Source organism: Amycolatopsis sp. NPDC004169, from assembly GCF_040610315.1.
Lineage (GTDB): Bacteria > Actinomycetota > Actinomycetes > Mycobacteriales > Pseudonocardiaceae > Amycolatopsis.
In genome coordinates this window covers 1-57671 of the sequence record NZ_JBEXMD010000024.1, presented here as the reverse complement: position 1 = coordinate 57671, position 57671 = coordinate 1, and the positions used below count along the sequence as shown (strand labels likewise).

32 protein-coding genes (1 of these 32 running past the window's edge) are annotated in these 57671 nt (G+C 73.5%); 14 read left to right on the top strand and 18 right to left on the bottom strand.

Annotated features, from left to right (window positions below; all coding sequences use genetic code 11):
* The 4 genes from ABZX11_RS28840 to ABZX11_RS28825 all read left to right on the top strand — a co-directional run.
* Positions 1–8402, top strand: the end of a protein-coding gene (locus tag ABZX11_RS28840; protein ID WP_354918608.1) for an SDR family NAD(P)-dependent oxidoreductase. Its footprint begins 9436 nt before the window's first position; the window shows 8402 of its 17838 coding nt (coding positions 9437–17838); its start codon lies beyond the left edge, outside the window; its stop codon occupies positions 8400–8402.
* Positions 8403–8409: 7 nt separating this feature from the next.
* A complete protein-coding gene (locus ABZX11_RS28835; RefSeq protein ID WP_354918605.1) occupies positions 8410–17994 on the top strand; it encodes a type I polyketide synthase in 9585 nt (3194 codons plus the stop codon).
* Position 17995: 1 nt separating this feature from the next.
* Positions 17996–24052: a type I polyketide synthase gene (locus tag ABZX11_RS28830; protein ID WP_354918602.1), complete on the top strand. Its 6057-nt coding sequence runs from the start codon at positions 17996–17998 to the stop codon at positions 24050–24052.
* A 208-nt stretch (positions 24053–24260) separates the two neighbouring features.
* A complete protein-coding gene (locus ABZX11_RS28825; protein WP_354918599.1) occupies positions 24261–25721 on the top strand; it encodes an FG-GAP-like repeat-containing protein in 1461 nt (486 codons plus the stop codon).
* 89 nt (positions 25722–25810) lie between these two features.
* Here the strand turns inward: ABZX11_RS28825 and ABZX11_RS28820 are convergent, their stop codons facing one another.
* Positions 25811–26743, bottom strand: a complete 933-nt coding sequence (locus ABZX11_RS28820; RefSeq protein WP_354918596.1) for a hypothetical protein — start codon at positions 26741–26743, stop codon at positions 25811–25813.
* 268 nt (positions 26744–27011) lie between these two features.
* On the opposite strand from ABZX11_RS28820, the gene ABZX11_RS28815 reads away from it, so the two are divergent.
* A complete protein-coding gene (locus ABZX11_RS28815; RefSeq protein ID WP_176170674.1) occupies positions 27012–27779 on the top strand; it encodes a trypsin-like serine protease in 768 nt (255 codons plus the stop codon).
* Positions 27780–27927: 148 nt separating this feature from the next.
* Here ABZX11_RS28815 and ABZX11_RS28810 read toward each other — a convergent pair whose 3' ends face one another.
* The 9 genes from ABZX11_RS28810 to ABZX11_RS28770 form a co-directional block, all read right to left on the bottom strand.
* Positions 27928–29049 (bottom strand): epoxide hydrolase family protein, encoded by a 1122-nt coding sequence (locus tag ABZX11_RS28810; RefSeq protein ID WP_354918592.1) that lies wholly within the window; start codon positions 29047–29049, stop codon positions 27928–27930.
* Between the two features lie 169 nt (positions 29050–29218).
* The gene (locus ABZX11_RS28805) at positions 29219–30832 is read right to left on the bottom strand and encodes a carboxylesterase family protein (protein ID WP_354918589.1); all 1614 of its coding nucleotides are present in this window, start codon (positions 30830–30832) and stop codon (positions 29219–29221) included.
* 50 nt (positions 30833–30882) lie between these two features.
* Entirely contained in the window at positions 30883–31653 is a 771-nt protein-coding gene (locus ABZX11_RS28800; protein ID WP_176170672.1) for an IclR family transcriptional regulator, read from the bottom strand.
* A gap of 61 nt (positions 31654–31714) precedes the next feature.
* The gene (locus ABZX11_RS28795) at positions 31715–32668 is read right to left on the bottom strand and encodes a zinc-binding dehydrogenase (RefSeq protein ID WP_176170671.1); all 954 of its coding nucleotides are present in this window, start codon (positions 32666–32668) and stop codon (positions 31715–31717) included.
* Entirely contained in the window at positions 32665–33519 is an 855-nt protein-coding gene (locus tag ABZX11_RS28790; RefSeq protein WP_354918584.1) for an alpha/beta hydrolase, read from the bottom strand. Before ABZX11_RS28790 ends, ABZX11_RS28795 begins: the two co-directional genes overlap by 4 nt.
* Before the next feature lie 106 nt (positions 33520–33625).
* Positions 33626–34492, bottom strand: coding sequence for an alpha/beta hydrolase (locus ABZX11_RS28785; RefSeq protein ID WP_354918581.1), 867 nt, complete (start codon positions 34490–34492; stop codon positions 33626–33628).
* The gene (locus ABZX11_RS28780) at positions 34489–35742 is read right to left on the bottom strand and encodes a M20/M25/M40 family metallo-hydrolase (protein WP_354918578.1); all 1254 of its coding nucleotides are present in this window, start codon (positions 35740–35742) and stop codon (positions 34489–34491) included. Before ABZX11_RS28780 ends, ABZX11_RS28785 begins: the two co-directional genes overlap by 4 nt.
* Positions 35739–36671, bottom strand: coding sequence for a hypothetical protein (locus ABZX11_RS28775; protein WP_354918575.1), 933 nt, complete (start codon positions 36669–36671; stop codon positions 35739–35741). Before ABZX11_RS28775 ends, ABZX11_RS28780 begins: the two co-directional genes overlap by 4 nt.
* Positions 36671–37894: an aromatic ring-hydroxylating dioxygenase subunit alpha gene (locus tag ABZX11_RS28770; protein ID WP_354918572.1), complete on the bottom strand. Its 1224-nt coding sequence runs from the start codon at positions 37892–37894 to the stop codon at positions 36671–36673. Before ABZX11_RS28770 ends, ABZX11_RS28775 begins: the two co-directional genes overlap by 1 nt.
* Positions 37895–38092: 198 nt before the next feature.
* Between ABZX11_RS28770 and ABZX11_RS28765 the strand changes: the two genes are divergently transcribed.
* Both ABZX11_RS28765 and ABZX11_RS28760 read left to right on the top strand, forming a co-directional pair.
* Positions 38093–39070: an NAD(P)/FAD-dependent oxidoreductase gene (locus ABZX11_RS28765; protein ID WP_354918569.1), complete on the top strand. Its 978-nt coding sequence runs from the start codon at positions 38093–38095 to the stop codon at positions 39068–39070.
* A 16-nt stretch (positions 39071–39086) separates the two neighbouring features.
* The gene (locus ABZX11_RS28760; RefSeq protein ID WP_176170665.1) at positions 39087–39422 is read left to right on the top strand and encodes a ferredoxin family protein; all 336 of its coding nucleotides are present in this window, start codon (positions 39087–39089) and stop codon (positions 39420–39422) included.
* A 37-nt stretch (positions 39423–39459) separates the two neighbouring features.
* Here the strand turns inward: ABZX11_RS28760 and ABZX11_RS28755 are convergent, their stop codons facing one another.
* The 4 genes from ABZX11_RS28755 to ABZX11_RS28740 form a co-directional block, all read right to left on the bottom strand.
* Positions 39460–40227 (bottom strand): enoyl-CoA hydratase, encoded by a 768-nt coding sequence (locus ABZX11_RS28755; RefSeq protein WP_354918566.1) that lies wholly within the window; start codon positions 40225–40227, stop codon positions 39460–39462.
* Between the two features lie 11 nt (positions 40228–40238).
* Positions 40239–42365, bottom strand: a complete 2127-nt coding sequence (locus ABZX11_RS28750) for a CoA transferase (protein ID WP_354918563.1) — start codon at positions 42363–42365, stop codon at positions 40239–40241.
* A 72-nt stretch (positions 42366–42437) separates the two neighbouring features.
* On the bottom strand, positions 42438–43970 hold the full coding sequence (locus ABZX11_RS28745) for an AMP-binding protein (protein ID WP_354918560.1): 1533 nt from the start codon (positions 43968–43970) through the stop codon (positions 42438–42440).
* 61 nt (positions 43971–44031) lie between these two features.
* The gene (locus ABZX11_RS28740) at positions 44032–44865 is read right to left on the bottom strand and encodes an IclR family transcriptional regulator (RefSeq protein ID WP_354918557.1); all 834 of its coding nucleotides are present in this window, start codon (positions 44863–44865) and stop codon (positions 44032–44034) included.
* A 205-nt stretch (positions 44866–45070) separates the two neighbouring features.
* Here ABZX11_RS28740 and ABZX11_RS28735 point away from each other — a divergent pair, with 205 nt between their 5' ends.
* The 4 genes from ABZX11_RS28735 to ABZX11_RS28720 all read left to right on the top strand — a co-directional run bounded on the left by ABZX11_RS28735 (position 45071) and on the right by ABZX11_RS28720 (position 49802).
* Positions 45071–45883 (top strand): alpha/beta fold hydrolase, encoded by an 813-nt coding sequence (locus ABZX11_RS28735; RefSeq protein WP_176170661.1) that lies wholly within the window; start codon positions 45071–45073, stop codon positions 45881–45883.
* A 76-nt stretch (positions 45884–45959) separates the two neighbouring features.
* A complete protein-coding gene (locus tag ABZX11_RS28730) occupies positions 45960–47267 on the top strand; it encodes an MFS transporter (RefSeq protein ID WP_176170660.1) in 1308 nt (435 codons plus the stop codon).
* Positions 47268–47659: 392 nt separating this feature from the next.
* Positions 47660–48226, top strand: coding sequence for an ATP-binding protein (locus ABZX11_RS28725; protein WP_354918553.1), 567 nt, complete (start codon positions 47660–47662; stop codon positions 48224–48226).
* A gap of 13 nt (positions 48227–48239) precedes the next feature.
* Complete coding sequence (locus ABZX11_RS28720; protein WP_354918550.1) at positions 48240–49802, top strand: tetratricopeptide repeat protein; 1563 nt, start codon at positions 48240–48242, stop codon at positions 49800–49802.
* Between the two features lie 25 nt (positions 49803–49827).
* Here the strand turns inward: ABZX11_RS28720 and ABZX11_RS28715 are convergent, their stop codons facing one another.
* Both ABZX11_RS28715 and ABZX11_RS28710 read right to left on the bottom strand, forming a co-directional pair.
* Complete coding sequence (locus ABZX11_RS28715; RefSeq protein WP_354918547.1) at positions 49828–50799, bottom strand: NAD(P)-dependent alcohol dehydrogenase; 972 nt, start codon at positions 50797–50799, stop codon at positions 49828–49830.
* Between the two features lie 66 nt (positions 50800–50865).
* Complete coding sequence (locus ABZX11_RS28710) at positions 50866–51807, bottom strand: amidohydrolase family protein (protein ID WP_354918544.1); 942 nt, start codon at positions 51805–51807, stop codon at positions 50866–50868.
* Positions 51808–51864: 57 nt separating this feature from the next.
* Here ABZX11_RS28710 and ABZX11_RS28705 point away from each other — a divergent pair, with 57 nt between their 5' ends.
* From ABZX11_RS28705 to ABZX11_RS28695, 3 genes are all read left to right on the top strand, one after another.
* Positions 51865–52323, top strand: a complete 459-nt coding sequence (locus ABZX11_RS28705; RefSeq protein ID WP_354918541.1) for a MarR family winged helix-turn-helix transcriptional regulator — start codon at positions 51865–51867, stop codon at positions 52321–52323.
* 158 nt (positions 52324–52481) lie between these two features.
* A complete protein-coding gene (locus ABZX11_RS28700) occupies positions 52482–53675 on the top strand; it encodes an AI-2E family transporter (RefSeq protein ID WP_354918538.1) in 1194 nt (397 codons plus the stop codon).
* A 236-nt stretch (positions 53676–53911) separates the two neighbouring features.
* Positions 53912–54763 (top strand): TIGR04222 domain-containing membrane protein, encoded by an 852-nt coding sequence (locus ABZX11_RS28695; RefSeq protein WP_354918535.1) that lies wholly within the window; start codon positions 53912–53914, stop codon positions 54761–54763.
* A gap of 106 nt (positions 54764–54869) precedes the next feature.
* Here the strand turns inward: ABZX11_RS28695 and ABZX11_RS28690 are convergent, their stop codons facing one another.
* The gene (locus ABZX11_RS28690) at positions 54870–56909 is read right to left on the bottom strand and encodes a phosphocholine-specific phospholipase C (protein WP_354918532.1); all 2040 of its coding nucleotides are present in this window, start codon (positions 56907–56909) and stop codon (positions 54870–54872) included.
* A gap of 225 nt (positions 56910–57134) precedes the next feature.
* Positions 57135–57671: catalase (locus tag ABZX11_RS28685; protein ID WP_354918529.1), on the bottom strand; the 537-nt coding region annotated here is incomplete at its 5' end.

Here is a 57671-nt window from a genome sequence, read left to right as displayed (position 1 = left end):
CCGACGGCGTCACCACGTGCCTGGAGATCGGGCCCGACCGGGTGCTGTCCGCGCTCGGCCCGGCGATCGACCCCGCCATCGAATTCGTCCCGGCGCAGCGCGCCGACCGCCCCGGCGCGCGCACGGCCGTCGAGGCCGCCGGCCGCCTGCACGTGCTCGGCCACGACGTCGCACCGGCGAGCCTGTGCACCGGCGGCCGGCTCGCCGACCTGCCCCCCTACCCGTTCCGGCACCGCAGCTTCTGGCTGGCCCCCGGCCAGGCGCCGGACCGGTCCGGGCACCCACTGGCCGGAACGCCCGTCCGGCTGGCGGACGACGGGGGCGTGCTGGTCATCGGCACGCTCTCCGCGACCGCGCCCGGCTGGCTGGGCGACCACACGATCGGCGGGACGACGCTGGTGCCCGGCACCGCCCTCCTCGAGCTGGCGCTGCAGGCTGCCGCCGCGGCGGGCTGCGCGACCGTCGGGGAACTCACCCTGGAGAACCCGCTCGTCCTGCCGGACCACGGATCGGTGTCGGTCCAGATCCGGGCCGGGGCGGCCGACGAGGACGGCCACCGGCCGCTGACCGTCCACTCCGGACGGAACGGCGAGTGGACCCGGCACGCCACCGGGCTCGCCGGTCCCGGTGCGCCCGCGGATTCCGGCCTGCCGCTTCCCGCCGACGCGGAACCCCTTGCCGTCGAGAGGCTCTACGAGCAGCTGGCCGACGCGGGATACGGCTACGGACCGGCCTTCCGCGGCCTCACCGCCGCCTGGCGCCACGGCGAAGACGTCTACGCCGAGGCGGTCCTGCCCGAGGAACTCCGCGACGAAGCCGGGAACTGCACGCTGCACCCGGCGTTGCTGGACGCCGCGCTGCACGCGCTCGGGGTCACCGGCAGGCTCGACGGCGGCACCCCGGTACCGTTCGCCTGGCGCGGGGTTTCCGTCACCGCACCGGGACCGTCGGCCATCCGCGTCCGCCTCACCCCGGCTGCCGGGGACGCCGTGTCGCTGCACGTTGCGGACGCCGAGGGCCGTCCGGTGGCCACGGTGGATTCGCTCGTCCTGCGTCCGGCCGCTCCGGCGCCGCGCGACGGCCTCCTCGAACCGGACTGGGTCCGCGTCACCGCCCCGGAAGTCACCGGGCCGGACGTCGTGCCGGTCGGCGACCTCGCGGAACTGACCGGCGAGCCGGTGCCGGCGGCCGTGGTCGTCCCGGCCGGGGACCCGGCCCGCGCCCTCGCCTTGTGCCGGGCTTGGGCGGCCGACGACCGGTTCGCCAGCGCGCGGCTGGTCCTGCGCACCCGGAACGCGGGCACCGACCCGGACCAGGCCGCCGTCTGGGGGCTCGTGCGGTCGGCGCAGACCGAGCACCCCGGCCGGTTCGTGCTGCTGGACGCCGGTACCGAAGACACCGCCGGGCTCGCCGCCGCGATCGCCACCGGCGAACCCGAGGTGGCCGTCCGGTCCGGGGAAGTGCTGGTGCCGCGCCTGAAGCGGGCGAGCACCGGCGACGACCTGACCTTGCCGGACGAACCGTGGCGGCTTGCCGTCGTCCACAAGGGACGACTCGACGGGCTCGCCCCGATCGCGCACCCGGCCGAGCCGCCGGCCCCCGGTCAGGTCCGGGTCGCCGTGCGGGCCGCGGGACTCAACTTCCGCGACGTGCTCAACGCGCTCGGGCTCTACCCGGGTGAGGCCCCGCCGTTGGGCATCGAAGGCGCGGGTGTCGTCACCGAGACCGGTCCGGGGGTCACCGGGTTCGTGCCGGGCGACCGGGTGCTGGGCCTGTTCGACCACGCCTTCGGCCCGCTCGCCGTCACCGACCGCCGAAACCTGGTGCCCGTGCCGGCGGACTGGACGTTCGCCGAGGCGGCGGCCGTGCCCGTCGTGTTCCTCACGGCCTGGTACGGGCTGCGCGACCTGGCCGGCCTGCGGGCCGGGGAGAAGGTGCTCGTGCACGCCGGGGCCGGCGGGGTCGGGATGGCGGCGATCCAGCTGGCGCGTCACCTCGGCGCCGACGTCTACGCCACCGCGAGCCCGGCCAAGCACGACGTCCTGCGCGGACTCGGCCTGCCGGACACGCACATCGCCTCGTCACGGACCCTGGACTTCGCGACGGCGTTCGCGGGCACCGGGTTCGACGTCGTGCTGAACTCGCTCGCCGGCGAGTTCGTCGACGCGTCGCTGGGCCTGCTGGGCGACGGCGGCCGGTTCGTCGAGCTGGGCAAGACGGACGTCCGCCCGGCCGCGGAGATCCCGGCCGGGGTGACCTACCGGACGTTCGACCTCACCGAGCCCGGCGCCGAGCGGATCCAGGAGATGCTCCGCGCCCTGGTGGACCTGTTCGCCGCCGGCGCGCTCCTGCCGCTGCCGCTGTCCACGTGGGACATCCGGCGGGCGGTCGAGGCGTTCCGGTTCGTCAGCCAGGCCAAGCACGTCGGCAAGGTCGTGCTGACCGTGCCGGCCGGGGCGGCGCCGGACGGCACGGTGCTGGTCACCGGCGGCACCGGCGCACTCGGCAGCCTGGTCGCCCGGCACCTCGCCGGGCAGGGTGCGCGGCACCTGCTGCTGGCCGGACGGCGTGGCCCGGCCGCCCCCGGTGTGCGCGAACTGACCGCGGAGCTGGCCGGGCTCGGCGCGTCGGTGACCGTCGCCGCGTGCGACGTCGCCGACCGCGGCCAGCTCGCCGCCCTCCTGGCGGGGATCCCCGCCGAGCACCCGCTGACGGCGGTCGTCCACGCCGCGGGCGTGCTCGACGACGGCCTGGTGGCTGCGATGACGCCCGAGCGGCTGGAGCGCGTGCTGCGGCCCAAGGTCGCCGCCGCGCAGCACCTCGACGAGCTGACCCGCGGCGGCGACCTCGCCGAGTTCGTGCTGTTCTCCTCGGCGTCGGCGTTCTTCGGCGGCGCCGGCCAGTGCAACTACACCGCCGCCAACGCGGCCCTCGACGCCATCGCGGCCCGCCGCCGCGCGGCCGGGCTGCCCGCCGTGTCGATCGCTTGGGGCGCGTGGGCGCACGAAGGCAGCATGACCGGGCGGCTCGGCGCGGCCGACCACGCCCGGCTGGCCAGGGCCGGCCTGGCGACGCTGGCCGCCGAGCGCGGGCTCGCCCTGTTCGACGCGGCCCGCCGGCTCGGCCGGCCGCTCGTCGTGGCGGCGGAACTGGACATCGCGGCCCTGCGCCGCGGCGGCGAGAGCGTCCCGCCGTCGCTGCGCGGTCTCGCCGGGGCCACCGCGCGGCGGCCGGAGCCCGGGCGCGCCGGGACCGAAGACGTGCTCGACCTGGTCCGCGATCGGGTCGCCGCGGTGCTCGGGCACACCGGGGCCGCGGAGGTGGCACCGGACAGGGCGTTCAAGGATCTCGGGTTCGACTCGCTGAGCTCGGTCGAACTCCGCAACGTGCTTTCGGCGGCGACCGGGCTGCGGCTGCCCGCGACCGTCGTGTTCGACCAGCCGACCCCGGAGGCCCTCGCGGCCTACCTGCGGGCCGAGCTGTCCGGTGCGGCGGCCGCGCCCGTGGCGACCGCGGTCGCCGAGGCCGGTGACGACCCGGTCGCGATCATCGCGATGAGCTGCCGGCTGCCCGGCGGCGTCCGGTCGCCCGAAGACCTGTGGCGGCTGGTGCGCGACGGCGCCGACGCGGTCACCGGGCCGCCGGCCAACCGCGGCTGGGACCTCGACGCGCTCTACGACCCGGACCCCGAGCGCCCCGGCACCACCTACGCGCGGGCGGGCGGCTTCCTGCACGACGCGGACGAGTTCGACCCGGAGTTCTTCGGGATCAGCCCGCGCGAGGCACTGGCCATGGACCCGCAGCAGCGGTTGCTCCTGGAGACCGCGTGGGAGGTCTTCGAAGCGGCGGGCGTCGACCCGGGTTCCGTGCGGGGGCAACGGCTCGGCGTCTTCGTCGGCGGCGCGTCGCTCGGCTACGGCACCGACTCGCGCGAGTTCCCCGGGGAGCTGGAGGGCTACCGGCTGACCGGCAGCACGACCAGCGTCCTGTCCGGCCGGATCGCCTACACCTTCGGCCTGGAGGGGCCGGCCCTCACCGTGGACACGGCGTGTTCGTCGTCGCTGGTGGCGCTGCACCTGGCGGTGCAGGCGATCCGCCGCGGAGAGTGCTCGATGGCGCTGTCCGGCGGGGCGGCGATCATGGCGAACACGGACCTGTTCGTCGAGCTGAGCCGCCAGCGCGGACTGGCGCCGGACGGGCGGTGCAAGCCGTTCGCGGCGGCCGCCGACGGCACGGCGTGGGGCGAAGGCGTCGGGATGCTGCTGCTGGAACGGCTGTCCGACGCACGGCGTCGCGGGCACGAGGTACTGGCGGTGATCCGCGGCTCGGCGGTCAACTCCGACGGGGCGAGCAACGGCCTGACCGCACCCAACGGGCCGTCGCAGCAACGGGTGATCCGCGCCGCGCTGGCCGACGCCGGACTGTCTCCGTCGGACGTCGACGCGGTCGAGGCCCACGGCACCGGCACCCGGCTCGGCGACCCGATCGAGGCACAGGCCCTGCTGGCGACGTACGGCCGTGACCGGACGGCGGACCACCCCCTGTGGCTCGGTTCGCTCAAGTCCAACATCGGCCACGCCCAGTCGGCGGCGGGGGTCGCCGCCGTGATCAAGATGGTGCTGGCACTGCGGCACGGCGAACTGCCGCGCACGATCAACCTCGGTGAGCCGACCCCGCACGTCGACTGGTCGCCCGGCACGGTCCGGCTGCTGACCGAGCACCTCGCCTGGCCGGAGACGGGCCGGGCGCCGCGGGCGGCCGTCTCCTCGTTCGGCATCAGCGGGACGAACGCGCACCTGATCCTGGAGCAGGCGGCCGAGGCGCCGGCCGCGGAGCCCACCGGCCCCGCGGCGGAGCCGATGCCACTGGTGCTCTCGGCCCGGTCCGAAGAGGCGTTGCGGGCCCGTGCGGAGCAGGTCGCCACCGTCCTGGAAGCCGAAGACCTCGCGGACGTGGCGCACAGCCTGGCCGCGCTGCCGCGGTTCGAGCACCGGGCCGTCGTCGTCGCCGCGCCGGCCCTGCCGGCGCTGGCCGAGGGCCGCCGCGATCCCGCCGTGGTGCGCGGGACCGCCGGGACCCCGGGCCGGACCGTCTTCGTGTTCCCCGGGCAGGGCGGCCAGTGGGCAGGCATGGGCGTCGAGCTGCTCGACAGCTCGCCCGTCTTCGCGCGGCGGATGCGGGAATGCGACGCGGCGCTGGCGGAGTTCACCGGCTGGTCCGTGCTCGACGTCCTGCGCGGCGCACCGGGCGCGCCCTCGCTCGACGACGTCGAGGTCGTCCAGCCCGCGCTGTTCGCCGTCATGGTTTCCCTGGCCGAGCTGTGGGCGGCCGCCGGCGTGCGGCCGGATGCGGTGGTCGGCCACAGCCAGGGCGAGATCGCCGCGGCCTGCGTCGCCGGCGCACTGTCGGTTTCGGACGCCGCCCGCGTGATCGCCTCGCGCAGCGCCATTTCCCGGGTGCTCGTCGGGCGCGGCAGCATGGCGCCGGTCGCGCTCGGCGAAGAAGCCGCGGCCGAGCTCGTCGCCGGCTGGGGTGACCGGCTTTCGATCGCGGCGGTGAACGGGCCGAACTCGGTCGCCGTCGCCGGTGACCTCGGCGCGCTGCACGAACTGGTCGCCCGCTGCGAGGCGCAGGGCGTGCGGGCCCGGCTGATCCCGGCCGCGTTCGCGTCGCACTCCCCGGCGGTGGAACCGCTCCGTGACGAGCTGCTCGCCGCGTTCGCCCCGGTCCGTCCTCGAACCGGCGAGGTGGCGTTCTACTCGACGGTCACCGGGGGCGTGCTCGACGGGAACGAGCTGGACGCCGGGTACTGGTACCGCAACCTGCGGCAGCCCGTGCGGTTCGACCGGGCGGTCCGGGCGCTGGCCGAGCAAAAGCACACGACGTTCGTCGAGATCGGCCCGCACCCGGTGCTGCCGGCGGCGATCCGGGAACTGCTCGACGAGCCCGGCGCCCCGGCCCCGGTCGTGACCGGCACGCTCCGCCGCGGCGAAGGCGGGCTCACCCGGTTCGTCACGTCGGCGGCCGAACTGCACGTCCGCGGCGTCGGGGTCGACTGGGCCGGGCTGCGGCCCGGCGGACGGCGGATCCCGCTGCCCGCGTACCCGTTCCAGCGGCAGCGGTTCTGGCTGCGGTCGGGTACGGCCACGGCCGACCTGTCGTCGGCCGGGGTGACCCCCCTCGGGCACCCGCTGCTGGGCGCGATCGTCGCGGTGCCGGGGTCGGAGGCGGTCGTGTTCACCGGCCGGATCGCGGCGTCGGCCCCGGCGTGGCTGGGCGAGCACGCCCTGCGCGGGACGACGCTGCTGCCGGCCACGGCGATGCTGGAACTCGCGTTCCGCGCGGGCGAGCACCTCGGCTGCGACCGCGTCGAGGACCTCGTCCTGGCCGCGCCGGTGGTCCTGCCCGGCCGCGGCGGCCTGCAGCTGCGGCTGGTCGCCGACGAGCCGGACGCGACCGGCCGTCACCCGTTCCGGGTGTTCACCCGGCCGGAGGGCGCGGAAACGGCCTGGACCCAGCACGCCGAGGGCACCCTGACGGCGGCTGGGGACGTCCCGGCGCCGCGCACCGGGCCGTGGCCGCCCGACGGGGCCGAGCCACTGGACTCGGGCGGCCTCCACGACGTGCTCGCCGATGCGGGTGTCCACTACGGACCGGCGTTCCGTGGTGTCGTCAGGGCCTGGCGGCACGGCGCCGACGTGCTCGCGGAGGTCCGCCTGCCCGAGCGCGAGGCGGCCGACGCCGGCCGGTACGGCGTCCACCCGGCACTGCTGGACGCGGCACTGCAGCCGATCGGCCCCGGCGGGCTGGTGTCCGGGCCGGACCTCATGCCGTTCGCGTGGTCCGGGGTGTCGCTGCACGCCGCCGGTGCGGCCGCGGCGCGGGTCCGGCTGCACCGGACGGGTGAGGACGCGCTGGCGGTGGAGCTGACCGATCCGGCCGGGTCGCCGGTGCTGTCGGCCGAGTCCCTGACCCTGCGGCCGGTGTCGGCCGGGCCACCGGGCCAGGCCGCGCTCTTCCGGCTCGGGTGGGTGCCGTTGCCTGTCCTTCCCGGACCGCCGGGGGGTGCACTGCGGATCTGCGACGACCCCGCGGAAGCGCTCGAGTGGGTCCGCACGGCGGGTCCGGGCACGGTGGTCGTGGCGACCCGCGCAGCGGTGGCGGTGTCCGACGCGGAGCTGCCCGACCCGGCTCGGGCCGCGGTGTGGAGCGCGGTCCGCGGCCTCGCGGAGAAGCGAATCGTCCTGGCCGACCTCGACGACTCACCGGACGCGGAGAACCTGGCCAGGGCGGCCGCGGCGCTCGGCGAGCCGGAACTGGCGGTCCGCGGGGGAGCGGTGCACGTCCCGCGGCTGGAGCGGGTGCAGCTGTCGCCGGCGGAGCCGGAACCCTTCACCGGCACGGTCGTGGTGGCCGGAGACGAGATCGAGGCACCCGGCGCGGTTGCCGGTTCCGGTGCTGCGGCGGGCGGGCCTGCTGATGCCGTCCGGTCCGGCGAGGCAAGAGCCGCTGGTGCCGCTGGTGGTGCCGGGTCTGGCGAGGCAGCAGCTGGTGCCGCCGCAGCCGACCTCGGCTCTCCCGGCTGGGTGCGGATCGCGTCCCTGGCCGATCTTCCCTCCCTGCCGGCCCCGGGCGAGCTGATCCTGATCACCGGTCCGGCCGACAGCCCGCTCGCCGAGGCGCTGGCCGCCCACCGGCGAGCGCTGGGACACTCGACCCGGACCCTCACCTGGGGACTTCCCCAGGCACCGCCGCCGGAACACTCGCCGGGTGACCTCGTCGAAGCCGTGCGGCGGGTCGCGGTCACCGGGCTCGTCGCCGCCGTGCTGCCCACCTCGCCGTCCGGCACGGTTCCCGCGGTGCTGCGGAAACTCGTGCGGCCCGCCCGGCGCACCGCGGCCGACCGCACGTGGGCCCAGCGGCTCGGCGCACTGCCCGCGGAAGACCGCCCGGCCGCCGTGCTCGGGCTGGTGCGGGAACAGATCGCCGCCGTGCTCGGGCTGGCGAATCCCGCGCACGTGCGTGACGATCGCGGACTGCTGCAGCTCGGCTTCGACTCGCTGACCGCCGTCGAACTGCGGACCCGGCTCGGGGAGCTGACCGGCCTGCGGCTGCCTGCGACCCTCGTCTTCGACCACCCGACCGCGGCCGACATCGCCGGCCACCTCACCACCCTGCTCGTCCCCGGCACGGGCAGGCAACCGGCGGACACCGAAGAACAGGACTTCCGCGCCGCTCTCTCCGCCCTCGGCTACGCGCGCCTGAAAGAAGCCGGGCTCGTGCGCACCGTCCTCGATCTGGCGTCGGCGCCCGCCGACGACGACCGGATCGACGCGATGGACGTCGCCGACCTGGTCCGGCTCGCCCTCGGCGACCCCGCCGACTCTCCCGACGAAACGTGAGCTGACGATGACCACCACGCCCGAACAGATCGTCGAGGCCCTGCGCGCCGCGCTCAAGGAGAACGAGCGGCTCAAGCACCGGAACCGGGAACTGACCGCCGGGGCCGCCGAGCCGATCGCCGTCGTCGGGATGAGCTGCCGGTTCCCCGGCGGCGTCCGGGAGCCGGCGGACCTGTGGCAGGTCGTCACCTCCGGCGCCGACGTCATCTCCGGGTTCCCCAACGACCGCGGCTGGGACCTCGACGCGCTCTACAGCGCCGACCGCGACCGGCCCGGCACCACCTACACGCGCTCGGGCGGCTTCCTCGACGGCGTCGCCGACTTCGACCCGGCCTTCTTCGGGATCAGCCCGCGCGAAGCCCTCTCGATGGACCCGCAGCAGCGGCTGCTGCTCGAAGCTTCGTGGGAGGCGATCGAGCACGCGCGGATCGACCCGCTTTCCCTGCGCGGCAGCCGGACCGGGGTGTTCGCGGGGCTCGTCTACCACGACTACGGGTCCTGGCTGAGCCGCGCGCCGGAGGACCTCGAGGGCTACCTCAGCACCGGGATCTCCGGCAGCGTCGCCTCGGGCCGGATCTCCTACACCCTCGGCCTGGCCGGTCCCGCGGTCACCGTCGACACGGCGTGCTCGTCGTCCCTGGTGGCCCTGCACCTGGCTTGTGAATCCCTGCGCCGCGGCGAATGCGCGCTGGCGCTGGCCGGCGGGGTCGCCGTGCTGGCGACGCCGATGATGTTCGTCGAGTTCGCCCGGCAGGGTGCGCTGTCGGCCGACGGGCGGTGCCGCTCGTTCGCCGCCGGCGCCGACGGGACGGCGCTGAGCGAAGGCGTCGGCATGCTGCTGGTCGAGCGGCTGTCCGACGCGCGGCGGCTGGGGCACCCGGTGCTCGCGGTCGTCCGGGGCTCGGCGATCAACTCCGACGGGGCGAGCAGCGGCCTGACCGCCCCGAACGGACCGGCGCAGCAGCAGGTGATCCGGTCCGCACTGGCGAACGCCGGACTGTCCCCATCGGACGTCGACGTGGTGGAGGCCCACGGTACCGGCACCCGGCTGGGTGACCCGATCGAGGCGCAGGCCCTCCTGGCCACCTACGGCCAGGACCGGGAAACCCCGCTGTGGCTGGGCTCGGTGAAGTCCAACCTCGGCCACACCCAGGCCGCGGCGGGTGTCGCGAGCATCATCAAGCTGGTGCAGGCGATGCGCCACGGCGTGCTGCCGAAGTCCCTGCACCTCGACGAGCCGACCCCGCAGGTGGACTGGACCGCGGGGGCGATCTCCCTGCTGTCCGAACCGGTGCCGTGGCCGGAGACCGGCCGCCCGCGGCGGGCGGGGGTGTCGTCGTTCGGGATCTCCGGGACCAACGCGCATGTCGTCCTCGAGCAGGCGCCGGAGGGCGGCGAACCGGGCACGCACGAGGGTGTGGTGCCCTGGGTGGTCACCGGCGCGACCCCGGCCGCGGCCCGGGACCAGGCCGCGCGCTTGCGTGCCTTCGCGGCGGAACACCCGGAACTGTCCCCGTCGGACATCGGGTTTTCCCTGCTCACCACCCGGTCCGCGTGGGAGCACCGGATCGTCGTCGCCGGTGCGGATCGGGACACCCTGCTGGCGGCGTTCGAGACCGTGCGGCCGCGGCGGGTCGCGGGCGGGAAGCCCGCGTTCCTCTTCACCGGCCAGGGCAGCCAGCGCCGGGGGATGGGGCGCGAGCTGCACGAGCGGTACCCGGTGTACGCGCGGGCCTTCGACGAAGCGTGCGCCGCCGCGGGGATCGACCGCGACCTCGTGCTCGGCGGCGCCGAGCTGACCCGGACGGACCTGGCCCAGCCGGCGATCTTCGCCCTGGAAGTGGCGCTCTACCGGCTGTTCGAGTCGTGGGGTGCCCGCCCGGACCGGCTGGCGGGCCATTCGGTCGGCGAGCTCGCGGCGGCCCACGCCGCCGGGGTGCTTTCCCTGGCCGACGCCGGAAAGCTGGTCGCCGCCCGTGGGAGGCTGCTGCAGGCCCTGCCGGAGACCGGTGCGATGGTCGCGATCCAGGCGGCCGAAGCCGAAGTGCGTCCGCGGCTGGCCGCCACCGCCGACATCGCCGCCGTCAACGGGCCCGAAGCCGTCGTCGTCTCCGGTGCCGAAGACGCCGTTGCCGCGATCGCCGCCCACTTCACCGGACTCGGGCGGCGGACCAAGCGGCTCGACGTGTCGCACGCCTTCCATTCGCCCCTGGTCGAGCCGATGCTGGAAGAATTCCGGGCGGTCGCCGCCGGGCTGTCCTACGCGCGGCCCCGGATTCCGCTCGTCTCGGCCGTCTCGCCGTCGGCGGACCCGGCCACTCCCGGCTACTGGGTCGAGCACGTGCGCGCGACCGTCCGCTTCGCCGACGCGGTCGGCGCGCTGGCCCTGGCGGGCGTGACGACCTGCGTCGAACTCGGGCCGGACGCCGTGCTGTCCGCGATGGGTGCCGAGTGCGCCGAAGACCTCACCTTCGTCCCCGCCCTGCGAGCGGGGGAGGCCGAGACGGTCACCGCCGTGACCGCGCTCGGGCACGTCCGGGACGCCGACTGGCCGGCGTTCTTCGCCGGCGCGCGGACCGTCGACCTGCCTGCCTACGCCTTCCAGCGCGAGCGGTTCTGGCTCGAGCACGACCAGCCTGCCGGCGATCCGTGGCGCTACCGGATCACGTGGCCGGCCCTGCCGGAGCGGCCCGCGACCCCGCCATCGGGCACCTGGCTGGTCCTGCTCCCGGCCGATGGCGCGTCCTGGGCCGGGGAGATCCGCCATGCCCTGGATCCGGACGCCGTCACCGTCACGCTCGACACCGGCCTCGACCGCCACGCCGTTGCCGAACACCTTCACGCCGCACTGGGCGACACGACCCCCGCCGGTGTTCTTTCGCTCCTGGCCGCCGGGACCACGCCCCATCCCGGGCACCCGGAGATCCCGGCGGGGCTGGCGCTCACCACCGTCGCCCTGCAAGCCCTGGAGGGGATCGACGCGCCGTGCTGGCTCGTCACGTGGTCCGGCGTCGCGGTGGACCCGGCCGAAACCCCCGACCCCGACCAGGCCCGGATCTGGGGCCTCGGCCAGGTGGCCGCGCTGGAGGCGCCGGAGCGCGAACTCCGGCTCGCCGACGTCGCCGCCGGCGCGGTGCCGCGGTTCGCCGGCCTGCTCGGCACGGCGAGCGAGGACCGGGTCGCGGTCCGCCGGGACGCCGTCCACGGCCGTCGGCTGGTCCGGGCGGCGGCCCCCGCCACCGCCCCCGAACGGCCGTGGCGCCCGCGCGGAACGGTCCTGGTGACCGGCGGCACCGGCACGCTCGGCGCGCACGTCGCCCGGTGGCTCGCCGAGAACGGCGCCGAGCACCTGGTCCTCGGCAGCCGCCGAGGGCTCGAAGCGCCGGGCGCCGCGGACCTGCGAGACGAACTGACCGCGCTCGGCGCCCGGGTGACCGTCGCCGCGTGCGACGTCGCCGACCGCGCCGCGCTCGCCGCGCTGCTGGCCGAGCACCCGCCGAACGCCGTCGTCCACGCCGCAGGCGTCCCGCAGTTCACCCCGCTCGACGGCACGAGCGCCGCCGAGCTGGCCCGGGTCGCCGCGCCCAAGGCCGCCGGCGCGGCCCACCTCGACGACCTGCTCGCCGGCACCGACCTGGACGCCTTCGTGCTGTTCTCCTCCATTTCGGGGGTCTGGGGCGCCGACGGCCAAGCGGCCTACGCGGCCGCGAACGCCTACCTCGACGCCCTCGCGCAGCGCCGCCGCGCTCGCGGTCTGCCGGCCACGGCCATCGCCTGGGGCGCGTGGGGCGGAACCGGGATGTCGGCCCACGACGGCGTCGAGGAGCACCTGCGCCGTCGCGGTCTCGCCGCGATGCCGCCCCGGCGCGCGGTCGCCGCGGTGCAGCACGCTCTCGACCACGGGGAAACCGCCGTCGTCGTCGCCGACATCGACTGGGCCGCCTTTGTGCCCGCCTTCACCGCCGGTCGGCCCGGCTTCCTCCTGGACGAACTACCCGAAGCACGGCGGTTCGCGGCCCCCGCCCCGGCCGGGACCACGCCGCTCGCGGCCCGGCTGGCGCAGGTGCCCGAGGCCGACCGGCTGCCCTTCGTCACCGCGCTGGTCCGCGGGCACGTCGCCGCGGTGCTCGGGCACCAGGAGCCGGGCGGCGTCGACCCCGGCCGTGCCTTCCGCGAACTCGGGTTCGACTCGCTCACCGCCGTCGAGCTGCGCGACCGGCTCAACGGCGAGACCGGGCTGCGGCTGCCGGCGACCGTCGTGTTCGACCACCCGGACGTCACCGCGCTCGCCGCGGAACTGCACCGCACGGCGCTGGGAACCGTCCTCGGCGAACCTGCGGCCGCACCTGTCGCCGCCGACGAGCAGATCGCCGTCGTCGGCATCGCCTGCCGGTTCCCCGGCGGTGCCGGCACGCCGGAGGAGTTCTGGGACCTCGTCCGCGAGGGCCGCGACGCCGTCTCGGGCTTCCCGGCCGACCGCGGCTGGGACCTCGGGGAGTTGTACGACCCCGAGCCGGGCCTCCCCGGCAAGACCTACACCCGCTCCGGCGGCTTCCTCGACGACGCTGCCGGGTTCGACGCCGCGTTCTTCGGCATCAGCCCGCGGGAGGCCAGGGCGATGGACCCGCAGCAGCGGCTGCTGCTGGAGATCTCGTGGGAGGCCGTCGAACGCGCCGGCCTGGATCCGCACGGCCTGCGCGGCAGCCGCACCGGCGTGTTCGCCGGTGTGACGCACCAGGGCTACGGCCCGCCGTGGGACTCGGCCGCCGGAGCCGCGGCCGGGCACCTGCTCACCGGCATCGCCTCCAGCGTCGTGGCCGGCCGGGTGGCCTACACCTTCGGCCTGGAAGGCCCGGCCCTGTCGATCGACACGTCGTGTTCGTCGTCCCTGGTGGCGCTGCACCTGGCGGCCGAGTCGCTGCGGCGCGGCGAATGCACACTGGCACTGGCCGGCGGCGTGACCGTGATGAGCAACCCCGGCGCGTTCGTCGAGTTCGGGCGGCAGCGCGGGCTGGCCCCGGACGGGCGGTGCAAGCCGTTCTCGGCCGCCGCCGACGGGACGGCCTGGGGAGAAGGCGCGGGTGTGCTCCTGCTGGAACGGCTCTCCGACGCCGAGCGCCACGGCCACGAGGTGCTGGCGGTGATCCGCGGTTCCGCGGTCAACTCCGACGGCGCGAGCAACGGCCTCACCGCGCCGAACGGCCCTTCGCAGCAACGGGTGATCCGGGACGCGCTGGCGCGGGCCGGGCTCCGGCCGTCCGACGTGGACGTCGTGGAAGCGCACGGCACCGGCACGGAACTCGGCGACCCGATCGAGGCGCAGGCACTGCTGGCGACCTACGGCCAGGACCGGGAAACGCCGCTGTGGCTGGGTTCGGTGAAGTCGAACATCGGGCACACGCAGGCGGCGGCCGGGGTGGCCGGGGTGATCAAGATGGTGGCGGCGATGCGGCACGGCGTGCTGCCGCGGACGTTGCACGCCGACGAGCCGACGCCGCAGGTGGACTGGACCGCGGGCGCGGTGCGGCTGCTCACCGAGGCCGTGGCGTGGCCCGACGGCGGCCGGCCGCGCCGGGCCGGTGTCTCGTCGTTCGGCATGAGCGGCACCAACGCGCACGTCGTGCTCGAACAGGCACCGGTGCGCGAGCGCCCGCGACCGGCCCCGGCGGCCGGGCCGCTTGTCCTGTCGGCGAAGACCGGGACCGCGCTGGCCGCGCAGGCCGCCCGCTTGCTGTCCCACGTGGATGGTGAAGAGGACGTCCGGTGGGCGGATCTGGGTGCGTCCCTGGCCGCGCGCCCGCTGTTCGAGCACCGCGCCGTGGTGCTGCCGGCCGCGGACCCGCGGGCGGCGCTGCAGGCACTCGCGGCGGGTGGCCCGGCGTCCTCGGTGGTCTCCGGCGCCGCGACGAGCCCCGGCCGGACCGTGTTCGTCTTCCCCGGCCAGGGCGGCCAGTGGGCGGGGATGGGTGCGCGGCTGCTGCGCGAGTCGGAGGTGTTCGCCAAGCGGATGGCCGAATGCGACGCCGCACTCGGCGAGTTCGCCGGCTGGTCGGTGACCGGCGTGCTGCTCGGCGAACCCGGTGCACCAGGCCTGGACCGCGTCGACGTCGTGCAACCGGCGCTGTTCGCGATGATGGTTTCCCTGGCCCGGCTCTGGCAGTCCGCCGGCGTCGAGCCGGACGCGGTCGTCGGGCACTCGCAGGGCGAGATCGCCGCGGCGTGCGTCTCCGGTGCACTGTCCCTTTCGGACGCCGCGCGCGTGGTCACCCTGCGCAGCAAGGCATTGGGCGAGCTGGCCGGGCAGGGCGGGATGGTCTCGGTCGCCCTGCCCGTAGCCGCGGCGGCGGACCTGCCGGCCCGCTGGGGCGGCCGGCTCGCGCTCGCCGCCGTCAACGGGCCGTCGTCCACAGTGGTCTCGGGTGATCCCGACGCACTGGGTGAGCTGATCGCGTACTGCGACGGCGAAGGCGTGCGGGCCCGGGCGGTGCCGGTGGACTACGCCTCGCACTCGGCGCACGTCGAGCGGATCCACGACCGGCTGCTGCGCGAGCTGGCCCCGATCCGGCCGCGGGTGCCCGAGATCGCGTTCTGGTCGACCGTCACCGGCGAACGGCTGGACGGCCCGGAGACAGACGCCGGTTACTGGTACCGGAACCTGCGGCAGACCGTGCTGCTCGAACCGGTCGTCGAGCGGCTCGCCGGGCTGGGGCACACGGCGTTCGTCGAGGTCGGGCCGCACCCGGTGCTGCTGAACGCGCTGCTGGAAACCGTCGAGAACCGGGGCGCCGACGCGGTGGTGACCGGCACCCTGCGTTGCGACGACGGCGGCACGGACCGGTTCGCCGAATCGGTGGCCACCCTGCACGTGCGGGGTGTTCCCGTCGACTGGCGGTCGTTCTTCCCGGACGCGCGGCGCGTCCCGCTGCCCACCTACCCGTTCGAGCGCGAGCGGTTCTGGCTGGACCGCGGTGCGCCGTCCGGCGGTTCGCCGGACGGGCCACCCGGCTCCGGGCACCCGCTGCTCGGCGCGGTCGTCGCCGTGGCCGGGCGCGCGGAAGTCGCGTTCGCCGGACGGCTGAGCGTCGCGCGACAGCCGTGGCTCGCCGATCACGCCGTGCACGGCGTGATCCTGTTCCCCGGCACCGGTTTCCTCGAACTCGCGAGCGCCGCGGGCGAGCGGACCGGGTGCCCGGACGTCGGCGAACTGACGCTCGAAGCACCGCTGGTGCTCGGGACGACCGGCACCGTCGAGACGCAGGTGCTGGTCGGTGCGCCGGACGAGTCGGGACGGCGGTCCGTCACCGTCCACTCCCGGACCGGCGGCGAGGAGACCTGGACGCGCCACGCCACCGGGGTGCTGTCGGCGGGCGCGCCGACCGCGACCGGACTGCCCGGATGGCCGCCGCCCGGCGCGGTTCCCGTCGACCTGGCCGGCTTCTACGACGACCTCGCCGAGCGGGGTTACGGCTACGGCCCGGCCTTCCGCGGCCTGCACGCGGCCTGGGTGGCAGGCGACGACGTCTACGCCGAGGTCCGCCTCCCGGACGGCTGCGCACCGGACTCCTTCGGGCTGCACCCGGCGTTGCTGGACGCCGCGCTGCACGCGTCCGGGCTGCGGAACGCCCCGGACGGCCTGCCGTTCTCGTGGACCGGCTACACGCGGTTCGCGGCCGAGGCCACCGCGGTGCGCGTCCGGCTGTCCCCGGCCGGCGACGGGCTCGCGGTGACCGTCGCGAGCGAGACCGGGGAACCGGTCGCCCGGATCGGCGCGCTGGTGACGCGGCCGGTCCCCGAACCGGCCCGCCCGGCCACCGACGGGCTGCACCGGCTCGACTGGGTGCCCGTCGCGGCCCCGGCCGAGCCGACGGCGAGCTGGACCGAGGTGTCCACAGTGGACGACGTGGTGACGGCGAGCGGGATCCTGCTGGCCGGGTTCGCCGCCGAGGACGGCGATCCGGCGGGGACCGTCCGCCGGACGACGTTCCGGGCGCTGGAACTCGTGCAGGCCTTCCTCGGCGACGAGCACCGCGCCGGGACCGACCGGCTCGTGCTGCACACCCGCGGCGGCGTCGCGGCCGCGGCCGGGGAGCTGCCGGACCCGGCGCAGGCCGCGCTCTGGGGCCTGGTGCGCTCCGCGCAGTCCGAGCACCCCGGCCGGTTCGTGCTCGTGGACGACCCGGCGGGCGACCACCTCGCGGCAGCTGTCGCCCTCGGCGAGCCGCAGGTGGCCGTCCGGGACGGCGAGTTCCGCGTCCCGCGCCTGACCCGGGCGGACCCCGGCGAGGCGGCTCCGGCGTGGGGCGGCGGGACCGTGCTGGTCACCGGCGCCTCCGGGCTGATCGGCGGCTTGGTGGCCCGGCGGCTGGTCGGCCACCACGGCGTCACCCGGCTCGCGCTGCTCGGCAGGCGCGGGGCCGGCAGCCCGGAAGCCGCCGCCTTGCTGGCGGAGCTGCGCGACCGGGGTGCCGACGTCAGCTGGCACGCGTGCGACGCGGCGGACCGGGCCGCACTGGCCGAGGTCGTGGCCGGCCTGCCGGACCTCACCGCGGTCGTGCACGCGGCCGGTGCGCTGGACGATGGCGTCGTCACGGCCCTGACCCCCGAGCGGATCGAGACGGTGCTGCGGCCCAAGCTCGACGCGGCACTGGCCCTGCACGAGGTGACGAAGGACCACGACCTGGCGGCGTTCCTGCTGTTCTCGTCGGCGGCGGGCTTGCTGGGGACGGCCGGGCAAGCCGGTTACGCGGCCTCGAACGCCTTCCTCGACGCGTTCGCCCGGCGGTTGCGCGCCGCGGGCGTGCCGGCGAAGGCGCTGGCCTGGGGCCTGTGGGCCGAGCCGAGCGGGATGAGCGGCGGCCTCGGCGACGTCTACCTCGCCCGCGGCGCCCGAATCGGCCTGCTCCCGCTGTCCTCGGACCAGGGCCTCGAACTGTTCGACGCGGCGCTGGCTGTGGACGACGCCGTCGTCGTCCCGGTGCGCGTCGACACGACCGTCCTGCGCTCGGCGGAGGATCCGGCCGAGGTCCCGGCGGTGCTGCGCGGCCTGGCCGGGCCGCCGCGGCGGCGGGACACCGGCCGCGGCCCGGACCCGGCCGGCTTCGCGCGGCGGGTGCGCGGCGCGGCCCCGCCGGAGCGCGCCGAAGCCGTGCTCGGCCTGGTGCGGCAGCTGACGGCGGACGCGCTGGGATTCACGTCCGCCGCGGCGGTCCGCGACGACCGCGGGTTCCTGGAGATCGGCTTCGACTCGCTGATCGCCGTGGAGTTCCGCAACCGGCTCAGCGCCGCCACCGGCGTCAAACTGCCGAGCACGCTGGTCTTCGACCACCCGTCGCCGGCCGCGGTGGCCGCGTTCACCGAGGCCCGGCTCGCCGGGGACGCCGACGACACCGCGGCCGCGGCCCTCGCCGGCCTCGACGGCGTGGCCGCCGCGCTCCGGACCGCCGGGCCGGAAGCGCGGGCCCGGATCCTCACCCGCCTGCAGGCCCTCGCCGCCGATCCCGGCGCCGCACCGGACGACGGCCCCCGTGACCTCGACGGGGCGTCCGACGAAGAACTCTTCGACCTCATCGACAACGACTTCGGGGTGGCGTGACATGGCCGAGCAGGACCAGCTCCGCACCTATCTCAAGCGCGCGGTCACCGAGGCACGCGACGCCCGGCAGAAACTGCGCGAACTCGAAGAACGGGCCAGGGAGCCGATCGCGATCATCGGGACGGCCTGCCGCTTCCCCGGCGGGGCCGAGTCGCCGGAGCAGCTGTGGCGGCTGGTCGCCGACGGCGTCGACGCGGTCGGCGAGTTCCCGGCCGACCGGGGCTGGGACCTCGGCGGGCTGTTCGACCCCGACCCCGGCCACCCCGGCACGTCCACCACCGCGGCGGGCGCGTTCCTGCCCGGCGCGGCCGAGTTCGACGCCGGATTCTTCGGGATCAGCCCGCGCGAGGCACTGGCCACCGACCCGCAGCACCGGCTGCTGCTGGAGACGGCCTGGGAGGCGGTGGAACGCGCCCGGATCGACCCGGCGTCGCTGCGCGGCACCCGCACGGGAGTGTTCGCCGGGGTCATCTACACCGAGTACGGCGCCCGCGTCTGGAACGGCAGGGCGCCGGAAGGACTCGAGGGCTTCCTCGGCACGGGCAGCGCCGGCGGGATCGCCTCCGGCCGGATCGCCTACACCCTCGGTCTCGAAGGCCCGGCGATCACGGTGGACACGGCGTGCTCGTCGGCGCTGGTGGCGCTGCACCTGGCGAGCGAGTCGCTGCGGCGCGGGGAATGCACGCTCGCACTGGCCGGCGGGGTCACCGTCCTGGCCACGCCGGCTGCGTTCCTCGAGTTCTCCCGGCAGCGCGGCCTCGCCCCGGACGGCCGGTGCAAGCCGTTCGCCGCCGCGGCGGACGGCACCGGCTGGGCCGAAGGGGCCGGGATCCTGCTGCTGGAACGGCTGTCCGAAGCCCGTCGCCGCGGTCACCCGGTGCTGGCGGTGATCCGCGGCTCGGCGGTCAACTCCGACGGCGCGAGCAGCGGCCTGACCGCGCCGAACGGACCCGCGCAGCAGCGCGTGATCCGGGCGGCACTGGCGAACGCCGGCCTGTCCACCGCGGACGTCGACGCCGTCGAAGCGCACGGCACCGGCACGAGACTGGGCGACCCGATCGAGGCGCAGGCGTTGCTGGCGACGTACGGCCGGGACCGGCCGGGGGACCGGCCGTTGTGGCTGGGTTCGGTGAAGTCGAACATCGGGCACACGCAGGCGGCGGCGGGGGTGGCCGGGGTCATCAAGATGGTCGAGGCGATGCGCCGTGGGGTGCTGCCGCGGACGTTGCACGTCGACGAGCCGACCCCGCAGGTGGACTGGACCGAGGGGGCGGTGCGGCTGCTCACCGAGGCGGTGGCGTGGCCGGAGACCGGACGCCCCCGCCGGGCCGGGGTGTCGGCGTTCGGGCTGTCCGGGACGAACGCGCACGTGATCGTCGAGCAGGTGCCTTCGGACGGGGAACCGGCGCCGGGCCCGGAAACCGCGGTGGTGCCATGGGTGCTGTCCGGGCGGACCGCCCAGGCCGTGCGGGACCAGGCCGCCCGCCTGGCGTCCTTCGTGGCGGAGCGGCCGGAACTGTCCGTTGTGGACATCGCGTGGTCACTGGCCGTCACGCGGTCCCGGTTCGGGTACCGGGCGGTGGCCGCCGGAGCGGACCGGACGGCGCTGCTCGACGCGCTCGCGCGGGTCCGAGCCGAACCGGCCGCCGAGGGCAAGGTGGCGTTCTTATTCTCCGGCCAGGGTGCCCAGCGCGCCGGCATGGGCCGTGAGCTGTACGACCGGTTCCCGGTCTACGCCGAGGCCTTCGACGCGGTGTGCGCGCGGTTCCCGCTGCCGGTGCGGGAAGTCGTCTTCGGGGACGCCGAGGCCCTCGACCGCACCGAGTACGCGCAGCCGGCGCTGTTCGCCGTCGAGGTCGCGCTGTTCCGCCTGCTGGAGTCGTGGGGCCTGCTCCCGGACGCGCTGGCCGGGCATTCGATCGGCGAGATCGCGGCCGTGCACGCCGCCGGGATCCTCTCGCTCGACGACGCCGCGACGCTGGTCGCCGCCCGTGGCGCGCTGATGCAGGCCCTGCCCGCGGGCGGGGGGATGACCGCCGTCGAGGCCACCGAGGCCGAAGTGCGCCCGCACCTGGGGGACACGACCGGGATCGCCGCCGTCAACGGGCCGCGGGCGGTCGTGGTGTCCGGGGCGCGGGCGGACGTCGAGCGGATCGCGGAGACGTTCGCCCGGCAGGGCCGCCGGACGAAGGCCCTCGCCGTGTCGCACGCGTTCCACTCACCGCTGATGGAGCCGATGCTGGCGACGTTCCGCCGCGTCGTCGAAGGCCTCACCTTCGCCGAGCCGCGGATCCCGGTGCACTCGACGGTGTCCCGCGCCGCCGACATGTCCACTGTGGACTACTGGGTGTCGCACGTCCGTGCGACCGTGCGCTTCGCCGACGCCGTCGAGGAGCTGCGGACCGCGGGCGTGACGACCGGGCTGGAACTCGGGCCCGGCGGCGTGCTGTCCGGGATGGGCCCGGCCTGCACCGGCGACATCCGCTTCGTGCCCGGGCTGCGGGACGGGCGGCCGGAGCCGGAAACGCTCTTCGGCGCGCTCACGACGCTGGCGCCGGACTGGGCGGCGGTGGTCGCGGAGGGCCGCACTGTCGACTTGCCGACCTACGCCTTCCAGCGCGAGCGCTTCTGGCTCCGGGAGCCGCCGCGGACGGGGGACGTCGAAGCCGCCGGGCTCACCGCGATCGGGCACCCGCTGCTCACCGCGTGCGTGCCGGTGCCGTCGACCGGTGAACTGGTGCTGACCGGGCGGCTCCCGGCCGCGGCCGGGTCGTGGACTGGCGACCACGAGGTGCTGGGCAAGCGGCTGCTGCCCGGGGCCGCCGTCGTGGAGCTGGTGCTGCGGGCCGCGGAGGAAGCCGGGTGCGGGCAGCTGGAAGAACTGACGCTCGAGGCCCCGCTGGTCCTGCCGGACGAGGCGACCCGCGTCCAGGTGGTGCTCGGCGCGCCCGAGCCGTCGGGCCGCCGCACGGTCGGCGTGCACGCGCAGACCGGCGAAGGGCCGTGGACGCGGCACGCGACGGGGTCCGTCCTCGTGGCGGCGGGCGAGGAGCCCGGCGAGGTACCGGACTGGCCACCGGCGGGCGAGGAGCTGTCCGTCCCCGAGCTGCACGACGACCTGGCGGCCGCGGGACTCGGCTACGGCCCGGCGTTCCAGGGCCTCGACGCCGCGTGGCGAGCGGGCGAGGAGGTGTTCGCCGAGGTGACGCTGCCGGTCGACGCGGACGGGTTCGGCATCCACCCGGCCCTGCTCGACGCGGCCCTGCACGCGGCGGCACGCCTCGCGTCGGCGGCGGAGCCGGGAGTACCGCGGCTGCCGTTCGCGTGGGGTGGCGTCCGCCTGCACGCGGAGGGGGCGACGAGCCTGCGGGTCCGGCTCGCCCCGGCCGGGGGAGAGGCGCTTTCGCTGGTGGCGTGGGATCCGGCCGGCCGGCCGGTGCTGACGGTGGAGTCCCTGGTCCTTCGCCCGGCCGGCCGGCTGGGCGACCGACCCCTGGCGGGCGAGCTCCTGCGGGTCGACTGGCCAGGGCTGCCACTCGCGGCGGCCGAGCAGGCGGCGTGGCCGGTGGTCGGCCCGGCACCGGAACACGTGACGGTGTCGGCGAAGTACGGCGACCTGGCGGAGCTGGGCCGGGCCCTCGACGCGGGGACGGCGGTGCCGCCGGTGGTGCTGGCCACGGTACCTGCCGGTGACCCGGGCACGGCCGACGCCGGCCTGGGTGCCACGGTCCCGCGCGCCGTCCCGGCTGCGTCCGCCGTCGGCGGCGCAGGCACGGGGGCTGTGCGCGCCGCCGCCGTTCGTGATGCCGTCCAGCGCACCCTCGCCCTCGCCCGTTCCTGGGTCGAAGACGCGCGGTTCGACGGCTCGAAACTCGTGCTCGTCACCGGCAACGCGGTCGCCGCCCCCGCTCCCGATCTGGTCCAAGCCCCGCTCTGGGGCCTGCTGCGGTCGGCGCAGGCGGAGCACCCGGACCGGTTCGTCCTCGTCGACAGCGACGCCACCGAAGCCTCCGCCGCAGCGCTCGCCGGTGCCGTGGCCACCGGTGAGCCGCAGCTCGTGCTCCGCGACGGCGCCGCCCGCGTGCCCCGGCTGACCGCCGCCGCCTCCTCTGCCGGGCCGGTCGCCTTCGACCGCGACGGAACCGTTCTCCTCACCGGTGGCTCCGGGGACCTGGCCCGCGTGCTCGCCCGGCACCTCGTCCGCGTCCACGGGGTGCGGCACCTGCTGCTCGCCGCCCGGCGGCCGGAACGGGCCGCCGACCTCGCCGCCGAGCTGACCGGCGCGGGCGCCGATGTGACCGTCGCCGCCTGTGACGTCGCCGATCGGGAAGCCGTTCGCGCGCTGCTCGCCGGGGTGCCCGCCGCGCATCCGCTCACCGTCGTGCTGCACACCGCCGGCGTGCTCGATGACGGCGTGCTCACCTCGCTGCGGCCCGGACAGCTCGACGCCGTTCTGCGACCGAAGGTCGACGGGGGCCTGGTCCTCGACGAGCTGACCCGGGATCTCGGCCTGGCGGCGTTCGTCCTGTTCTCCTCGGCCGCCGGCCAGTTCGGCGCGCCGGGACAGGCAGGCTACGCCGCCGCGAACGCCTTCGCCGACGCGCTGGCCCAGCGGCGCCGGGCCGACGGCCTGCCCGCGACGGCCCTCGCCTGGGGCCTGTGGCAGCAGGACGGCGGCATGGCGGGCGGTCTCGGCGCCGCCGACCGGAACCGGATGGCCCGCGCCGGCGTCGTCGCACTGTCCGAAGAGGATGGTCTGCGGCTCTTCGACGCGGCGCTCGCCGGTGAAGAGGCGGTCGTGGTGCCGATCGGGCTCGACCGGGCCGCGCTCCGGAACTCCGGCGAGCGGGTGCCGGCGCTGCTGCGCGGGCTGGTCCGGGCCCCCGTCCGGCGGGCGGCGAAAACCGCGCCCGGTTCCGCCGGGTCGTTCGCCGGCGAGCTCGCCGGACTGTCCGAGGAGGACCGCCGGGCCCGCGTCCTGGAGCTGGTGCGGCAGGAGGCCGCCGTCGTGCTCGGCCACGCGGGCGCGGACGCGATCACCGCCGGGCAGCCCTTCCTCGAAGCCGGGTTCGACTCGCTCACGGCGGTCGAACTGCGCAACCGCCTCGCCGCGGCGACCGGGACGCGGCTGCCCGTGTCGGTCGTCTTCGACCTGGCCACGCCCGCGGCGCTGGCCGGCCGCCTCACCGGGGAGCTGGCGCCCGGCCGGCCCGCCGCCCCGGCGGACGAGGGCGACACCGTCAACGCCCTGTACCGCCAGGCCTGGGAACGGCGGGACATCGTCGCCGGCAACGAGTTCCTCCGCGCGGCGGCGCGGCTGCGGCCCAAGTACGACGACGCGGCATACCTGGCGGAACTGCCGCCGCCGGTCAACCTGGCCACCGGCCCCGCGCGGCCGCGGCTGATCTGCATCCCCACGCTGGCGGCGTCGTCGAGCCCGCTGCACTACGCGCGGTTCGCGGCCGAACTGCAAGGCGTCAGGGACGTCTCGGTCGTGTACCTGCCGGGGTACGCCGACGCGCGGGAGAAGCTGCCGGCGTCGTTCGACGCGATGGCCGGTCTCCTGGCGGATTCGGTGGAGCGGGCCGCGGACGGGGAGCCGTTCGCGCTGGTCGGCTATTCGGCGGGGGGCTGGCTGGCCACGGCGGCGGCACTGCGCCTGGAGGACCGCGGCCGCACCCCGGCGGGCGTGGTCCTCGTCGACACGTACTTCTTCGACGCGGACCTGCCGCTGATCGAGCCGACCCTGGCCGACGAGATGTTCGCACGCGAGGACTTCTTCGGCCGCATCGGCCACGCCCGGCTCACCGGGATGGGCGGCCACCTCAACGTGCTGGACACGTTCACCCCGCGCGCGACGAAGGCGCCGATGCTGTTCGTCCGGGCCCTGGACCCGCTCCCCTCGGAGGGCGACGGCGTCGGTCCCGACCACCCCATCTGGCGGCACGAGATCCCCTTCGCCGACGAGACGGTCGAGGTGCCGGGGAACCACATGAACGTGATGGAACAGGAGAACGGGCGGGAGGTGGCACGCGTGGTCGACCGGTGGCTCGCCTGAGCGTCCCCGAACCGGAGTTCGCAGCTCGGCTTCAGCCGTGAGGTGCAATCGGCTGATCGCCAACCGTGCCCCTGCTAATCTCCCGTGCGGGGTGCCGGTGAACAGGCCGGCAATGAGGGGGGCGGAACAGGTGCGGGTTCGAAGACTGGCTGTCGCGGCGGTTGTCCTCGGTGTGGGTGGGGTCTGTTCGGCCGCGCCGGCAGGTGCGGTGAGCGGGGGAGCTGCGGCGCCGGAGGGCAGCTACGGCTATGCCGCGCGGGTCGTGGTCAACGGGACGACCGCGGGCTGCTCGGGGGCGGTCGTGGCTCAGGGGTGGGTCATCACGGCGAAGCGATGCTTCGGGCAGAACGTGCCGGATGGGCCGCCGCCGCAGCCTACGACGGTGTCCTTCGGGCCCGGCGCCCCCGGAGCGGGGCCACTGCCGGTGGTGGACCGGCTGGTGCCGGCCGCGGACCGGGACGTGGTGCTCGCGCATGTGACGTCCCCCAGCGGTGCTTCGCCGTTGCCGTCGGTGACGCCGGTGGCGATCGCGGCGACCGCGCCGGCGTCGGGGGAGACGGTGCGGATCGGCGGCTTCGGACGAACCGCCACCGAATGGGTTCCCACCCGGCTGAACACCGCGAGCTACACGGTCCAGGGTGTCACGGCGACCTCGATGTCGGTCACCGCGGCGGGTGGGGCGAACGATCCGTGCAAGGGTGACGCCGGCGGTCCGGCACTGCGTGAGACCGGCGACCGGGTCGAGCTCGCGGGTGTCACGAGCGCGTCCTGGCAGCACGGTTGCCTGGCCGAGACCGAGACGCGCAGCGGCGCGGTGGTGGCCCGTGTCGACGATCTGGCCGGGTGGATCGCCGAGCAGACCAAGCCGCTGACGGCCACGCCGTCGCGGATGATGCTGGCCGATCTCGACGGTGACGGCCGTGCGGAATTGCTGGCGATTCACCCGAACGGGGACGTGCACGCCTGGCACAACGATGGCGGTTTCGGCGGTAATCCGTGGAATCCGGCCGACATCGTGGTCGCCACCGACATGCGGCCCGGGCGGACCTATTTCGCCGATCTGGACGGCGACCACAAGGCCGACATCGTTTCCCTCTGGGACAACGGCGAGGGGCACGCGTGGCACAACGTCCGTGGGTTCTCGCCGATGCCGTGGGAGGGCGCGAGCATCGTGGTGACGACCGGAATCGTCGATCCGCAGGGCCTCAAGTTCGCCGACCTCGACGGTGACGGCCGGGCCGAGGCGATGTCGGTCGACGCCAACGGTGACGTCCGCGCGTGGCGCAACGCCCGCGGTTTCGCCCCCATGCCGTGGGAGGGCGGGAGCATCGTGGTGGGCGCCGACATGAAGCCGGCCACCACGTTCTTCGCCGACCTCGACGGTGACGGCAAGTCCGACATCATCTCGGTGTGGGAGAACGGCGAGGGGCACGCGTGGCACAACGTCCGCGGGTTCTCGCCGATGCCGTGGGAGGGCGCGAGCATCGTGGTGGCCGCCGGATTCCCCGATGTCGCCCCGCTGCGGTTCGCCGACCTGGACGGTGACCACCGCGCCGACGCGATCGCCGTCGACCCGCAACGCCAGATCCGGGCCTGGCACAACGGGGCGGGCTACGCGGTCATGCCTTGGGACGCGCTCGCCACCATCGCGACTCCCTACGTTCCCTGACTTCTCGGACGCGGGTGCCGGTTGTGCGCCCGTTCGGCGGGCACTGCCTCTTCGTCGACGCCGCGGCCTCGCACTCATTTCGCCACTGGTCAGGTCCAGCGCCAGCGCATCCCGCGGATCCCGGGTCCGCAGCCGGTGACGAAGTGGTGGGCGGGCGCATCCGGTGACACCGGGACAGCGGTCACGTCCCGCTCCGGACCTCCGGGTGCGTCCAAGCGGTAAGCGGCGCAGGTCGCCGGCAGGGTGCCGGGGGCGAAGTGGATCTCCAGCAGGTGTTCGGCCACCGGATGCCGGAATCGCCGGTCGTAGCTGGTGTCCGGGACGCCGTCGGTGTATTCGAACTCGTACTCCAGGATCGCGGTCTCCCCGACGGCCATCGACCGGGTCGGCACCAGCTCGCTGACCACGAACCCCTGCTCCGGGAGGACCTCGGTGCGCACGGGCCGGCAGTACCGCGCGGACACCAGCCGCGGCGGACGGCCCGGGACGCAGCCGCGCAACGCCACCACCTTGGCCTGGACCGGTTCTTCCACCGCGCGCACGACCTCGCGCACCCGGAGCCGGGTGAGGCAGCCGGCGGCGTCGACCTGCAGTGCCTCGTGCAGGCTGAGCACCACCAACGACGTCTCGTCGGCCGCGTCGAACGAGTGCAGCACCGGCAGCACGTCGTTGCGCGGGCCCCACAACCGCTCCCAGCGCACCGGGTCCGGTGGTCCGGGGGGCGCGGGCTGGGCCAGTAGCTCGATCAGCGACCGCGGCGGCACTCCGAGGACGTCCTCCAGCACCGCCACCGCCCGCAAGGAGTCCGGCCGTTCCGGGCGGGTCCGGCCGGTGCGCCAGTAGCTGAGCGTCGTGGTGCTGACGGGGACCCCCGCGGCCGCGAGGCGGCCCCGGAGGCGGGCGAGTCCCAGCCCGCTGCGGTCGATGGCCAGGGTGAGCGCGCGGCTGAACGGGCCCGTGGCGAGCGCCTGCGCCAGTTCCTGTCCGGCGGATTCCGGCGGTGGCACCGCGAACAACGGCATGGCGGTCCTCGGCGTCGGTGCGGAGAAGCAGTTCGCCTTCGGCGGATCGCGCCGTGTGGGCGGAGACGTCCGGTGGTGCCCGGATGGTTCGGTTTAACAGCCGCGGAAGGGGGCTGTCACCCGACGAACGTCGGCCGGCTTCCGCGCAACCCTCCGAAAGATCCGTTCTGTTCCGTTGATCGACTCGGATCTTCGGGCGCTTACCGAGGACACACCCTCCGCTTACGTTCAGTGAGTCCCCACCGGTTCCGCCTCCAAGGAGTTCCCCATGCGCACCCCCTCCGTCCGGTTCGCCCGCGCCGCCGCGCTGCTCGTCGGTTCGTGCGCCGCGGTCAGCACGCTCGCCGCGGCCCCGGCGTCGGCGAGCACCCCGGTCACGCCGCTTTCGCCGGCCGCCCAGCCGTCGATCATCGGCGGCAGCACGGCCCAGAACCCCGGCTACATCACGCGGTTCAACGGGCACGCCAACGGCTACACGTTCTTCTGCACCAGCACGCTCATCGGTACGCGGTGGGTGCTGACGGCCAAGCACTGCATGTACGACAACAACGGGCGGCGCCTGACCGACATCGACCTCTACATCGGTTCGAACAGCGCTTCCGGCGGCGTGCACGCGAAGGCGTCGACGACGTACGTGTACTCCGGCGGCGACCTCGCCCTGATCAAGCTGAACGCCGACGGCGGCGGCACGTTCGCCCGGCTCGCCGGCAGTTCCTCCGACGCGCAGGAAGGCGACGCCGCCCGCGTCTACGGCTGGGGCGCGACCCAGTCCACCGACGAAGGCAACCACCAGTCGTCCGTGCTGAAGCAGGCGGCGGTGCAGATCGCCGACACGAGCGCCACCGACTACTTCGGCGGCCCGGCCATCGCGGCCGACACCCCCGACGGCGCCGTGGCCGGCGGCGACTCCGGCGGCCCGATGATCGACGACGGCGTGCAGGTCGGGGTGTGCTCGACCAGCGACCGGTCCAGCACCACCACCTACGGCAGTGTCGCAGCGGGTCGAAGCTGGATCCGCCAGGTCAGCGGCATCTGACCGGCTGAGGTTCCCGCCCCGCACACCGGAGGGTTGCGCTCCCCGGCACTCGGGCTCCGTCGGTCGAGAACCCGGCCGGCGGAGCCTTCCGCCCGCCCACGCAGCCGGCCACCCCGATGGCCTCGTGTTCCGGGCACGGTCGCGACCGTCAGCGGAAGAGGCGGAAGAACCCGCGCACCTGCTCGACGAGCGACTCCGGTTGTTCCAAGGCGGCGAAGTGGCCACCGCGCGGCATCTCCTCGAACCAGCGCAGGTCGGTGAACCGCAGCTCGGCTTCTCGTCGCGACGGGCGGGTGATGTCCCGCGGATACACCGACAGCCCGGACGGCGCCGTGACCTCGTCGCGGAAGTGGGCGAAGCTTTCCCAGTACAGGCGCGCCGAGGAGGTGGCTGAAGCGGTGAACCAGTAGACCGAGATCTCGTCGAGGATCTTCTGCCGGGACACGGCGGTCTCGTGGTTGCCGTCGTGGTCGGTCCAGGCCTGGAACTTCTCGGCGATCCAGGCGGCCTGGCCGGCGGGGGAGTCGGTGAGACCGTAGCCGAGCGTCTGCGGCCGGCTTGCCTGAAGCGCCGAGTAGCCCCGGCCGGTGCGCCGGAACTCCTTTTCGGCTTCGAGGTTGGCCAGCTCCGAGGGGGTGGGGTCGGCGAAGGTGCCCGCGGCCACGGAGCCCAGGTTCAGGTGCACGGCGGCGACGCGTTCGGGTGCGACTTCGCCCAGGGCTCCGGAGACCGCCGAGCCCCAATCACCCCCTTGTGCGCCATAGCGCTGGTAGCCCAGCGAGACCATCAAGGTGTCCCAGGCCCGCGCAATGCGGGTGACGCCCCATCCGGCCGTCGACGGCTTGTCGCTCCAGCCGTACCCGGGCAGTGAGGGCGCGACGACGTGGAAGGCGTCGGCGGGGTCGCCGCCGTGGGTGCGCGGGTCGGTCAGCGGGCCGAGGACGTCGAGGAATTCGAGGACCGAACCGGGCCACCCGTGGGTGAGCACCAGCGGGAAGGCATCCCGTTCCGGTGAGCGGACGTGCAGGAAGTGGATGCCGAGCCCGTCGATCGTGTCGCGGTACTGGGGGAAGGCGTTCACGCGCTCGGCGAACCCGAAGTCGTAGTCCTCGGCCCAGCTGCGGCAGAGTTCCTGCGTGTAAGCGAGCGGGATGCCCTGGGACCAGTCGCCGACCGGTTCGGGCTCGGGCCAGCGCGTGCGGCGCAGCCGGTCGCGCAGGTCTGCGATTTCGGCTTCGGTGATGGTGACCTCGAACGGCTCGGCGGCCATCGCAAGGCTCCCTTCCTGGTCGAGACGTGCCGGAGCAGGTGCTGGTCAGGGTGAAGCGCCGGCCGGTCACGACGGTGCCCTGCCGGCTCTTCCCCATGTTCGCCTGCTTCGCCGTGTTCAGCGGGGCCGGCCGACGTGGCCGGGATCTCGTCGGCCGGCGTTCACGGGCCTACCGGCTCACGACTCCGACCTGCTGGGCCAGCTGCTCGGCGTTGATGTCGAGCCACCGGTAGCTGATGCTGTTCCACAGGTCGCAGTGCTGCGCGGCCGCGAACGCGGCCGAGGTCACCGGCGAACTGCCGCCGAGCCGGAAGACCATCGCTCGCTGGTCCTTGACGCTCGGCCACTCCGCCTGTCCGGCCGCGTCCGGGGTGCCCTGGCGCACGAACGCGCCCCAGTACCGGACCATTTCGGCCGACAGCCGGAGCTGGTCGCGGTCGTAGACGCTGGTCGCCGTCGGCCAGAGGTACGCCTGGTCCGCTCCGTGGGAGGCGCCGGCGTCGAAGGTGCCCGGGGCCGGCGGGGCCGAGGGACTCCGCGCGTCGAAGCGGTACAGGAACGTCTTCGGCTGGTACTTCGCGACCTGCTGGGCCAGCTGGGTGTATCGGCAGCCGCCGAGGCCGTAGAAGACGCTCGAATCCGTCCACACGGCACCCAGCGCGTATGCCGCGGTGTCCTGCGCGGGGTAGTTGCTCAGCGGGTACGCCTTCGCGACGTCCGCCGCCCGGTTGCCGAAGAGGTATTCGAGGCTCTTTTCGTACTGGGCGGGCGTCGCGGTGGCGAAGGAGCGGGCCCAGCCCCGGACCTCGTCGTGGGTGCTGCCGATCAGGAGCGGGACGCGCTCGAAGCGGCCGGTGCGCACGGCCTCGGACGGCGGCAGGGGCAGTTCCGGGACGCCGGCCGTCGGGAGCGGGCCGGAGAGGATTCCGCCGCGGAACCCGGCGCTCGAATTCTGGATGTCGGCCGCGGACTTGGCGCGCAGGCAGCTCACCGGGGTGGTGGTGCAGCCGGCGTCGGCGGCGAACCGCGCGCCGGCCGCCTGGGATTCGGCGACCGTGTGGCTCGGGCAGCCGCCGCTCTGGACGATGGCGCCGTTGACCAGGCCGTGCGCCAAGGGCGACGAGAGCAGGGCGCACACCGAGTGGCCGCCGGCCGAGAGCCCGGAGATGGTGACGGCCCGGTGGTCGCCGCCGAAGCGGTCGATGTTGTGGTTGGCCCAGTTCAGGGCCGCGACCTGGTCGAGCAGGCCGTAGTTGCCCGCGCCGGACTTGCTCAGGCCCGGCAGGTTCAGGAAGCCGAACGCGCCGAGCCGGTAGTTGATCGTGATGACGACGATGTTGTTCGTCTCGGCCAGGAGTGAGCCGTCGAACGCGCTGCCGGAGCCGGACGAGAACCCGCCGCCGTGGATCCACAGCAGCACCGGGAGCCGTTCGTTCGTCGCCCGGGCCGGACGGTAGACGTTGAGGTAGAGGCAGTCCTCGGTGACCGGCGAGCCGGAGCCTTGTGGGCACGCCGGACCGTAGCTCGTCGCGGGCCGGACGCCGGACCACGCCGGGGCCGGCTGGGGTGGCTGCCACCGGAGAGCGCCGACCGGCGGGGCGGCGAACGGGATGCCCAGGAACGAGTCCACCGCCCCGCTGCTCTTCCCCTCGACCTTGCCCGCGTCCGTCTGGACGACGAGCGTGTGTGCCGGCGGACGGCCGGCGTTCGCGGCCGCCGGGGCGGACGCCACCGTCATCGCCAACGCGACCGTGATGCCGAGCCACTTGAGTCTTTTCCGCACCGATCCTCCCGGAACTGAGTGGGTGTCGGAGAAGGATGGGCTGCCCGGGCTCACCGGGTGGCCGTTGTGGTCCGATCACCGGACCGCAGGGCGCTCACCGTCTTGGTGATCCGGTGGCCCACCATCGTCAGCAGCCCGGCGTACTTGCCGACGTCGGCGCGGTACAACGGCGCGGTGATGGACAGCGCGCCGGTCGTCAGGCCGGTCGCGCCGGTCAGCGGGATCGCCACGCTCACGAAGCCGACGCGGGTCTGCTCGTACTCGACCGCGTAGCCGTTCGCGCGGGCACGGGCCAGTTCGTTCAGCAGCAGGCCGGGCGCGTTGACCGTGTGCGGCGTGATCCGGTCGAGCGGCGACGCGATCACCTCCTCGACCAGCGCGCGGGGGCCGAAGGCGAGCAGGACCTTGCCGGTGGCGGTGCAGTGCATCGGCATCCGGCCGGCCACCCGCGACGGCTTGGTCACCTGGCTGTGGCCCGACACCTTTTCCAGGTAGAGGACCTCGCGGCCGTCGGGGACGGCGAGGTGGATCGTCTCGTTCGTGGCCTGGTAGAGGTCCTCCATGTACGGCCGGGCGGCGTCGCGCAGGATGCGCTGGCGGGGCACCCGCTGGCCGATCTCGAACAGGCGGATGCCGAGCCAGTAGTCGCTGCCGCGCCGTTCGAGGACGCCCCAGGCCAGCAGCTCCTGCGCCAGGCGGTGCACCGACGCCTTCGCGACGCCGGAACGCCGGGCCAGTTCGGTGAGGCTCAGGTGCTCGTCGTCGGGGCCGAAGGCCTCGAGGATGAGCTGGACCTTGCCGAGGACGCTGTTCGCTTCCATGGGATCAGGTTCGGTGAGCGGAACCGGTCCGGCCAACGGACCGGTCCGCTCACCGAACCGGCTACGGGACGAGCACCGCGCGGCCGCGGACCCGCCCGGCCCGCAGGTCCTCCAGCGCGAGCGCCGCGTCGGCGAAGGCGTACTTCTGCACGGCCAGCGACAGCTCGCCCGCGGACAGCTTCTTGACCAGGTCACCGGCGATTTCGCGGGCCCGGCGTTCCTGCCGGATCATGTTGACCGGCAGCAGCGCGACGTCGTCGAGGAGCCAGGACGGCAGGTCGACGCGCACTTCGGTGCCGGTCACGTACCCGATCACCGCCGCGCGCCCGCCCGGCCGCACCCAGCGGGTCCGGGCCACCAGCCCGTCGCCGCCGAGCGTGTCGACCAGCAGGGACGCGGGCCGGTCCGCGGCGAGCCGCTCGATGTCCTCGGTGGCGTCGAGGCAGACGCCGGTGACGCCGTCCGGGACGTCGGCGAGCTGCTCCGCGCGGCCGACGATCCCGGTGACCTTCGCCCCGGCGAGCACGGCCTGCTGGGCGACCATGGAGCCGACCGCGCCGGCGGCGCCGACGACGATCACCTCCTCGTCCGCGGCGAGCCGGGCCACGTCGTGCAGGACCACGTACGCGGTCGTCGCGGGCACGTAGAACGTCGCCGCGACCTCGGGCGGCAGCGGGGCGTCCAGTTTGTTCGCGGCCTTGGCCGGCACGCTCAGCCGCTCGGTCCAGGTCCCGTCACGCAGCAGGCCCAGCCCGGCGCCGCGCAGCATCACCTGGTCGCCCGGCGCGAGGCCGGAATCCGCGTCCGCCTCGACGACGATCCCCGCGCCTTCCACGCCGCCGGCGTAGGGCAGCGGCGGCTTGAGGTTGAAGGTGCCGCCGGCGACGGTGGCGTCCAGGTGGGCCACCGCGGCCGCCTCGACGTCGACGAGCACCTCGCCCTCGGCCCGCGTCGGCTCGGGGACGTCGTCCACGACCGGGGCCGAGCCCCAGGTGTGGAACCGCGCGGCCCTCACGCGGCGGCCTTGCGGATGAACCCGACGCTCAGCGGGTTGTAGCGGGCGGCCTGCTCGTGCTGCGGCCAGTGCCCGCACTCCTCGAACAGCTCCAGCTGCGAGCCGGGGATGTTCTCGTGCATCTTCGTCGCCTCCGGGACCTCACCGAACGGGTTCTGGCGGCCCCACACGATCAGCGTCGGCTGCGTGATGCGGGCCAGCTGGTCCGGGCGCAGCAGGTTGCGCTGCCGCCGTTCCATCTGCTGCAGCGAGAGCAGGTTGTCCACATTGGCCACGAACTCCGGCGTGTGGTAGATCGCGTGCCGGACCTCGACGAGCTCTTCGGTGGCGTTCTCCTCGCTCGCCATCAGCAGCCGCAAGCGTTTGCGGGTCAGCTCGACGTCGTCGGTGGCGACGGCGTTCTTCGTGCTGGTGCGGATTCGCTCCATCACCTCGGGGTTGGCGACGGTTCCGCCGGCGCACAGCAGCTGCAGGCTCAGCACCCGCTCGGGGTGGTCGACCGCGGCGCGCGCCCCGACCCAGCCGCCGAGGGACTCGCCGACGATGTGCGCGGCGCGGATCCCCACCGCGTCGAAGTAGTCCAGCAGGTGCCGGACGTAGTCGGCGATCTCGTAGGGCCGGGCGGGCTTGCCGGTGTAGCCGTGGCCGAGCATGTCGATGGCGTGCAGGTCGAACTCGCGGTGCGCCACGATGTTGCGGGCGAACGCCTCGAGGTGCCCGCTGGTGCCGTGCAGGAACACGACGGCTTCGGCGTCCGGGTTCCCGGCTCGCAGCGTCCGGGTGGGGACGCCGGCCGCGTCGACGTACTCGACGCGGTGCGCGATCGGGGAGAGTTCGGTCCAGATGCTCACGCGAGCTCCTTGGTGTTGATGCGGTGGACTTGGGTGTTGCTGGAGGCCGCGAGCTTGCGCAGGGCGGCCAGTGCCGCGGCCGCGGCGGTCAGGGCGAGCAGGACCTTCATGCCGGAACTCCTTGCGGGACCAGGGAACGGAAGAACCCGTCGACCACCGCGTGGTAGGCGTGCGGGCGCTCTTCCTGCAGGTGGTGGGAAACGTGGTCCATGACGTGCAGGGTGCCGTTGGGCACCATGCGCGCCAGCATCAGCGGGTAGTCGGGAGTGAGGAACGCGTCCTGCATGCCCCAGATGAACAGCGTGGGCGCCTGGATCCGGCCCAGCTCGCCGGTCAGGTCCTGCCACTCGCCGCGCGGGGAGTCCGACATGGCGGCCAGTTCGCGCTCGCCGGGGTCGAGACTCTGCTCGTACCGCAGGTCGAGGGTCTCTTCGGGGAGCCGGTCGCCGTCGTACCACTCGAGGCTGGTGATCAGGCGGCGCATCTTCTCGCGCGTCGGGCCTTCGCCGCCGTAATAGGCGTCGCGGGCGTTGCGACCGCGGCGGCCGCCCTCGGGCAGCGGGGCGAGGGGCCCGTAGAAGACCGGCATGCTGCCGGTGACGACCAGCGAGCGCACCCGGTCCGGGTACTTCGCGGCGAGGTTGAGGGCGATGGTGCCGCCCCAGGAGTTGCAGACGAAGTCGGCGCGCTCGACGCCGAGGGTGTCCAGGAGGGCGACGGTCTTGGCCGCGTGGTGGTCCCACATCGGCCCGGTGATCGGGGTTTTCGCCGAGCGGCCGTACTGCTGGATGTCCACGAGCAGGCAGCGACGGTCTTCGGCGAACAGCGGCGCCACCGGCCCGAAGTCGCTCCACGCGGTGCAGCCGGGGCCGCCGCCGTGCAGGAACACGGTGTCCGGGCCGGAACCGAGGTCGTGGTAGTGATAGGTGACACCGCCGCCGTCGGCGTAGCGGCTCTCGGGGGGTGGGGTCATGGTGCTTCCTTCCCGGTGGTGGCGAGGGTGGTCCGCGCGAGCACCTCGCACAGGCGGCGCATCGCGCGGACGTCGACGGTGTTCATGCCGCGGCTGAAGTCGTCGGAGTTCGCTTTCGGCATGCCGGTCCGGACGGTCGGGATGCCGCGGGCACGCAGGATGTTCGCGTCCGTGGCGCCGCTGTTGTCCGGCACGGGTTCGTGGGGACGGCCGGAAGTGCTTTCCCACGCCTCGATGGCGGTCCGCACGATCGGTGAGTCCGGCGGGGTGGACGTGCCGGGAATGGCCAGCACCATCTCCAGCTCCACGTCGAACGGGTCCAGGAACGCGGCCAGTTCCCGCTTGACGGACAACGGTGTCGTGCCCGGGGCGATCCGCACGTCCACGCGGATCCGGCAGGCCGCGGGGGTGACCGCGAGCATCCGTTCCCAGCCGCCCGCGATCGACCCGATGATGCCCTGCGGAGCCGCGGTGGCCGTGCGGTGGCGGGCCGGGTAGTCGGCGAGCCACCGTTCCAGGCGCGTCACGACGTCGGCGGCGGTGACGATCGGGTTGCGGTAGGGCAGCCGGTGGCGGCTGCCGGCGTAGGTGTGGATGCCGGGCACGGTGATCTCGAACCAGCACAACCCGACCTCGTCGTGGGCCACGAAGTCCCCGGGCTTGGCGATCACCGCGTGGTCGGTGTGCCAGCCGCGTTCGAGCAGGAACGAGCAGCCCACGCCCTGCCCGGTGTTGGCCCGCGCGGGGTAGCCCGGCGCTTCGATCGCGTTGGTGGGCATCCCGCCTGCGCCGAACGCCACGACGACGTCACCCGCCAGCTCGGGCCGCACCGTGCCCAGGGCCTCGGCGAGCACAAGAATGCAGGCCGCGTGGCCCTTCGGGTTGCTCGCGCCGAGCCCGGAGACGAACGGGCCTTCGTCGCGCGGCTCCGCCAGCATGTCCGGCCGCAGTTCCGGGCCGATCCACGGAATGTCCAGTTCGGACTGTCCGGTCGTGAGGGTGTCGATCGGCGCGTAGAGCATCAGGTCTTCGCCGCCGCCGGTGCCGCGCAGCCGGCCGACGGCGTTGGCCTGGAACTCGTCGAGGTGCTGGGCTTCGGCGGCGAACCCGGCCGCGGACAACCGCGAAGCCAGGAACCGGGCGAGGGGTGCTTCGCGGCCGGTCGGGCTCGGGATCGCCGTCACCGCGTGCGCGGCGGCGCGGAGGCGGTCTTCGGTGATCCACGCGAGGACCGCGTCCAGCGCCGTCACGGCCGGATCACCGCGACCCCCATCCCGGTCAGCCATTCCGGCATGGGGGAGTAGGCCAGCGCGCGACCCGGCTTGAAGCCCAGCGCGGCGGCCATGACGAGCCAGGTGCGCAGCTCCTGACCGCCGTTGCCCGCCGCCTTCCCGATCTCTTCGGTCGTCAGCGACGTGTACTTCTCGAGTTCGCCGCGTTCGAGGTCGGCCAGGAAGGCTTCGTCGAACTCGGGGAAGAGCACGGGGCGGGCCGCGGTGATGATCTCGCGACGGCGGCCGTCGTAGCTCTCCCAGTCACCGCGGCCGTTGAGCCACGCCTCGACGAGGAACTCCTCGTCCTCGCCTTCGGGGGCACGCCAGTCGTCCGGCCAGGGCAGCTGGTGTGACAGACCACCGGACGCGATCACGACCACCCGCAGGTTCTCGGGCAGGGCCGCGATGGCCGCCGCGATGTTGCGGCCCAGCTCGGCGCAGCGGTCGGTGCGGGGCAGCGGCGCCGCGAAGACGTTGACCACCAACGGGACCACCGGCACGGCGAGGTCGTCCAAGAGGTACTGGATCGCGTGGGTCTGGCCGTGGTCGATCTGCAGCCGCGCCGAGATCGCCACCTCGGTACCGCGCTCGACGAGGTCCTCGGCAAGCCGCTGGGCGAACTCCGGTGCGGTTTTCTGCGGCCCCGACGGCGTCTTCGCCTCACCCGAGCCGATCACCTCGCCGACGCCGAGGGTGAACGGCGGGATCATGTCCAGCCAGAACCCGCGGAAGTGATTGGAGCCGACGATGATCGCGAGGTCGGGCTCCGCCGCGGCGATCTCGTCCCGGGCTTCACGCAGCGCGTCGCGGAAGCGTTCCGCACGGTCGGTGTGCACGACCTTGTCCCAGTGGGTGTTCATCAACGTCGAGTGGGACGCCCCGACGCCGAGCACCACGCGCGCCATCAGTCCGCCTCCGGAACCGGGACGGTGACACCCTGCCCGGCCAGCCGGTCGACCCGCTCCTCGCAGGTGTCCTCGGCGAGCTTGCGCCACTTGAGCAGCGAGTCGTCGGGCCGGTACAGCTTCTCCGGCGGGGCGTCGGTCACCTCGACCATCCACTTGTCCTGCCCGGAGAACTGGCCGTGGAACAGCCACCGGACGAACCCGAGGTACTTGGCGTAGAACGGCAGCGCCTTCAGCCCGCGCTGGAAGCTCGCCAGCACCCCGACGTAGAGGTGGTTGTCCGCGTCGACCGGGACGTAGAACTCGTAGTGGATGAACGTCGGGTAGACGATCCGCAGCACGCCGGGCATGCTCACCGACGCGAAGCCGGGGAACTCCTGCGCCGCGATCACCGGGTGGGTCTTGCGGTGGGTGCTGGTGTTGCCGACGTTGCCGACTTCCTTCGGCGGCCGCAGTTTAAACCACGCCTGGTTGTCCCACTTGCCCAAGCCCGGGAAGTCGGCGGTCCAGTACTGCTTGTCCTGGACGCGGTAGATCCACCGCCCGCGCTGGATGATCCGGGTCTCGTTCCACACCGGCATCGCCTTGAACAGCCGCCACAAAGCCGTGCGGTGCAGGTACTTCGCGTGACCTTCGTCGTAGCCGTTCTCGCACGCGAAGCGCCAGTTGCCTTCGCGGGGCTGGATCCGGGAGCCGACGATCGCCTCGTTGTGCACCAGCTCCTCGGGCAGCTGCTCGTCGATCGGCGGGGGGTCTTCGCCGTCGCCGACGAAGACCCACACCATGCCGAGGCGCTCTTCGACCGCGTACGTGGGCTGCTTGACCTTGCCGCAGATCGGCGAGGCCGGACCGTCGGTGATGGCGGCCTTGAGGTCGCCGGACTTCAGGTCGAACGTCCAGCCGTGGTACGGGCACGAGATCGTGCCCGGGAACTGCTGGTTGCCCTCCGACAGCGGCACCCCGCGGTGCGGGCAACGGTCCTTCAACGCGTATACCCGGCCGCCGTCGCGGATCAGCACGATCTTCTGCCCGAGCAGGGTGATCTGCCGGGGCTTGCCGGTGAACCGCGACGAGTACCCCACCGGGTACCAGTAGCCGCGGAACCCGGCCGCCGCGGCCTGGTAGTGCGGCCAGCTCGACCAGTCCTGCCGGCCCGGGAGCCTCGCCGGGCGGCGGCTCCGCCGGGCCGGGGTGGTGGCCGTCTCGCCGTTCTGCACGCTCATGACCGCTCCAAGTTCGTTGTGCCGAAGCTGTGGCGAGTCCACCACCGCTCGCCCGGTCGGCCAATGCGTCCGGTCCGCTCAGCGAACCCGGACCGAAAACCGGGACGGGGTCCGCTCACCGGTCCGCGATCCGGGTCCACGCCGCGCGACCCGCTTACTGTCCGGCACTGTCCACTCTCGACATCCCACGGAGGACTCATGGCCCTCGACACCGACATCCTGCTGGTCGGCGCCGGACCGACCGGGCTCTACGGCGCCTACTGCGCGGGCTTCCGCGGGCTCCGCACCGTCGTCGTCGACGGGCTGCCGCAGCCTGGCGGCCAGATCGCCGCCCTGTACCCGGAGAAGGCGATCCTCGACGTCGCCGGGCTGCCGCGGGTGCGGGGCCGCGACTTCGTGACCGCCCTGCTGGATCAGGCGAGTGGTTACTGCCCGGAATACCTGCTGGGGCGCCAGGCCGTGGCCTTCGGCCGGGCCGAGGACGGGCGACCCGAGGTCACGCTTTCCGACGGTACGGTCGTCCGCGCCGGGGCGGTGATCCTGACGGCCGGGATCGGCACGTTCACCCCGCGCAAGCTGCCCGCCGGGGAGGACTACCTCGGCCGGGGGCTGAGCTACTTCGTCACCGACCTGGACCGGCACGCCGGTCAGAACGTGCTGGTCGTGGGGGGTGGCGACAGCGCGGTCGACTGGGCCTTGGCGCTGGAGCCGATCGCGAAGTCCGTCACCCTCGTGCACCGGCGCTCGGCGTTCCGCGCGCACGCGGCGAGCGTCACGGCCGTCACCGAAGGCGGTACGCAGATCGTCACCGACGCCGAAGTCGAAGCGCTCACGGGGGAGGGCACCTTGCGCCTGGCCCATGTCCGCGTGCGGGGTGAGGAGCGACCGCGGCTGTTCGAAGTGGACAGTGTGATCGCCGCACTCGGCTTCGTGAGCAACCTCGGCCCCCTCGCCGGCTGGGGGCTGGAGCTGCGTGGCCGGTCGATCCTGGTCGACTCGCGGATGCGCACCAGCCTCGATCGCGTCTACGCCGCCGGGGACGTCACCGAGTACGAGGGCAAGGTCCGCCTGATGTCCGTCGGCTTCGGCGAAGTCGCCACGGCGGTGAACAACGCCGTGGTCGCCCTCGACCCGGAACTGTCCCTCTTCCCCGGCCACTCGACCGAGAACTCCTGACCCCGGAAGGATCACCATGGCCTACGTCATCGGCGCCAACTGCATCGACGTCACCGACCGCGCGTGCCTGGACGTCTGCCCCGTCGACTGCATCTACGTCGGCGAGCGCAAGAGCTACATCAACACCAACGAGTGCATCGAGTGCGGCGCCTGCGAACCGGAGTGCCCGGTGGACGCCATCTTCGTCGACCGCAAGGCGCGTGGCGACGAGAGCAAGGCAGTGTTCGTCACCGACTCGATCGCCTTCTTCGAGCAGCCACTGCCCGGCCGGGACGCTCCGCTGGGCGACCCCGGCGGCGCGGGCACGCTCGGCGACCTCGGCGTGGACACCCCGATGGTCGCCCAGTACTGAGAAGAGGGGCGGCGCCCGCGAAAGGCGCCGCCCCTCTTCAGTGTCCGATGAACCGTGGCGGCCGCTTGTCGAGGAAGGCTTGCAGGCCTTCGGCGGCGTCCGCGGTGCGGGTCAGCTCCGTGACGCCTTTCCCTTCGCGCAGCAAGGCTTCCTCGATCGGCAGGCCGTGGCCTTCGTCGACGACCCGCTTGAGGATGCCGATGGCCGCGGTCGGTTTGGCCGCGAGCAGCCGGGCCTCCTCGGCCACCGCGGCGTCGAACAGCCCGGGGTCGACCACGCGATCCACCAAGCCGAACTCGAGGGCCTGCTGAGCGGACAGGCGGGTGCCCTCGATCATCAGCCGCTTGGCCCGGTGCGGTCCGACGAGCCGGGGGAGCCGCTGGCTGCCGCCGGCCCCGGGGAACAGGCCGAGGGTGATCTCCGGGTACCCGAAGCTCGCCGCCGCCGAGAGGATCCGCAGGTCGCAGGCCAAGGCCAGCTCGGCGCCGCCGCCGAGGGCGTGGCCGTTCATGGCGGCGATCACCGGCTTCGGAGCCCGTTCCAGGATCCGCTGCACGTCGATCCAGCCGCGCATCTTCGCCTGGTTGACGTCGGACAGGTCCCGCATGACGGCGATGTCGGCGCCGGCGATGAAGAACTTGCCCGTGCCGGTGATGACCAGGCACCGCACCTCGGGGTCGTCGGCCAGCGACGGCAACACCTCGCGGAACTCCGCGATCATGGCCGGATCGACGGCGTTGGCCGGCGGCCGGTCGATCCGGATCGTCGCGACCCCGGCGTCCCGGGTGGTGGTCAGGACTGGCATGCCTGTTCCTCTCATTCGGTGATCCCGGCGGCGCGCAGGGCCGCCAGCCGGTCGTCGTCGAAGCCCAGCAGTTCCCGCAGGACCGGTTCGGTGTGCTGGCCCAGCAGGGGAGCGGGCGAGGTGAGCGCGCCCGGCGTCGCGGTCAGGCGCGCGACGATGCCCTCGTGCAGCACCGCTCCCGCGATCGGGTGGTCCAGGCGCTCGTAGAAGCCGCGTTCGGCCAGGTGCTCGTCCTGGACGAGGTCGCGGCCGGTCGCGACGACGGCGGCGGCGACCCCGGCGGCCTGCAGCCGGGCGGCGAGGGCCTCGGCGTCCTGCGGCCGGGTCCAGGCGGCGAGGGCGTCGGTCTCCTCCGGCGGCAAGCCCGCCAAGGTCCGCAGCGCGGCCCATTGCGTCTCGTCCTGCGGGGCGATGGCCACCCACCGGTCGTCCCCGGCCGCCGGGTAGACGCCGTGCGGCGTGGACCGCGGGGAGCCGAGCACCGCCGGGCCCATCGTGGCCGCCATCGCCTCCAGCTGCGAGAGGTCGACGTGCCCGCCCTCGCCGCGAACCAGCAGGTCCAGGGCGCCGAGCACGGCCGCGTTGGCGGCGACCATGTCACCCAGCCCGAACGCCAACCCCGTTGGTGGTTCACCCGGATCGGCCGTTTCGGCGGACAGCCCGGACATCGCCGCCAGGGTGTCGGCGAACGTGACGGCCGTCCGCCACGGCCCGGAGTGCCCGACACCCGACATCGACACCAGGATCGCGCGCGGGTTGATCGAGCGCAGCGACTCGTGGTCCAGGCCCCACTTCGCCAGCACGCCCGGACTGAAGTTCTCCACGACGACATCGCAGCGGGCGGCCAGCTCGCGCAGGATTTCCTGCCCCTCGGGCGTGCGCAGGTTGAGCGCGACGCTTCGCTTGCCGCGGTTGAAGTTCAGGAAGTAGCCGGAGTCGTCGGGCCCGACGCCCGGCCGCAGCCGCATGGACGTCGAGAACCGGGTCGGGTCGTGCCGGTGCTTCGACTCGATCTTGACGACGTCGGCGCCGTGCTCGGCGAGGATCTTGGTCGCGTACGGCCCCGCCAGCACCCAGGTCAGGTCCAGCACCCGGACGCCGTCGAGCGGGCGGGTCTTCGCAGGACGCGGGCTGCCGGGTGCGCTGGTCCAGGTCCCCTCGGTGAGGGCGGACAGCGTCACCGGCCGGGGCAGGCCGGGGGCGTCCCAGGGGAAGCCGGCGTCCTCGGTGCCGTCGACCGAGACGAAGAACCGCCGGTCGCGCAGCTGCGGGTTGCCGGCCAGCTCCGCCGGCGGCGTCACCTCGGCCCACGGCAGAGCGCGGGCGCGGCCCTGCTCGGCGACCTCGCGCGCCGTTCGCTTCGCGACGAACCGCGTGATCACTGCGTCGACGTGCGGCCGCTCGGCCCAGCGCACCACCTGGTCGGCGAACCGCTCGTCCAGCAGATCCCCGGCCTCGCCCTCCTCGGCCAGCCAGTCCCGCAGGCCGGTCCACATGCGCTCGCTGCCGGAGTAGCCCCCGGCCACGTACCCGTCGGCGGCCGCGAAGATCCGGTGCGCGACATGCTCGTAGACCCCGCCGTTGCGCACCGGTACCCGGCCGGCGTGGATCCACGCGAGCGCGCCCGTCTCCAGGGTCGCGGCGACCGCTTCCTGGACTGAGACGTCGATCAGCTGCCCGGTCCCGGAGAGCACGCCCAGCAGCGCGGCGATCGCGCCGTGTACCCCCGCCAGCTGGCAGGCCTGCTCGCGCGGCGGCGGTTCGGGTGGGCCGCCGGGCTTTCCGCCGAGCCACGTCATCCCGCCGGCGGAGGCGAGCACGAGGTCGCCGCCGAGCCAGTCGCGGCGCGGGCCGGTGAGCCCGAACGGCGTCACGACGACGTGGACGGCGTCCGGCCACCGGGACGTCCCGTCGGCGCGCAGGCCACGCAGCTGCGCCACCGGACCGCTCTCCAGGACGACGTCGGCCTCCTGGGCCAGCGCGTCGAGGTCAGCCTGCGCCAGCTTCTTCCCGGCGTGCCAGTGGAGGCGTTCGGGCCCGGTCAGGTCGTCGTCGACGCGCACGACGTCGGCGCCGAGGCCGACCAGCAGCCGGGCGCCCTGCCGGGCCAGTTCGTCGGTGAGGTCCAGTACGCGCAACGGTGTCCTCCTGCGGAACGGGGATGTCAGGGGACCGTAGGCAGCGGCGCCCGGCGGGCGGTCCGGCGCGGTTCACTGAGCGGACCGGGCCTCGGCGTCCCATGTGGACTTGTCCACAGTGGAGGGCAGGAGGGCCTTGACGACCTTGCCGCTCCCGTTGCGCGGCAGCTCGCGCGCGATGCGCACGTACCGCGGCTGGGCGTGCCGCGGCAGGCGCGTGCGGCACCAGTCGCGGACGGCGGGTCCGTCGAGGGCGCGGTCGGTGGCCAGCACGACCAGGAGCTCCTGCTCGGTGAGGTCCGATTCGACCCCGATGGCGGCCGCGTCGACGACGCCGGGCAGGGCTCGCAGCACCTGCTCGACGTCCCAGGTCGCGATGTTCTCCCCGCGCCGGCGGACGACGTCGCCGCGGCGGCCGGCGAAGGTCAGGTAGCCGTCGGCGTCGAGGCGGCCGCGGTCGCCGGTGCCGAACCAGCCGTCCCGCAGCACCGCCGCGGTGGCCCCGGGGTCGCCGGCGTAGCCGCGGAACCGCATGTCCGGCCGCTTGGCGCGGGCGGCGATCCGACCGGTCTCTCCGGGCGGCAGGGGGCGGCCGGTGTCGTCGAGGATCGCCACCTCGTACTCCGGGACGACCCGGCCGGCCGTGCCCGGCCGCCAAGCATCGGGGGTGTTCGCGGCGACGTCGCCGAGTTCGGTGCTGGCGTACGCCTCCAGGGCTTTGACACCGAAGCGCTCGAGGAACCGCGCCACCAGCTCGGCGGGTGCCGGGGCGCCGTAGGCCAGCCGGACGGGGTGGTCGCGGTCGGCGCCCGGCCGCCGGTCGAGGATGGCCAGCATCGCGCCCATGAAGTTGAACGCCGTGACCCCCTCGGCGCGGCAAGTGTCCCAGAACCGGGAGGCCGAAAACCGGCGGTGGGAGACCAGCCGCGCGCCGGTCAGCAGCGCCGGCAGCAAGGCGGTGTGCCGGACGTTGACGTGGTTCCACGGGAAGACGTTGAACAGCACGTCCCCGGGGCCGTAGCCCATGGTCGCCGCCACCCGGCGGGCGTGCCGCAGGGCCGCGAAGTGGGGGAGTTCGGCGGCTTTGGCCCGGCCGGTGGTGCCCGAAGTGGACAGCACGACGAGCACGTCACCGGGCGCGGGCCGGTGCTCCCGGTACCCGGCCGCGGGCAATTCGTCGAGGAACGGGTGACCGGGTGGTCCCGGATCGTCCTCGCGGACCAGGACGATGCGCTCGGTCAAGGTCAGCAGGGCGGGATTCCCGGCGAGCGCCGACGTCCCGGCGACCAGCAGCGACGCCCCGGTGGCGTGCCGGATCGCCTGGGCGGCCGGGAGCGTGCCGTCGAGGGCCAGTGGCACCTCCACCGCGCCTTGCCGGGCGAGCCCGAACAGCAGCTCCACGGCCGCCCGCCCCGGCCGCACGCAGGTCAGCACCCGGGTACCGGGGGTGACGGGCAGGTGGGCGGCGAGGGCGCGGGAGCCTTCGTCGACGTCACCGATCCGCAGCCGGTTGCCGTCGTCGAAGCGGACCAGCTCGCGGTCCGGCTCCTGCCGGGCTCGGCTGGCCAGCAGGTCGACCGGGGTACTCGCTCGAAGATCACTCACCCGGGTGATCGTCGGACCCGCCCGGACCCGGCCCAAGCGGTGGGTCCGCTGAACGGACCGGTCAGCCGGTCGCGCGCTTCACCGGTGCCTGGAGGGCGGTGAAGGGCTCGTTGCGGACCTCGGAGGCGGTGAGCAGAGCGCGGTCGAGGGCCCGGGCGATGGCTGCCGCGGCCGTGCGCAGCTCGGGCAGCAGGCGTTTCGGGACCAGACGGGCGACCGGCGCGGTCGTCGACACCGCCGCGCGGACCGTGCCGTCGGCGCCGGTGATCGGGACCGCGAGGCTGCCGACCCCGGGCATCGTCTCTTCGATCTCCAGGGCGAACCCCTTGGCCCGGACCACGGTCAGCTGCTTGCGCAGATCGTCCACCGAGGACACCGTGCGGGAGGTCAGGTGGGTCAGCCCGGCTTCGGCGAACCGGGCCAGGTACTCGTCGACGTCCGGCGAGGTGGCCAGCAGCACCTTGCCGGTCGCCGTGGCCGGTGCGGGCAGCCTGCCGCCGATCCGGGAGTGCGAGTGGATGTTGGCCTCACCGGCCACCTTCTCCAGGAAGAGCACGTGGGCGCCGTCGAGCACGGCCAGGTGGATCGTCGCGCGAGTCGCCGCGAACAGGTCCGCCAGCGCGGGCCGGGCGACCGCGCGCAGCACCGCCGACGCCGGCACCCGCTGGCCGAGCTCGAACACCCGCAGGCCGAGCTGGTAGCAGTCGCCGCGGCGCTCCAGCAGGCCCCACTCGACCAGCTCCTGCGCCAGGCGGTAGGCCGACGCCTTCGGCACGCCGGACCGGCGGCTCAGGTCGGTGAGCCCCAGCTGGTAGGCGCCGGATTCGAAGGCGCCGAGCAGCAGCTGGGCCTTGCCGAGCACCGAACCGGGCCGGCCTTCGTCCTCGGTGAACATGGCACCTCCTCGCGGCTGTGGATTATCACCACGCGGAAAGATCCAAGTCCAGTGGACGTCACCGTCCGTTACCAGCGAGTTTCCGGTCGTCCCCGTCGTGAAACGGTCTGGTGAAGCGGTTCGGTAGGCGGACCGCCGGGTTAGGTCGACCGGCGGTGACGGCGAACACTCCCGGGCACCCTCCATTCCGACTTCAGGGAGCCGCATGACGACGGAGTACGGCTACGTCAAGGTGCCCGGCGGCCAGGTGCACTACGCGGAACAGGGAAGCGGCCCGGCCGTGCTCCTGCTGCACCAGACCCCGCGCTCGCACGACGAGTTCCGCGAGCTGCAGCCACTGCTGGCCGCGGACCACCGGGTGATCGCGCTCGACCTACCGGGGTTCGGCAACAGCACGCCGCTGCCTGCTCCGCAGCGCATCGAGGATTACGCCCGCGGCGTCCTCGCGGCACTGGACGCCCTGGGCGTGGACCGCACGGCGGTGGTCGGCCACCACACCGGCGGCGTGGTGGCGGTCGAGCTGGCCGCCGCGGCGCCCGGCCGGATCACGGCCTTGGTCCTGTCTTCGACGCCGTGGGCGGACCCGGCTTACCGTGCGTCGCATGTGGACGGTGCAGGGGTCGACGACGCCGACCGCGACCCCGGCGGCGGCCACCTGCTCGCGTGGTGGGAACAGCGGCGCCCCTACTACCCGAAGGCGGCGACCGGCCTGCTCGACCGGTTCGTCCGGGACGCGCTGGCCCCCGGCGTCGACCCGCGCGAAGGCCACCTGGCCTGCGCCCGGTACGAGATGGAGCGGCGGATCGGGCGGGTGCGCGCTCCCGTCCTGCTCCTCGGCGCGGGCGCCGACCCGTTCGCCCTGCCCGCATTGGCGCCACTGGAACAGCACCTGACCGGGGCTGCCCTCGTGCACCTGGCCGTGATCGACGGCGGCACGGTCGCGCTCATGGAGGACAAGGCCGACGAGGTCGCGGCCACGGTGCTGCCCTTCCTGCGCCGCTTCACCCCGGTCCGCTGATCGAACCCGCGCGTTGCCGACGTCCCGGCCCGCACACGAAAGTACGCCAACTCGACCGGCCCTTCCGGAGGCAGCTATGACACAACCCCATCGCCAGCAGGCCCGTGCCGCGTTGGCCGGGTGGTTCGGCACCGCCATCGAATTCTACGACTTCTTCGTCTACGGCCTGGCGGCTTCGCTGCTGTTCCCGAAGATCTTCTTCCCCGCCGCCGATCCGGTGGTGGCGACGCTCATTTCCTTGTCCAGCTTCGGGGTCGGCTACGTCGCCCGTCCCTTCGGCGCGCTGCTGTTCGGGCACCTCGGCGACCGGCTCGGCCGCAAGTCCATCCTGGTCACCACGCTGATGATGATGGGCGTCGCGACCACCGCGATCGGGCTGCTGCCGTCGTACGGCACCCTGGGCATCGCCGCACCGATCCTGCTCGTCGCGCTCCGGATCGTGCAGGGTGTCTCCCTCGGCGGTGAGTCCAGCGGTGCCGCGCTGCTCACCGTCGAGCACGCCGACCAACGGCGGCGCGGGTTCTTCGGCGGCATCCTCAACACCGGCACGGCGGTCGGGACCATCCTGGCCAACGCGATGTTCCTGCTGGTGGCCCGGCTGCCCGAGGACGCGCAGCTCGCCTGGGGCTGGCGGATCCCGTTCCTGGTGAGCGTGCTGCTCGTCGTCGCCGGGATGGTGATCCGGCTCGGCCTGCGGGAGAGCCCGGAGTTCGCGGAGGTCAAGAGCACCGGCGCGGTCCGCAAGCTGCCGCTGGTGGACGTCCTGCGTCGCTGCGGCGGCACGGTCGTCCTGGTGACGCTGGCGACGCTCGGCGCCGGCGTCACGATCACCGTGAGCTCGGTGTACGTGCTGACTTACGGCAAGGCCGAGCTGGGCGTGAGCACGGCGACGATGATCGACGTCCTGCTGCCCGGGCTGTTCGTGGTCGTGATCGGCGCGCCGCTGTACGGCAAGCTGGCCGACCGGATCGGGCCGAAGACGGTCTTCGTCACTTCGGCCGTCGCGATGGTCGTACTCCCGTTCGTCTGGTTCCCCTTGCTGAACACGGGAAATCCCTGGCTGATGTTCCTCGGGTTCGCGCTGCTGTTCGCGGGCTACGCCGCCAACTTCGCGATGTTCCCGGTCTTCTTCTCCCAGGCGTTCCCGGTTTCGCTGCGGTTCAGCGGGATGGCGATCGGCTTCACCCTCGGCACGATCTTCGGCAACGCCTTCGCTCCGGCGATCAGCGCGTCCTTGCTGGCATCGACCGGCACCTGGCTGTCCATCGCCGCGTACATGGCGGTGGCGTGGGCGCTGACCGCGGCCGGCGGGCTGCTGCTGCGGCCGGCGCCGTCGGAGCAGCCGGAGGTCCTCCGTGAGGCGTCCGGGGCGCCGGCGGCATGAGGATCGGGGTCCGGGTCCCGCCGCGCGTTCCGCCGCCGGAGCTGGTGGCCTTCGTCCAGGAGGTCGAGCGCCTGGGGTTCGACGGCGGGTGTCGTGACCCGGCCCTCGGTGGTGGCCGGGGCGGCGCGCACGGTGGCCGAGCTCGCGCCCCGGCAGGTTCGCGCTCGGCATCGACGTGGGCAACAGCTCGGTCGTCCTGGTCCGGGGCTCGACGTCATCCGGCGCCTGCTGGCCGGGGAGACGTGAAAGCGCGGCTGAGGCGTCGTCAGCTCTCGCGAGGGCGCGCGTAACGGGTGGCGGTGAGCGGACGACTTTGTGCGGAGCGGTCATGAGGATTCGCCGGGTGGGGGTCGTGTGTCCGGCGGCTTCCGCGGGAGGCTGGGGTGCGGTGGATGACGGATCAGGAAGGAGCCCACAGCGCCGCCGAGCCACAGGTGCGCAACACCGTGTCCGCCGAGACTGCTTCGGGTGTTGTGGTCCAGGCCGGTACCTTTGCCCACATCGTCCAGCAGCGGCCGTACCGGATGCCGGTTCCGCGGCAGCTGCCACCGGCGCCCGCTCGGTTCGTCGGCCGCCTGCCCGAATTGGCGCGGCTCAGTGCCGCGCTGCACACCGCTGGGACTCCGTCCGGCGCCGGCGTGGTGATTTCCGCGCTGGCCGGCGCCGGGGGGATCGGGAAGACCGCGCTGGCGCTGCACTGGGCGCACGCCCACCAGGATCGGTTCCCCGATGGCCAGCTTTTCGTCGACCTGCAGGCTTTTTCCCCGGTGGGTGCGCCGCTGGAGCCGGCTGTCGCGGTGCGCGGGTTCCTCGACGCCTTCGGGGTGGATCCCGACCGGATCCCGGGTTCGCTGCAGGCCCAGATCGGGTTGTATCGGAGCCTGGTCGAGGGTAAGCGAATGCTGATCGTGCTGGACAACGCGGACGGCGTCGACCAGGTGCGGTCTGCTGCCGGGTAGCCCGACCTGCACGGTGATCGTCACCAGCCGGCGTCGGCTCACCGGCCTGGTCACCGTCTGCGGCAGCCTGCTGGACCTGGATGTGCTGCCCGCCGCGGATGCCCGGCGCCTGCTGGCGAACCACCTCGGCCCGCAGCGGATGGCGGCCGAGCCGGAAGCAGTGGCCGCCTTGCTGGCCTGTTGCGCGGGGCTCCCGCTGGCGATCCGGATCGTCGCCGCGCGTATCGAGCACCACCCCGGTTTCCCGCTCGCGGTGCTGGCCGAGGAACTGCGCGACACGGCCGTTCGGCTGGACGGGCTGGACGCCGGGGACCTGCACTCGAACCTGCGCGTCGTGCTGTCCTGGTCGACCCGGGCCCTGAGCGGTCCGGCGGCGAACCTGCTCGAGCTGCTGGGGATCGCGCCCGGCCCGGACATCAGCCTGCCCGCTGTCGCGGCGCTGGCGGCCCTGCCCGTGCACCGGACGCGGCTGGTGTTGCGGGAGCTGGAGAACGCGTCCCTGGTTCAGCAGCACATTCCCGGCCGCTACCGGATGCACGACCTGATCCGCCTGTTCGCCACGGATCCGGACCACTGGCGCGAAACCGGGGACACCCGGGAGGCGGCGCTGCGGCGGGTGATCGACTTCCAGCTGCACGTCGCGTATGCCGCCGACCGCCTCCTGGACCCGCACCGCCCGCCCATCCGGCTCGGGCCGCCCGCTCCCGGCGTGCACCCGCCGCCGTTGTCCGACGCATCGATCGCGATGACGTGGCTGGAGACCGAGCACCCCACGCTGCTGGCGGCCCACCACGCCGCCGCAGGCAAGGGGTGGCATGCCGCGGTGTGGCAACTGGCCTGGACACTCGACACGTTCCACTACCGTCGGGGCCACCGCATCGACCGGCTTCGGGTGTGGGAGGCGGCGCTGGACGCCGCTGGGCAGCTGCCCGACTTCATCGCCCGCATCGATGCGCAGCAGCACCTCGGTCACGCCTGCACCGCACTGGGGCGCCCCGGGGAAGGGATCGAGCACATGCAGCGCGCCCTGGACCTGGCCGAGCACCACCGCGCCCTGGACCGGCAGGCCCAGGGCCATCGGAATCTGGCGTGGGCGTGGGAACAGCGAGGAGACAGCCGACGGGCACTGGAGCACGCCGTCCGCGCCCGGGAGCTGTTCCGCGATCTGGACCAGCCGGTGCTGGAAGCGTTCGCGCTCAACGCGACGGGCTGGCTCGCGGCGCAACTGGGCCGCTACGGCAGTGCGCGCCGCGACTGCCTGACCGCTTTGGCCCAGCACCGGCGCCACCGCAACCCCATCGGTGAGGCGAAGGCCCTGGACAGCCTCGGCTACATCGCCCACCACACCGGCGACTACCACTCGGCGATCGCCTACTACGACCAGGCCGTCAGCCGGCACCTCGCCCTCGGCAACACGACCGAGGCCGTCAACAGCCTGGATCGGCTCGGCCACCCGCACGCCGCCCTCGGCCGGCACGAACTCGCGCATGCGACGTGGCGGGAAGCACTGCAGATGTACCAAGACCAAGGCCGCGATGCCGACGCCGCTCGTGTTCGGAGGTTGCTGTCGACATGACCGCTGCAGGGCATGTGAGCTGCGGTCAGTCCACCTGTGCGATGGTGATCACGACGTTGCCGATTTTCTGTCCGGTCTCCACATACCGGTAGGCGTCGACGATCTGGTCCAGTGCATACCGGCGGTCGATGACCGGAGCGAACTTCCCGGACTCGATCAACTCTCGCAGGTGGCGAACGACGGCCTGGTCGTCCCGCGGGAACGCGAACTTCACCCTCCTGCCGCGCAGCAGCGGAGTGACCGCTGCCAGCATGAGGTTCTGCGCCCAGGGCCCCGGCTCCGAGGACAGATAGACGCCACCGGGCTTGAGCAGTCGCCTGCAGCGGCCGAACGTGCTCTTGCCCACCGCGTCGAACACCGCGTCGTAGGTCTGCTCGTCCTCGGTGAAGTCCTCCACCGTGTAGTCGACGACCCGGTCCGCACCCAGGCGTTTCACCAATGCCAGGCTCTCCGTGGCGCACACCGCGGTCACGGTGACGTCGAGGCTCTTCAGCAACTGCACTGCCGCCGAGCCGATCCCGCCGGACGCGCCGTGGACCAGGACGTCCTGTCCGGCCCGGGTTCCCGCGTGCCTGATGCACGCGAGCGCGTAGTGCGCTCCCTCGGTCGCAGGAGCCACCTGCTCGAAGGTCACGCCCGCCGGCACGGTCGCGATCGACCCGTCCTCCGGCACCGACAGGTACTCGGCGTGCGCGCCGAACGCGCCCTCGTTGTACCCGAACACCCGGTCACCGACCGAGAAGGACGTGACATCCTGGCCGACCGCCTCGACCTCCCCGGCGAACTCGGTTCCCATGATCGTCCGCCGGGGCCGGACGATGCCGGTGAGCAGCCGCATGAAGAAGGGCCTGGCCGCCCGGTAGGCACAGTCCGTCCGGTTCACCGTCGTCGCGTGCACCCGGACGAGCACGTCCCGGTCCCCGGCTTCCGGCCTGTCGACCTCGCGGATCCGGACGACGTCCGGCGGGCCGTACCTGGTGTGCACGGCAGCTTTCATCCGAGACTGCTTCACACTCCCACCTTACTGCGTAAGGTACGAGATGCGGGCAAGGTCGAGGAAAGTTCATTTCGCGAACGACGCCAGCCGGGGGAACAACGCCTCCGCCGCGCCGCGGTCGACGTCGGGGAACCGTTCCGCACCGGGCCCGTCGTAGGTGGTGAGGTACCGGTCGAACTCGCCTCGCCACTCCTTCGGCGCGAATGGGAAGTCGCTGCCGTAGAGGACGTGCCCCGGCTCGGCGAAGGCGAACAGCGACGGCAGCGACGTGGCCGCGGCGGACAAGGCCGTGTCGAAGTAGAACTTGCGCAGCCCGGCCAGGATGCCGTCCGGGGTGGTGCCGGGGTTGAACATCGCCGCGCCGGTGAACCGGTGCGCCGCGAACGGCAGGAAACCGCCCGCGTGCGAGAGGATGATCCGCAGCTGCGGGTGCCGGTCGAACACCCCGTGCGCCACCAGGTCGAGCGCGGTGCGCGTGGTGTCGAACGGGAAGTCCAGCAACGGGCTCGGCAAACCGTCGAGCCGCGCGATCGGTGGCTCGGCCGGGTGCACGAACACCACGGCGCGGCGCGCGGCCAGCTCCGTCCACAGTGGCTCGTACGCCGGGTCGCCCAGGTAGCGGCCCCGGGCGTTGGACAGCAGGACGACGCCGTCGGCGTGCAGCTCGTCGAGTGCGCGCACCGCCTCGGCGACCGCGCCGTCGAAGTCCGGCAGCGGGAGCACGGCGAAGTGCCCGAAGCGATCAGGGGCGTCCTTGACGAGCTCGGCCTGGAAGTCGTTCACCTCGCGCGCCAGGTCACGGGCCGCGGCGTCGTCGCCGAAGTGGACGCCCGGTGCGCTGATGGACAGCACTCCGGTGGCGATGCCCGCCTCGTCCATCATCGCGGTCGCGTCGCCGGGACTCCACGAAGGCGTCGGCCACCCGCCTGCCGTCGTGCCGCTGCTTTCGAGTGCCGCCCGGTAGCGGGCGGGGAGAAGGTGCTGGTGGACGTCGATCCGGTCATTCATGATGCCTAGCCTCCTAATAGCTAGGTTGCTAACTATTGCTTTGCTAGACTAACGCGCATGACGACGACCGGCAACCACCCACCGACGGCCGCCGAGGTCGACGAGCTCGTCCAGGCGGCCGACGCGGTGTTCTTCGCCATGCGCAAGGCCCGCTCGGCCGGCGCGGACCGCGACGGCGGGCTGTCGCTACCCCAGGTCACGCTCCTCGAGCCCCTGGCGGCCGAGCCGGAACTGCCGGTCGGCCGGCTCGCCGCCGCGGCCGACGTGTCCATCCCCACGGCCACCCGGATGCTCCAGCAGCTGGAAGCCGCCGGAGTCGTGGTGCGCCGCCGATCACCCGAAGACGAGCGCAAGGTCCTGGTGACGTTGACCCCGGACGGCAGCGAACGGCTGACCCGCCTGCTGGCCCGCCGGCGCGAGCGCCAGGCGGAGGCGTTCGGCGTGTTTTCCCCCGCGGAACGCCGGCAGCTCGTCACCTTGCTCCACAAACTCGTGCCGGTGATCACCCTCGGCTGACCTCGCGAACCGCGAGCCGGGCCTGGGGTGCAACGCGGGTGAAGTGGCTGCTGTCGAAGTCACGGTCCCGCTGAAAGATGTCTTGGCGGTGCCGCTTCAAACCACCGGAAGGGGGAACTCACGCTCGTTGGCACCCGGCGGCACGGAGGAATTCGACCATGGCAACTTTTTCCGGCGGCGAACCCGGCGACCGCGCGGGTCCCGCGCGCGAGGGGCACCACCCTCTGATCGCCCAGCCCCACACCGAGGACGAAGGCACGGTGGCCGAGGCGGAGGCGGAGGCCGCGCAGCTGAGCACCCCGGCCCGGCCACTGGGTGAACCCGGCCGCCGGCTCGATCGGAAGTCTCCGTTCTTCGTCGGGCTGCTCGGGGCCGCCGGAGTGGGGGTGGCCTACGTGCTCGCCCAGGCGATCGTGACCGCCCAGCACACCCTCATCCTGATCGGGTTGGCGCTGTTCCTGGCGATCGGCGTGGAGCCCGCGGTGTCGTGGCTGGTGCGCCGCCGGTTCCCGCGGGGGGCGGCGGTGTCGGCCGTGCTGCTCGGGCTGCTGGTGGTGGTCGGCGGGTTCTTCGCCCTGGCGATCCCGGTGGTCGTGGAGCAGGCGACGGCGTTCGCGCACCAGGCGCCCCGGTACCTGCAGACGTTGCAGGACCGCAGTTCCCCGCTGGGGCAGCTCAACGGTCGTTTCGGGCTGCAGCAGCACCTGCAGCAGTTGCTCAGCGGTGGGTCGGGAGTACTCGACGCGGCCGTGTCGGCCGGCAAAGCCGTGCTCGGGACGCTGGGGGACCTGCTGGTCGTGGTCGTGCTGACGATCTACTTCACGGCAGACCTGCCGCGCATCCGCCGGACCTTCTACCGGCTGGTGCCCCGCTCGCGCCGTCCGCGAGTGATCCTGATCGGCGACGAGATCTTCGCCAAGGTCGGCGCCTACGTGCTGGGCAACGCACTGATCTCCCTGATCGCCGGCTCGGTCACGTTCGGCTGGCTGCTGATCTTCGGGGTGCCGTACGCGCTGCTGCTGGCGATCCTCGTCGCCCTGCTCGACCTGATCCCCGTCATCGGCACGGTCGTCGGCGGGATCACTGTGTCGCTGGTGGCGCTGACGGTGTCCTGGCCGGTCGCGTTGGCCACCGTCGGGTTCTTCCTCGTCTACCGGCTGCTCGAGGACTACTTGCTGGTCCCGCGGATCATCGGGAAGGTCGTCAAGGTGCCCGCGCTGGTCACGGTGGTCGCGGTCCTGCTCGGCGGGGTCCTGCTCGGGGTGGTCGGCGCGCTCGTCGCGATCCCGGTCGCCGCGGCGGTGCTGCTGATCCTGCACGAGGTCACGTATCCGCGGCTCGACCGGACCTGATCGTCCGGGCCACGAACTCCGCCGCCCGCTGCTCGCCCGCACGACGTCAGCTCATCGGCATGACAGGATGATCGAGGTGAGCCTCGTGGCTCCGGGTTCGCCGATGAGGCGGCGCGGCGAGGCGGATCTCAGTGTGCACAAGGAGATGAGATCGAGCCTGGGGGCACGAACCGGCGGATAGACTCGAAGGGCAATGCGTGACCCGCCCGCCGAACCGAAGTGACACTGGGGCGCCGATGCTCATCCTGTGCATCCTCTACGGAGTTGCCGCCTTGCTCGGTATCGCCTGGCCGCTCGCGGCGCTCGTCGCCGACGCCCGGATCCGGCCGGAGCAGCTGCCGACGGTCGACCTGGAGCCGGAACCACGGCTGCTCGGCATGCTCGGCGGTGGGCCGGGGCGGCTGGTCGACGCGACCGTCATGGACCTGGTCGACCGGGGCATCGTCACCGCACGCGGCGGGGCGCTGACCGCGACCGGAACCGGAACCGGGGATTTGGATCTCACCAGCGCGTCCGTGCTCGGCGTGGTCGAGGAGGCCGGTGGCGAGGGGATCGCCGAGGTCCGTCGTCGGGCCGGTCGGCGCGTGCTGAACTTCGGCAGTGCGTACGGGCACCTGGCCGACCGCGGGCTGGTGGTTCGCCGGATGCGGCGCCAGTGGGAACCGCTCGGGCGGGCGCTCGCCGTGCTGGCGCCGTTGGCGTTGGTGACGTACATGATGATGGCCGCGGGCCAGTTCGGGACCAGTGCGTACCGGACCTCGGTGGGACTCGCGCTCGCCGGATGGGTCGTGTTCCCCGTGCTGACCTGGTGTCTGGGGAAATGCCGGCGTGGGTACCGAGGTTCGGACCCGCGCACTGCGCTCGGATCGGCGTACCTGCGGGCTCTCGACACCGATACTCCCGCCCGCCAGGTCGCCGTGCATGGCTTCGCCGGCCTGGCCGACCAGGAACTGGCCGCGTCGATCAAGGGCGACAGCCAGGACAGTGCCTGGGAGTCGCTGCCGGACCGCAAGCACGCGTACGGGATCGACGACGTCGCCTGGTCACTGTTCCACCCCGCGGCCGGCGATTACGCACTCGGTACCTGATCTCAGTGCCGTGCGCGATGAACCTCTCGTCGGCATGTGAGGATGCCGGCGGGTCGTCGCCTCTCGCCTGCGTACACGCTGACCACCGGCAGCGCGGTCCGGGCGATCAGCCGGTGACGCTCGGAGCGCCATTTTCGACGTGCCCGCTGAAGCGGCGGAGGAACGCCGGGTCGGCGTCGAGCGTTGCGGACAGGTCGTACCAGCCGTTGCCGTACGCGACCGGGTTCCAGTCGTCGGTCAGGGTCTGGCCGGCGGCCAGCGCGTACGTCCACGGGCCGTCGGTGCGGTAGTGGTTCGCGGTGACCGTGACGCGCACGGCCGTCGTCCCGCTGTTGCGCATCGTCAGCCGCAGATTGTTGTCGGTCGTGTAACTCCCCAGGACGTCGACGCCCGCGCCGGCGCTGTTCGCGTTCCCGGCCAGGACCCAGCGGAACCGGTTGGGCCCGTGCACCGCGACGCCGTACTTGCCGCCGCCGTAGAGCTGGATCCGCCAGGTGTCGCTCACCTGCGCTCCCGGGGCCACGTCGTAGGGCCACGGCCCGTCGGTCTGGCCGTCGTTGCGGTAGGCCATCAGCTGCACGGCCGCGGTGCCCTGGTTGGCGAACGTCGTCGTGAGGATCTTGCGGTCGGCGCTCAGTGACGTCGTGACCAGCGGCCGGTAGGGGAGCGCGCGGGCCGGGCGAGTACCGGCTTCCTGCACGGGGAGCTGCTGCTTCCCGGCCGCCGGCGGCGTCGGCTTCGGCAGCTTCTTCTGGGTGTCGTCGGCCTGCTTGCGCAGGGCCGCGGTGTCCGGCAGCAGCGGGATCTGCAGATTCCGGGCGCCGAAGTCGAAGCACGTCATGAGATCGCCGCAGAGCGCCCGCCGCCACGCGCTGATGTTCGGCTCGGCGACGCCCGTCCAGCGTTCGAGGAACCGGATGACCGAAGTGTGGTCGGTGACCTCGGAGCTGACCCAGCCGCCGCGGCTCCACGGCGAGATCACCGTCATCGGCACGCGCGCGCCGAGCCCGATCGGCTTGCCACCGATGTACTCGCCGGCGGTGCCGCTCGGTGCGATCGGCGGAGCGACGTGGTCGAAGAACCCGTCGTTCTCGTCGTAGTTGATGAGGACGACCGTGGACTCCCAGAGCTTCGGGTCGGCCCACAACGCGTTCAGCACGGTCTGGGTGTACGCGGCGCCGTCGACCGGGCGCGCTTCGGGGTGTTCGCAGTAGCCGTAGGGTGCGACGACCCACGAGACGCGGGGGAGCGAGCCGCTCGCGCAGTCGGCCTTGAACTCGGCCAGGACGTGGTCGACGTTCTTGCCCTGCCCCGAATCCGGGCCCCACGTCTTGAACACACTGGCGCGTTTGGACAGCTCACTCGCGTAGTCCTGGTGGTAGGCCTTGAACAGCCACAGCGGGTTGTCGCCGTAGTCGCCCACGAACGAGCCGCTGGCGTCGCCGACTTCCTTGTTGGCGTAGACCTTCCACGAAACGCCGTTCTGCTGCAGGCGTTCGGGGTAGGTCGTCCAGCTGAAGACGGGTTTGTAGTCGGCGGGGTTGTAGTTCGCCGGCCCGCCCGCCTTGCCGTCGGCGTCGATCGTGCCCGTGAAGAGGTAGAGCCGGTTGGGTGTCGTGGGGCCCTGCACCGAGCAGAAGTAGTGGTCGCACACGGTGAACGCGTCGGCCAGCGCCCGGTGGAACGGGATGTCGCCGGAGTCGAAGTGGCCCATGGTCATCTCGCCCTTGGCCGCGACCCACGCGTTGTTCGCGCCGCCGGCGATGGCCTGGTGCTGGTCGGTCCAGCCGTGCCCGAGATCGCCGAGGTCCTGACCGTCCACTTTGGTCGTATCCACGCGGAACGGCAGCAGGTACTTGCCGTCGCTGCGCCCGGAATCGGGCTGGTGGAAGACGTCCTGGCCGTTCGGCTGCACGATCGCCGAGCGGTCGCCGAAGCCGCGGACCCCCTTCATCGTGCCGTAGTAGTGGTCGAAGGAGCGGTTTTCCTGCATGAGGACGACCACGTGCTCGACGTCCGACAGGCTGCCGGAAACGCGGGGTTCGGCGAGGGCCTCGGCCATCCCGGGCGCGAGGGCGCCGAGTGCGCCGGCGGCGGCGACACCGCCGAGGAAGCTGCGTCGGGTGAATTCGTGCGGGTCGGCCATCACGGGAGCCTCCAGAGGACCTCGGCAGGGCTGCGCCAGCGTAGGTGAGCCCGGCCGTGCGGTGACACCGACGAAGGGACCTAATCACACAGCGTGAAGTTCACGAACTGTTCGGTTCGCGGTCCGGCGGCGGGCTCGCAAGGGCGTGAGTCCGCGCCACCGCGGACTCACGCCCTTGTCTGCTGGGTGCTCCTCAGCTCGCTCCAGGGCGGTACCCGGCAGGGATCAGGCCTTGCGCTGCATGCTCGATCGGGCCGGGTTGCCCTGGTCGGCGGCCTTGGGGTCCTTTTCCTCCTGTTTGGCCCGGACGCCGGCTTCGATCCGGTCGCCCAGTTCCTTGTCCACGTTGTGCCAGTAGTCGAACGCGCGCTCCAGGACCGGCTCGGATACGCCGTTGAGCAGGTGGCCGACGATGTTGTCGACCAGCCGGGCACGCTGGTCGTCGTCGAGGACCTCGCGGACCATCGTCGCGGCCTGGCTCCAGTCGTTGTCGTCCTCGCGCAGTGTGTAGGCCGTGCGGACCATGTCGCCGTCGGTGTGCCAGCCCGCCGGTTGCCCGTACTTGGCGACGTCGGCGTGCGGGCCGCCCTTCGAATTCGGCGCGTACACCGGATCGGATACCTTCGTGTACCGCATCGCGCCGTCCTTGCTGTAGCTGTGCACGGGCGCGACGGGGGCGTTGACCGGCAGCTGCTTGTAGTTCGCGCCGATCCGGTATCGGTGCGCGTCGGGGTAGGAGAACAGGCGGCCGAGCAGCATCTT

Coding starts and splice junctions, on each gene's coding strand:
- ABZX11_RS28835 (WP_354918605.1), top strand. CDS start 8,410: ATGACCACCACGCCCGAACAGATCGTCGAGGCCCTGCGCGCCGCGCTC.
- ABZX11_RS28830 (WP_354918602.1), top strand. CDS start 17,996: ATGGCCGAGCAGGACCAGCTCCGCACCTATCTCAAGCGCGCGGTCACC.
- ABZX11_RS28820 (WP_354918596.1), bottom strand. CDS start 26,743: ATGCCGTTGTTCGCGGTGCCACCGCCGGAATCCGCCGGACAGGAACTG.
- ABZX11_RS28815 (WP_176170674.1), top strand. CDS start 27,012: ATGCGCACCCCCTCCGTCCGGTTCGCCCGCGCCGCCGCGCTGCTCGTC.
- ABZX11_RS28810 (WP_354918592.1), bottom strand. CDS start 29,049: ATGGCCGCCGAGCCGTTCGAGGTCACCATCACCGAAGCCGAAATCGCA.
- ABZX11_RS28800 (WP_176170672.1), bottom strand. CDS start 31,653: ATGGAAGCGAACAGCGTCCTCGGCAAGGTCCAGCTCATCCTCGAGGCC.
- ABZX11_RS28785 (WP_354918581.1), bottom strand. CDS start 34,492: ATGACCCCACCCCCCGAGAGCCGCTACGCCGACGGCGGCGGTGTCACC.
- ABZX11_RS28775 (WP_354918575.1), bottom strand. CDS start 36,671: ATGGCGCGCGTGGTGCTCGGCGTCGGGGCGTCCCACTCGACGTTGATG.
- ABZX11_RS28770 (WP_354918572.1), bottom strand. CDS start 37,894: ATGAGCGTGCAGAACGGCGAGACGGCCACCACCCCGGCCCGGCGGAGC.
- ABZX11_RS28765 (WP_354918569.1), top strand. CDS start 38,093: ATGGCCCTCGACACCGACATCCTGCTGGTCGGCGCCGGACCGACCGGG.
- ABZX11_RS28760 (WP_176170665.1), top strand. CDS start 39,087: ATGGCCTACGTCATCGGCGCCAACTGCATCGACGTCACCGACCGCGCG.
- ABZX11_RS28755 (WP_354918566.1), bottom strand. CDS start 40,227: ATGCCAGTCCTGACCACCACCCGGGACGCCGGGGTCGCGACGATCCGG.
- ABZX11_RS28740 (WP_354918557.1), bottom strand. CDS start 44,865: ATGTTCACCGAGGACGAAGGCCGGCCCGGTTCGGTGCTCGGCAAGGCC.
- ABZX11_RS28735 (WP_176170661.1), top strand. CDS start 45,071: ATGACGACGGAGTACGGCTACGTCAAGGTGCCCGGCGGCCAGGTGCAC.
- ABZX11_RS28730 (WP_176170660.1), top strand. CDS start 45,960: ATGACACAACCCCATCGCCAGCAGGCCCGTGCCGCGTTGGCCGGGTGG.
- ABZX11_RS28725 (WP_354918553.1), top strand. CDS start 47,660: ATGACGGATCAGGAAGGAGCCCACAGCGCCGCCGAGCCACAGGTGCGC.
- ABZX11_RS28715 (WP_354918547.1), bottom strand. CDS start 50,799: ATGAAAGCTGCCGTGCACACCAGGTACGGCCCGCCGGACGTCGTCCGG.
- ABZX11_RS28710 (WP_354918544.1), bottom strand. CDS start 51,807: ATGAATGACCGGATCGACGTCCACCAGCACCTTCTCCCCGCCCGCTAC.
- ABZX11_RS28705 (WP_354918541.1), top strand. CDS start 51,865: ATGACGACGACCGGCAACCACCCACCGACGGCCGCCGAGGTCGACGAG.
- ABZX11_RS28700 (WP_354918538.1), top strand. CDS start 52,482: ATGGCAACTTTTTCCGGCGGCGAACCCGGCGACCGCGCGGGTCCCGCG.
- ABZX11_RS28695 (WP_354918535.1), top strand. CDS start 53,912: ATGCTCATCCTGTGCATCCTCTACGGAGTTGCCGCCTTGCTCGGTATC.
- ABZX11_RS28690 (WP_354918532.1), bottom strand. CDS start 56,909: ATGGCCGACCCGCACGAATTCACCCGACGCAGCTTCCTCGGCGGTGTC.